Below are 41,030 nucleotides of genomic sequence, written 5' to 3'. Positions count from 1 at the left end.
CCGGCGGGTCCTGGGCCTGCAGACGGGTCTGCAGCAGGTCCTTCGCCGCCGACCCGGCGCCACCGGCCACCGCACCGTTCACGAACTCGATGTCGGGGTGCTGCTCGTTGAACACGCCCACCAGCGCATCCAGGCCAGCCTTCTCCGAACCCGCGGCCCACCAGGTGAACACCTCGACCTGGTCCGCGCCGCCCCCGGCGGTGGACCCACCATCGCCCGAATCGCCCCCGCATGCCGCCAGGGTCATGCCCAGCACGGCAACCGAGGCCACCACGCCGGCCGACTTCCGATTCACTCGCATTTCGACTCCTGAGTTCTTCCTGGTCGTTCACGATGCGTGCTGGACAGTCGACACGCTGTCTTGCCCGGTGCCGCCCAGCATCCGGCCGAGGTTCGCAAACCAGTGACCTGTTCTCTCATGCAAAGGCTAGGGGGTAGGGGTGTCAACTCGAGGAGGCCTTCGACGCCAATCCGTGACCCGGCAGCATGGCGCCACCCGCCTCCCCCGGTGGTGTGCCCCGCCCAGGAGGGGGCGCCGCGTGCGGTGCGCGCCAGGGCGGGCCGCCCGCCGACGTCGCGACATCGTCATGGATGTCGTAGGTAGTTCCCACATCGGTAGTTCATGACTGTTCAGTAACGTGACCGCGGCGCCTAGCATCGCCATGGCCCTCATCGGACGCGTGCGAAACCGAACGTGTCGGCGTGCGGGGGTACGACATCGCCGCCGTCCCTCGTCCGCCCACCCGTACATGCCCCGGCTCTGCCGGGCCTCAGGGAGGGAGCAGCAGATGCTCAGATCGAGTACGTCGAATCGCAGGTCGGCGAGATCGCTGGTGTCGTGCGGTCTTGCCGTGATGACCGCGCTGGCCGGTGTCGCGCTCGTGGGCGCGCCACCCGCGGGTGCCGAGTCCTCCGGCACACCTCCGGTGTCGTCCGAGACGGCGGGAATGCCGCCGGAGCAGGCCGCGGCATTCGAGCGGGATCTCGGTCTCGGCCCCGACGAGCTCCGGGCACGTCTCGCACTCGACGCGAGGGCCGCTGCCCTGGAAGAGCGCTTCGTCTCGTCGCTCGGTGACGAGTACGGAGGTACCTGGGTGCCCGACGGGGGCGGTGACGTTCGGGTGGCCGTCACGAGCTCCGCGGCGGCAGGCGTCGTCGGCGAGACGGGGGCGCGGGCCGTCGTCGTGCGGTACGGACTCGACGAGCTCACACGCTGGAAGGAGGCGCTCGACGGTGTCGAAGCTCCCCGGGCCGTGCATGCCTGGTACGCCGACCCGGAAGAGAACGCCCTGGTCATCGAGGCCGCCGACGCAGACGCGGCCCATGCGCTGGCGGAGAAGGCGGGGGTGCCGTCCGGCGTGGTGCGGGTGGAACGATCGGACACGGCGCCCGTGCCGGCCCGCGACATCGTGGGCGGCAACGAGTTCCACCGGCCCACCGGCGACGGCTACGTCACGCTGTGCTCGGTGGGCTTCGCCGTGGCCGGCGGGTTCGTCACGGCAGGTCACTGCGGCAGCACCGGCGACGCGGTGAACGCGCCCGACGGCGCCGCGCTCGGCAGCTACGCGGGTTCGCAGTTCCCCGGCCACGACTGGGCCTGGGTCCGGACCAACGGGGACTGGACGTCCCGCCCGGCCGTGAACGACTACGCGGGCGGCACCGTCGCCGTCGCGGGGTCGAACGAGATGCCGATCGGCGCATCGGTGTGCCGGTCCGGGCGGACGTCGGGCTGGCGCTGCGGCGTGATCCAGGAGAAGAACGTCACCATCAACTACGGAAGTGGCGACATCCCGGGGATGGCAACGGGCTCGGCGTGTGCCGAGGGAGGCGACTCCGGTGGGTCCGTGATCTCCGGGGACCAGGCGCAGGGCGTGACGTCCGGGCGTATCGGCGACTGCGCGAGCAACGGCAGGTTCATCTACCAGCCGATCAACCCCATCCTGGCCAACTACGGCCTCAGCCTCACCACCACCGGCGGGGGCGGCCGGGAGATCGTCGGGTACGAGGGCAAGTGCATCGACGTCCCCGGCTCGAACTTCTCCGACGGTGTGCCGCTTCAGATCTGGACCTGCAACGGCACCGCGGCGCAACGGTGGACCTTCGCCTCCGACGGCACGGTCCGCGCCGGAGGGCTGTGCATGGACCTCGCCTGGGGTGACTCCACGAACGGCACGACCGTGCAGATCGTGAACTGCAACGGCAACATCGCCCAGCAGTGGGTCCTGTCCGGAGCCGGGGACCTGGTGTCGATCGCGGCCGACAAGTGCGTCGACGTCCAGGGCTGGAACGGCGACGACGGCACGAAGCTCGTGATCTGGGAGTGTCACGGGGGCGCGAACCAGAAGTGGTGGCTCAGGTGACGGCCGTGTCCTGGACCGTCTGACACAGCACCGCCCCTTCGCGGTCGCACCATGCGGCGCGTCCTGGGACGCCTCCCGAGCCGGCCAGGGCCGCGGGGGCGCCCAGGGCGACGTCGTCGGCACGGTCCCGGCTCAGCATGACGAGCCGCGGACCGATGCCGTAGGCGTGGGCGGCCGCCAGGCTCCGCGTGGCGGCCGCCACGGGCACGCCCACCGGTGGTTCCCAGCCGGGCCACGCCGCGCGGATGGCTTCCAGCCCGTCGACCAGCAGGAGATCGGGAGCACCGACAGGCTCGGGGGCCGAGACCGGAGTGACGGTTCGCACGGTCAGTCCGGCAGCTCGTGCGGCCGCGGCCAGCGCGGCGAGTGCGGTCGTGCGTCCCGACCTCGCGCGGCCGACGACGGCCAGGTTCCCGTGCGCGGGGTCCCAGCGGATCACCCTCCGGCGCTGCCGCTCCGGCAGGTCGCCGAGAGCGAGTGGCAGGCCCGGGGCGTGCGGGTGGTCGTCCCACTGCGGCAGATCCATGGACTCCACGCGATCCGGCAGTGGCGGCAGCCAGAGCGGTGCGTGTGCCACCGAGCCGCCGTAGGCGTCCCGGAGCGCAGCGACGACCTCGGTCGGGCAGCCGGGCGGGGCCGCGGGCATCCCCGCGTCAGAGCCCGGCCCGGCATGGCCGGGGCCGGCCAGGTGCCTTCCCGGTGCTCCCGCCGCTCCCGGCACGGTACCCGTGAGTTCGGTGCCGAGACGCCCGCCCACCTGCGCACGTCCGGGCAGCCTGAAGGACGGGGCGCGCCGGACCGGCACGATCGGGCGGCCGGGCCCGGTGTGCGCGCACTGGAGGAGGACGGGGGCGTCCGCACCGATCCGGAGTACCGCCCGGCCTGGCCGGTCCACGGGCAGAGCGGCTGCGTCCGGACAGTCGACGACGTCTCGCGATTCGAGCGGGTCGGTGACGCGCAGCGCGAGCCGGGTGGTGACGTTCGCGCGCACGTCGGCATTGACGGCGCCGGCGGGACGCTGCGTCGCGAGGACGAGGTGAACGCCGAGCGACCGTCCCTGGGCGGCGATCCGCACCAGGCCGGGCAGCAGCTCGGGAAGTTCGTCGGCGAGCGCGCGGAACTCGTCGACGACCACGACCAGCCGCGGCATGGTGTCGCGCGCCAGCGCCGCGACGTCGGCCACGCCGTGCTCGGCGAGGATTCTCTTGCGGCGCCGCAGCTCGGACTGCAGTCCCGTCAGCGCTCGGGCGGCGAGCGTCGCGTCGAGGTCGGTGACCTGACCGACGACGTGGGGGAGGCCCGTGAGCTCGCCGAGACCAGCCCCTCCCTTGAAGTCGACCAGGCCGAGCATCAGGTGGCCCGGCGGGTGCTGCAGGGCGAGCCCGAGCACGAGTGCGCGCAGCAGTTCGGACTTCCCGGAGCCGGTGGTGCCCGCCACCAGGAGATGTGGCCCGTCGGAGACGATGTCCCAGGTGACGGTCCCTGTCGTGGTGCGGCCGAGGGGCACGGCCCAGCTTCCGCTACGCCGTCCGGCACTCACGCCGTCGAGATCGTGCAGGCCGGCGAGTGGGACGTCGTCCGGCAGGTTCGTGTCGTCCTGGGTGTGGCCGGGGGCGCTGCCGGTGAGCGTGGGCAGGGTGCGGCCGAGGTGACGTGCGCCCGCGAGGCGCCGGGCGAAGAGTTCCGCCCATGCGGTCGTGACCCCGACGACGGGGCGGGAGCGGCGGTTCAGCTCGGGCCCCGTGACGTGCAGGCGTCCGTTACGGACGGTGGCGATCGTGCGGCAGCCGCGGGTGGTGCCGAGCACGACGGCGACCGCTCCGCGGGCGACGGCGCTGCGGGCAGCGGCATGGTCCTCGGGTGTGCCGTGGTCGACCACGAGGACGGGCAGGCCGGCTTCGTCGGCGGCACGGCCTGCGGGAAGGGCCAGGTGGTGTCCGGGCGGGTTCGGGGTGGGCGTGGTCGCGGGGGAGGGGAGCCAGCGGCACCACGTCCAGTGCCGTACGGCGCCGAGCACCTGGACGGGGCGCCCGCGGGTGGCGAGATCGGCCACGACCGCGCGGGCCACGGCCCGGGCGGCTTCGTCCGGGCCGGCGACGGCCAGCGCCCCGTCGTTCAGGAGTTCGTCCCACGTGCCACCCGGCCATCCGTGCCGCGGCTCTGCTCGCGTCCAGGCGGCCAGGGCTGTGCGCCAGGTTCCCGGCGCGGCCTGGTGTGCGGCGGTGACGAACGCGAGCAGCGCGTCGGGCCCTGCCCGGTGCGGCCTGACTCGTGCCGGTGCCGTGCCGGGGGCTGTCCGGCGCCGGAACAGCTGGGGGAGCAGGGCCGCGATGCCGAACAGGGCGAACAGGGCGAGTGTGGGCTGGCGCAGCAGGAGGGCCAGGCAGACCGAGCCCACGACCGGCAGGAGGCCGAGTGCCCGGGCCGCGTCCCCTGACTGCCGGGGCGGGCCGAGGGTCCGGCTCACCCCGCCGCGCCGGACGCGCAGGCCCGGCCCTCCGGCCGCGGACCGGGTGGCATGCTCGCGGGCCAGCCCGTGCAGGCCTCGCACGAGGTCCCGCGGCCCCCGGACGGGAATGACGGCGCCTGCCGCGGTCCCTGTGGTCCGGGCGAGCATCCACCTCGCGCGGAGCGGCGCGGCCCCGTCCTGCGTGGTGACGGCCTCGTGCCGTGCCGCGCTGGCGCCGTGCCGGGCGATTGTCAGGGTGGCTCCGGGCAGCAGCGGCCGCTCTCCGGCCCGGCAGTCCTCGGGGACGGGCGCGCCGTCTGCCAGGAGGGCCGCATGGCGCAGCTCGGGCCGGCGGATCAGCGCGGCAAGCGGTTCTCGGAAGGCGGCCGGCGGGGCGCCGTCGGACAGCTCGACGTCTTCATCCGGGTGCACGGTCATACGGACGGTCATGAGCTTCACCGTGCCGCACGGCTGCCGGAGGCGTGCGGCGGGCCGGCACTCCTTGTGCATGACCGGGGTTCTCCACAGGTCGGTGTCTCCGTCGGGCCGCACATTCCCGCGATGGGGGTATGCCCCGGGTCGTCGTTCCCACGAACTCAGGGTCGTCCTACGACCCAGGTATGACATGGCCGCCGCCCAGGACCATCCCCTCGCAGGACGCGGGACCGGCCCGTCGATCCGTAGATTCCTGGTGTTCTTGACACAACCCTTCTTCATGAGGAGAACTTCCGTGGATACCACCGTGTACGTACCCGTGGACGGCACCCGTGCCGTCCGGGCGCGTGACCTCACCAAGACCTACGGATCGGGGGAGGCCGTCGTGCACGCTCTGGCGGGCGTCGACGTGGACTTCGCCGCGGGCGAGTTCACCGCGATCATGGGACCGTCGGGGTCGGGGAAGTCGACGCTGATGCATCTGCTCGCCGGGCTGGACACGGCGACATCGGGCCAGGCGTTCGTCGGGACGACGGATGTCACCGGCCTGAACGACGGAGCCCTGACCAAGCTGCGCCGCGACCGGGTCGGCTTCGTGTTCCAGCAGTTCAACCTGTTGCCGATGTTCACCGCCGAGCAGAACATCACGCTTCCCGTGGAACTCGCCGGCGGCACGGTCGACCGCCAGTGGTTCGGCACCCTCGTCGAGACCCTCGGCCTGACCGAGCGCCTGACCCACCGCCCGGCCGAGATGTCCGGCGGTCAGCAGCAGCGCGTCGCGATCGCCCGGGCCCTCATCGCCCAGCCCGACGTCGTCTTCGCCGACGAGCCCACCGGCAACCTGGACTCCCGGTCCGGCGCGGAGGTGCTCAGCTTCCTGCGCCGCAGCGTCCGCGAGCTCGGCCGCACGATCATCATGGTCACGCACGACCCCGCCGCGGCCGCCTACGCGGACCGTGTGGTCCTGCTCGCGGACGGCCGCATCGCCGGCGACATCACCGACCCCACGCCGGAGTCGGCCCTGGCCGGGCTGGACGCCCTGCGCACGCTGGAGCCCGACGTCTCGACCGGAACCACGCCGGCCGTGCCCGGGGCTGGTGCCTGATGGCCACCACGACGACCGCACCGTCCACCGATGCCCCCGGATCGTCGTCCGGGGGCGTGCCGGCGGCGGGCCCGAAGGGCAGCAGCCTTCCCACGGCTCGCTACACCTTGGCGCAGATGCGCCGCAGCGCCGGCCGCCTGACCGCGGCCGGGATCGCGATCCTCATCGGCACGGCGTTCGTGGCGGTGACGCTCCTGGCGGGCAACGTCATCACCCGCGCCACGTACGACACGATCGCCGCACGCTACGCCGACGCGGACGTCCTGGTCACGACGTCCGGAACCGACTGGCGCCAGGACGTGGAGGCGATCCGCGGCACCGACGGGGTCGCTGCCGCCGATGCCGTGCGGAGCGCCTACCTGAACCTCGGTGACGGCAGTGTCTTCGCCTACGCCGAGGGAATCGCCCGCCCGCAGGACAGCCGCCTCATGGCGCTCGACCTCACCGCCGGCAAGTGGCCGTCCGAACGTGGCGAGATCGCGGTGCCGGACGGCCTCGCCGAGCGTCTCCACGTCGGTATCGGCGACGAGACGCAGGTCTACCGCTGGGTGACGACCGATCCTGAGACCGGCGACGGCGAGGAGGTCACCGAGGACGTTCGCGTCGTCGGAATCACGCAGGACCCGTACAACGCGTATGCCTCGAGCGGTGGCGCCGTCGTGGCCACGCCGGCGGACATCGACGAGTGGGCCGACGACCCGGTACCCGGAGGGACCTTCGAGATCGCCGCGCTGCTCGAGCCGTCCGCGTTGTCCGGCGGCGAGCCCACCCCGGCGGTGCGCGACGCCCTCGACGCCGCCGTGGTGAGCGGCGGGAAACACTCCGTCAAGACCGTGGACGAGCACGCGCAGCAGGTCAGCGCCGAGCGGACCGGCGGCGAGGACCTGGTCTTCCTGGTCTTCGTGCTGACGTTCGCGGCCGTGGCACTGCTCGTTGCCGGACTGGTCATCGCGAACACGTTCCAGGTGCTCGTCGCCCAGCGCACCCGCACCCTGGCCCTGCTGCGCTGCGTGGGGGCAGGACGCGGTCAGCTCTACCGGTCCGTGCTGCTCGAGGCGGCCGTCCTCGGTGTGCTCGCCTCGCTCGGCGGAGTGCTGCTCGGTGTGCTGCTCGCCCAGACGGCGCTGTTCGTCGCGCCACGGTTCGACCTCGGCGTGCCACTGCCTGCCGCCGTCTCGATCACCCCGCAGGTGGTGCTCATCCCGCTCGCCGTGGGCACCGTCGTGACCGTCGTCGCGGCGTTGGCTCCCGCCCGGAACGCCACCCGCGTCGCACCGCTCGCCGCGCTGCGCCCCGCCGAGACCCTGAGCGTGCGCCGGGGAGCGGGCCGCGTGCGTGCCGTGCTCTCCGCGCTGGCCACGATCGGCGGCTTCGCCCTCGTGGGGCTCGGCGTGTACTTCGGGACCACCGGCGAGGTCCAGCTGGGCCTCGCTGCCACGGTGCTGGGGGGAGCGGTCTCCCTCGTCGGGGTGATCGTGGGCACGGTGTTCTGGCTGCCCAAGGTCGCCGCCTTCCTCGGGGCGCTCGTCAGCCGGACCGGACCCGCGTCCCGCCTGGCCGCGGCGAACACGCTCCGCAACCCTCGCCGCACGTCGGCGACCGCCACGGCCCTGCTCATCGGTGTCACGCTCATCATGACCATGACGACCGGCGCGGCCGCGGCCCGGGAGACCGCGGACGACACGCTGGACGAGACGTTCCCCGTGGACATCATGGTCATGCCGGGGGCCGGGGAGGTGCCGCCGTCGGCTGCCGGAACCGTCGACGGCGTCGACGGCGTCACGGACGTCGCCGAGGTGTACGCGGCCGACGCCGAACTGCCCGGTGGCGAGTACCTGTACCTCCAGGGCGCCGATCTCGAGGACCTGCGCGCCACCGTGCACGACGAGCACGCCCTCGACAACCTCGCACCGGGCACGATCCTGCTCACGCAGGACGACATGGAGAACCTGGGCGTCGCCGCCGGGGACACGCTGGAGGTCACCGGGACCGGCTCCGCCGTGCCGCTCACCGTTGCCGAGACCAGCAACATGGGCCTCAGCGACGTCGTCACGCTCACCGATCTGCGCAAGGTCGATCCCGAGGCGACGTTCGCCGCGGTCTGGGCCGCGCTGGACCCCGCCGCGGATCCGGCGACGCTCCTCGCCGACGTCCAGGACGCGATGTCCGACCAGGGAGTGTTCGTCACCGGCCCCGCTGCTCAGCGGGCCCAGTTCGAGCAGGTCATCAACGTGATGCTCGGCATCGTCGTCGGCCTTCTCGCCGTCGCCGTGGTCATCGCGGTGATCGGCGTCGCCAACACCCTGTCCCTGTCCGTCATCGAACGCCGGCGGGAGTCGGCGACCCTGCGTGCCATCGGCCTGAGCAAGTCCCAGCTGCGCGGCATGCTGGCCGTCGAGGGAATGCTCATCGCCGGGGTCGGGGCCGTGCTCGGCATCGCGCTGGGCCTGCTGTACGGCTGGACCGGCGCTCTGACCGCGCTGTCCGTGATGGGCGACGTGACCCTGGCGGTTCCGTGGCTCGACCTGGGTGTGGTCCTGGTCGTCGCGGTCGTGGCCGGTCTCATCGCGTCGGTCGCTCCCGCGCGCAGCGCCCTGCAGGCCTCACCGGTGGAGGCTCTGGCGGCCGAGTGAGGTCGCGACTCGCCGGGGACGACGTGGCGGTCGACGGAAGGGATTCCGTCGACCGCCACGTCGTCCCCCGGGAATGTCCCGGTGACGGCCTCGCGCCGGGCCGAGGCCCCGCGCAAGGTCAGCCGCGGCCCCAGCGGCGGCGCTTGACCTTCTCCACGGACGAGACGGTCGAACCCACCGGGAGCACGGCCTGCGGGTCATAGGCGCGTGGCACCCCTGCCAGGAAGACGGAGAACACGGGAGGCGTGCGCTGGCTGAGCTCGAGACGGCCGCCGTCGGCCGCGACCAGGTCGCGGGCGAGCGCGAGACCGAGACCCGTGCCGTTGCCCGAGGTGACGCCGCGCTCGAAGATCTGGCCGACCATGTCCTCGGGGACGCCCTCGCCCTCGTCCGTGACCTCGATCGCGACCATGCCACGCGTGCCCGACGGCCGCGACCGCAGCGTCGTGGCACCGTCGCCGTGCCGCAGCGAGTTCTCGAGCAGCGTCGACAGGGTCTGGGCGAGCGCACCGGGAGTGGCGAGCACGCGTACGTCGTCGGGCTCCTCCACGACGAGCGTGCGGCCCTCGGCCCCGAACGTGTCCCGCCATTCCTCACGCTGCTGCCGGAACACCACCGCGAGGTCGACGGACTCCGTGGTGCCGCCCTGGGCCTTGCGGGAACGGGCGAGCAGGTCGTCGACGACGCCGACCAGCCGCTCCACCTGCTCCAGCGAGATTCGTGCCTCTTCCTGCACCTCGGGTTCGGAGGAGGTCAGGGTGATCTCCTCCAGCCGCATCGTCAGCGCCGTCAGAGGCGTGCGCAGCTGGTGGGAGGCGTCGGACGTGAACTGCCGCTCGACGGCGAGCCGGGCGGCCAGGCGGTCCGAGCTGCGTGCCAGCTCGGCGGCGACCAGGTCGATCTCCTCGACGCCGGAGGGCTCGAGGCGTGGCCGGACCTGTCCGGCACCGAGCTGCTCGGCGGCCCCGGCCAGGTACACGAACGGCCGAGCCAGGCGTTCGGCCTGCCAGGCGGCAGTCACCGAGCCGGCGGTGAAGGCGGCCGCGCTGCCGATCAGCATCAGGAAGACGAGCTGGCCGGACTTGACGTAGGCAGGCCAGGCGGAGACCTCGATGGTGACCGCCACGATGGGAGAGGTCTTGGTGGTCCACGACGCGTCGATCACGGGACCCGTCGGGATGTCACCGCGGGAGAGGAGCGTTCCGTTCGGGAGGCTGACCGTCACGTGCGCCGGCGTCTCGGTCTCGGCCGGCTGCACGGCCTCCGCGAGGAGCTGCTCGGGGATCTGTCCCTCGTTGTAGTTCACGAGCGACACCTCGCGGGAGACGTTCTCGGCGAAGGCGACGGCCCGCTGCTCGATGCGCTTGACCTCGGTGTCGTAGACGAACCGGGCGCCGAAGATGGCGAAGGGCACGCCGAGCAGCAGGACGGCGACTGCGACCGCGACCATCGTCGCTTGGACGATGCGGTGGCGCATGTGGCTAGCTCGCCCCGATCTCGAAGCGGAAGCCCAGACCGCGCACGGTGGAGACGTAGCGCGGGGCGTTCGCGTCGTCGCCGAGCTTGCGGCGCAGCCACGACACGTGCATGTCGAGCGTCTTGGTGGAACCGACCGGGTCCGAGCCCCAGACGTCGCGCATCAGGGTGTCGCGGACCACGACGGAGCCGGCGTTCTGCACCAGCACACGCAGCAGGTCGAACTCCTTGGTGGTCAGGTGCAGCTCACGGTCTCCCTGGAAGGCGCGGTGCGCGGAGACGTCCACCCGCACGTCCTGCGCGTGCAGTTCCTCCTCCTCACCGGTCTCGCCGTGCGTCCTGCGCAGCAGGGCCCGCACGCGCGCGAGCAGTTCCGCGAGCCGGAAGGGCTTGGTGACGTAGTCGTCGGCGCCGGCGTCCAGGCCGACGACGAGGTCGACCTCGTCGGCGCGAGCGGTGAGCACGAGGACCGGGACCGTCAGGCCGCTACCGCGAATCTCCCGCGCGACGTCCAAGCCGTCCATGTCGGGCAGGCCCAGGTCCAGGACCACGATGTCCGCGCCGCTCGCGTGCTCGATCGCACCTTTGCCGGTTCCTTGCGCGACGACGTCATAACCTTCACGAGTGAGCGCCCGCGCCAACGGCTCGGCAATGGCCGGGTCGTCCTCGGCTAGGAGTACGTGAGTCATTCCGCCATGGTAGGGCATAACGCGCGTCCTGGCTGCCATCGGACGCAGCTGGGATAGTGGTTTGACGAATCGGTTCGGTGGCTCGCTCGACGAGCCCACGACGAACCGTGTGATTTCTCCCCCTGTCCAGGGAAAGTGCTACCACGGTATGACGCGTCGGTCAATGGTCGGCCATACGCTTGCCACCGTGGAGAGTCCCAGTCTGTACGAGCGCGTGTCCGGGTGGTTCGAGCGTCACCGCTTCGCGACCGACACGACCGTGGTGGTGATGATCGCGGCGTTCGTGCTGGTCGTCTCGTCTGCGGGTCCTGCCTTCTCCGCCGATCGGGCAGGCCTGCCGTCGTGGTTCCCCGTCGCGTGGTCCGCGCTCATGCTGGTGCCGCTGGCCTGGGTGCGAACCCGGCCGGTCGCCTCGACGAGCGCGATGCTGGTCCTGGCGCTGGCCCACATGGCCATCGGCATGCCGGTCATCATGCCGATCGACCTGCTGCTGCCCTACTCGCTGTACGGATTGACCGCCTACGGACCGCGCTGGGGGCCGCGAGCCGGCATCATCGCGGCAGCGGCCGGGTGCACCCTGTTGTTCCTCGAGCTCAAGTTCGCTTCCGGCGGCGACGGCTCGGGGGGTTCCGAGCTGTTCGCGATCGTCGCCTTCCTGATCTTCTGCACCGCCTGGGCCCTCGGCCTGTTCCGCCGGTCGCGCCGTGCCATGCTGGACGCTCTGCGGGACCGCGCGGAACGGCTCCAGCTCGAGAGCGACCAGCAGGCGGCCATCGCGGCCGGCGCGGAGCGTGCGCGTATCGCGCGCGAGATGCACGACGTCGTGGCGCACTCCCTGTCGATCGTGATCGCTCAGGCCGACGGCGGCAGGTACGCGTCCGGCGCCGACCCGGAGGCGGCGGGACGCGCGCTGGACACGATCGCGGAGACGGGCCGCGCGGCCCTGTCGGACATGCGCAAGATCCTCGGGGTGCTGCGAAGCTCGCCCCCGCGGGGCGAGCGGGGCCGGGCGGCGCCCACGTCCCCCGAGGCCGGCACGCGACCCGCGGGCGTGGCGGAGCCCGCGCCCATCGCGCCCCAGCCCGATGTCACGCAGATCGAGGCGCTGGTCGAGCAGTCCCGGGCCGACGGGCTCCGCGTGTCCTACGCCCGGATCGGGGCGGAACGCCAGCTCCCTCCGGGCGTCGGCCTCAACATCTACCGCGTCGCCCAGGAGGCGCTCACCAATGTCCGCAAGCACGCCGGCCCCGGCCCCCGCGTGACCGTTCTCGTCCGCTGGGGCGAGCGCGAGATCGAACTGGCCGTGTCCGACGACGGCCGCGGGCTCGCCTCCGCCAACCCGAGCCCGATGCCCGGCGCGGGGTACGGTCTGGTCGGGATGCGGGAACGCGCCGAGCTGTTCGGGGGGAGGCTCACCGCGGGCCCGCGGCCCGGCGGTGGGTTCCAGGTCCGGTTCGTCGTCCCGGTCCCGGCGCCGGTGTCCGACGTCGAACACCTGCGGCCGGAGCTCGGCGACGCCGGCCGGCCACCGGCCGTCCCCGCCGGCGGGACCCGGCCTGCCGAAGCCAGGTCGGCCGGGGCGGGCCCTCCGACCCACCGGGCGGCCGGCACGGCCGTTCGCACCCCGGGCGTCCCATCAGCCGCCCGGCCGACAGGCCCGTCGACCGACGAGGAGACATGACCGAGAACGCCCCGACCCGCGTCGCCCTCGTCGACGACCAGCAGCTCGTCCGGGCCGGGCTGCGCATGGTGATCGACTCGCAGCCCGACCTGACCGTCGTCGGCGAGGCAGGCGACGGGCTCCAGGCCCTGCGCCTGCTGGCCGCGACCCCGGCCGACGTGGTGCTCATGGATGTGCGCATGCCCAACCTCAACGGCTTGGAGGCCACGGAACGGCTGCTCGCGAACGGCGCAGGCGCGAACGGCGCAGGCGCGAACGGCGCAGGCGCGGACGGTCCCGCGGCCGGTGGCGTGCGCCCCGCCGAGGACGCTCGCGTGGCGGTCGGCGGTCCCGGCGGGGACGGCGTACCGCGCGTGGTAGTGCTGACGACGTTCGATCTCGACGAGTACGTGCTGGAGGCGATCCGGGTGGGAGCCAGCGGGTTCCTGCTCAAGGACGCACCGCCGGAGGAACTGCTCGCCGCCGTGCGCACGGTGCACCGGGGCGACGCCGTCATCGCGCCGTCCTCGACGCGCCGGCTGCTGGAGCACCTGGTGACCGCGCTGCCCGCGACCGATCCGCAGGGCGCCGAGGCGCGCGCGGCACTGGGCGCGCTCACCGAGCGCGAACGGGAGGTGCTGGTGCAGATGGCCCGCGGCCGGTCGAACCAGGAGATCGCGGCAGAGCTGTTCGTCGCCGAGGCGACGGTGAAGACCCACGTGGGACGGGTGCTGGCGAAGCTGGGGGCGCGGGATCGCGTCCAGGCGGTGGTGACCGCGTACGAGACGGGGCTGGTGCGGCCGGGGGCGTGAGCCGGGCCCTGGGTCCCGGCGTCGCGGCGGGCTGTGGAAGCGCGGAATCGGTCCCTGCCGCGCCCGGTACCCTTGATCCACGTGACATCCCCCGTGATCGCCGTCGTCGGCGGTGGACAACTCGCCCGGATGATGGCCCCCGCGGCCGCGGAACTCGGAGTGCGCCTGCGTGTGCTCGTGGAGAGTCCGGACACCTCGGCGGCACAGGTCGTGACCGACGCTCCCGTCGGCGCGGCGTCGGACGAGGCCGCGATCCGCGCCCTCATCGCCCCGCCCGCCGGTCAGGACGTGGCCGACGTGCTCACCTTCGAGCACGAGCACGTGCCCAACGCGCTGCTCACCGACCTCATCGCGCACGGCACGCCGGTGCGCCCGGGTCCGCACGCGCTCGTCGCCGCGCAGGACAAGATCGTGATGCGGACCCGCCTCCACGAGCTCGGGGTGCCGTGCCCGCAGTGGCGGGCGCTGCCGGCGTCGGTCGACGAGGGCCGGGTGGCCCTGGAGCAGTTCCTCGCCGTGTCCGGTGGTGAAGCGGTGGTCAAGCTCGCGCGCGGCGGCTACGACGGCAAGGGCGTGCGGGTGGTTTCCGGCGCCGGTGAGGCGGACGACTGGCTGGTGGCGGCCACGGAGGGTGGGCCGCCGGTGCTGGTGGAGGAGAAGGTGCCGTTCCGGAGGGAGCTGTCCGCGCTCGTCGCACGCCGCCCGTCCGGCGAGGTGCGCGCGTGGCCGGTGGTCGAGTCGATCCAGCGCGACGGGGTCTGCTCGGAGGTGGTCGCCCCGGCTCCCGGCCTGTCCGACGACATCGACGCCCGCGCCCGTGAGATCGCCTCCGACGTCGCCGAGGGGCTCGATGTCACCGGCGTGCTCGCCGTGGAGATGTTCGAGGTGCCCCTGGACCCGGCCGATCCCGACGGCCCGACGACGGTGCTGGTGAACGAGCTCGCGATGCGTCCCCACAACTCCGGACACTGGACCATCGACGGCTCGGTGACGAGTCAGTTCGAGCAGCATCTGCGCGCCGTTCTCGACCTGCCGCTGGGTTCCACGGAACCGGTCGCGCCGTGGACCGTGATGGTGAACGTGCTGGGTTCCGAGCGCAAGGTGCTCACCGGCGCGCTGCCCGACCTGTTCGAGCGGTACGACTCAGCACGCGTCAACCTGTATGGCAAGGGCATCCGCCCGGGCCGCAAGCTGGGGCACGTCAACGTCAGCGGTGGCGACCTCGACGAGGTGCGCGCTGCCGCGAAGGGCGCCGCGGCGCTGCTGATGGGGGAGGAAACGGCATGAGTGCGAGCGCACAGGTCGGAATCGTCATGGGGTCCGACTCGGACTGGCCCGTGATGCGCGGCGCGGCGGACGCGCTGTCCGAGTTCGACGTCCCCGTCGAGGTCGACGTCGTCTCGGCACACCGCATGCCGACCGAGATGATCGACTACGGGCGCGCGGCCGCCGGCCGGGGACTGCGGGTGGTCATCGCCGGCGCCGGCGGCGCGGCCCACCTGCCGGGCATGCTCGCGGCCGTGACACCGCTGCCCGTGATCGGCGTCCCGGTGCCGCTGAAGTACCTGGACGGGATGGACTCCCTGCTCTCGATCGTGCAGATGCCGGCGGGCGTGCCCGTCGCGACGGTCTCGATCGGCGGGGCGCGCAACGCGGGGCTGCTCGCCGCGCGCATCCTGGCCTCGGGCACCGACGACGACGCCGTGGCGCTCCGTGAGCGGATGGTGGCATTCCAGTCCGACCTGCGCGACGTGGCGCATGCCAAGGGTGCGAAGCTTCGGGCGTCGGTGGACGAGTAGCGGCGCGGGCGCCGACGTCGAGCGTGTCAGGGGCGTTGTGGCGACCCACGCCTTCCGTCGGCGAGTCTTCGATGTTGGTCCATGCTCTGGTCCCGTCGTAGCGGGAGTACGCGGTGAGCGATGGCAGAAGATCACAATTCGGTAACGGCACGCGTTCTGGCTGACTGGCCCGGTCGATGGATGAATCGGCCAGATCTTGAGCTTTGCACCCATTCTACCTCTAGATAAATAAGACCATCTGCGGTGGTTTTCAAGCTGTTTTTCACCCATTTCGATCCTTATGGCTTGAAAAGTGTTTGCGAAATGGGTGCAGCCTCGCCCTACTCTTTGCCTGCTAGTGGCGTGTCCCAGTTGTCCGGCGCGTCCGTTGTCACTGAGGGAGCAGACTTCATGCGGGATCGCCATGCTGTCCGGAATGCATGGGATCGGACCCATCGGCGTGGTGCTGCCCCGGGCGGTGTTGGTCGGCGGTCTGCGCGTGGCTGGGCGGTATTGGCGGGTTTGAGCTTGGTCGCAGCTGGGATCGTGCCGGTGTCCCCGGTGTATGCCGCAGCGGGTGCTTCGTCCGTTCTGAATTCGGCCGATGAGCCCGTGGACTGCTCGGCGGTGATGGCTCCCTCGGAGGGGGCGGCCCGCGAGATCGCGATGGCCTGCGGCACGAGCGTGTCGGTGGAGTCCCTGACGGATTGCGTGACAGGAGGTGTTGACGCTAGCTGCGCCGTCGGAATAGCAGGCTCGATGCTCGACGGATTTGGCGCAGCAGCCAAGGTTACGACCAAGGTCGGTGCATTGAACCGGGTTTTCGCCCTCACCGACGACTCTGTGCGAAATGCTGATATCACGGGCACGGGACTTGCTACTTTGACCGGAACCATGAGCGTAGGGTTCGGAGCTGCAGATAAGCGCTACGGGATCGCCGGATGGTGAATCAGTGGAACCCGCAGATGGAGCGGGAGAGGCTCTCGGGTCCGTCGGCCAGCACGCTTGGGGCGTGGGGATTCGGCACAGCGCTGGGCGTGATTATAATTGGCGCCGCACTTCTGGTAGCTATGAGTGTATCTGGCCTCGGTTATCTGGAGCACCCAGCCCTTACCCTCCTCATGATCCTCTGGGTCTTGGACGGAGTCGGTGCGATTTCCTTCCTGTGGATGACCTTCTACTGGGCGCTCCCTAGAGAGCGAAGGGCTGGATACTCGACTTCGCCGCGGGAGGGCGCGGATCTAGACTATGTTGATTCGAAGACTGGCGGGGTTATTCGCTGTGCTGGTGAAGAACGGATCGACTCTCATGAAGAGGTTCGACGCATACGCTTGATCAGGGAAGCTCATGCCATGGGCACAAAGGAATGATGTCAGGGTGGGAAGGCGGCTCCGCAACTCCTCGCATCAGAAGTCGGCTCACACGAAGGCCGGCCGGGCCCGGTACAAGCGGGCCAAGGCGCAGGCGTTCGCCGCGGCGAACGTGGCGCTGCCGAAGTCCTCACGGGTGATGTGGGGCGGCGGGGTGTCGCGCTCGGCGCCCACCCGGGGTAAGCCGGGCACGTGGAAGCCGGCGCTTATTCCCTCTACCTGGTACTGGTCCTACTCCAGCACGAGGACTACGACGGCCGGGGCGACGGCATACTTCGGAATCGGCCAAGCCGGCAACGCGCTCGACCGAAGGCGGGATGTGTCCTGGTGGTAAGAGACTGGCACCCGAACATCAACGTTGAACGGGTCCCCGGGCCTTCTGCCCGCCTGCTCGCGATAGGGATGGTAACCGGTGGAGCCTCTGGCGTGGTTCTACTCGTGATGTTTCTCGTGGGACTGTTGGCTCGTGAGGCCGGGTACGTTGTTTGGACATTTCTGACACCAATTCTGGTCCTCGTGGGTATATCTGGCGTGGTGGCCGTTGGTTCTGAACTGTGGATGCAGTTCGGCGTCGAGCCGCGCGAGATCCGTGCTGGGTACACGACCGTCGGAGGTCACGTCGAGATTGCTCAGGTTGATCCTCGCTCGAATCGTGTCATCCGTCTCGCAGGCGAAAACCTTGATGATGATCCGGACGTCCGCCGGGAGCGCCTGGTGCTCGTGCGTGCTGCTGCGGAAGAGGAAAGGCGGTCCAAAGGTGGTGCGTGAGCCCCCACGACACACCGTCCCACCAACGCTGGCAGTCTGATCACAGGTTCCGGTGGCAATCTGGTCACGTCCGTGTCGCGATCGGACGTGACCACCTCGCAAGCGTCGACCTACGTTCCACGCCATGTCGCGCCTCGCGCTCTCGATACCGAGCTGCAGCAACGCACCGGTGCCGACACGTCGAGTGCCTACACGTCCACGACCTACCAGTGGGACGACGCGGATCGGCTCACCGAGGCGGTCGATGATGCCGGGAACACGTGGGCGTACGAGTACGACCTGCTCGGCCGGAAGACCGGAACCTCCGCCGATTCCCTCGACCCGGTACCGGTCTTACTCCAGCAGTAGGAGCACGACGACTCGATCCACGACCTCCAGCAGCAGTGGCGGCAGCCCGTGCGCCCAGAAGGCCGCGGAACAACGCGCCCAACGCGAAACCGTTCAACCTGAGCCGCTCAATCTTGCAGGCAAGGTTGGAGGAGCCTTGAGCAGTGGCTGGGATGCCACGAAGGCATGGGTGAACGACACGACCGATGCAGTAGGTGACCACTTCAAGGAGAATGAAGAGATCTACCGGAAGGTCGGGGGTGCGTTGATTACTGTCGTGGGTGGGCTTGCCGTAACAGCTTGCGTGATCGCGACTGCTGGAATTTGCGCTGGTGCGGCAGGCGCAGTGATCGCCGCGAGTTTGGGCGCTGGCGTTGGCCTCGCGGCCTATCATGTGCAGACTATGCCCAGCAAGCGAACGACTATGGGAAATGTTGGTGCGGGCCTCCTGGGTGCTGGAGGTATGCTCGTCGGTCAGGCGCGTACGGTCGCGCTAGCAACGCCTGGAGCCCCAAGGTTCTTTTCGACCCCCCATTTACGCCCGCCGTGTCGGGTCGTCACATGCGACAGGCAGTGAATCACTGGGGGGACCGGCACGAAATGGGTGGATCAGTAGAATGAAGCGCTTGTCACGGATTGCTTTCTTTGGCGCGTCCCTCGCTGCGGTGGTTGTCTTGTACGTCCTCGTGCCGAGAATGCCGCAGCACCCTTGGCTTGATGCCCTGCTGTTCGTAGCCGTGCCTATGGCGATCGGTGGGGCGATACTCATCGTATTCACTCGGCCCAGGCGAGAACCCGGTGAATCGGTCGGCCGGCGCAAGGATCGCCGTAGCGCCGGCTCGACAACATTTTCTGATGTCCTTGTGTCCTTGTGGCGGGGGCGAACGGATTCTGCTGCGGACATCAGGTTCGTTGAGGATGGCGGGGTCCTATTTGTAGAAATATACCGTGACGTCGGGTCAAGAATTCGGCGTGAAAAGTTCGCGCTCGGTTTGAATGAAGGTCAGCGTGTGACTGTATCCGAACTTCTTGGTGCGCCACCGTATCGTGTCGAACGTGTCGTTGTTCCGGAGCGCAGGTTTGTTGACGCAGCGCAGTTCCGGCAGATCGATGGAGTTTCGGCGCGCGGGGCTTGGTCCATTTCAGTCCCGACCATTGATGTGCCGCTAGTCCGACACGTCCTTGCGGCGTTGTCCAAGAGCGTCGCTGCGGGCGAGTGAACGCCGCGGTTCTTGCGATCAACCGCCTGTACACGGGCGGTCACAGAGCCTGGCGTAGCCGGCCGGCCCGTCTTGGGTGAGGGCAATCAGGCGCTGCAACACCGGGCTGTTGGAGCGAGCGTATCTGCTCGGCGAAGACCTCAGCGGGAGTTTCCAGCCAAGGATCTTGCGGGGCCGGTTGTTGACCGTGAGAGCGACGGCTTCGAGGTCCTCGGGCGACCAGCGCGATAGGTCGGTTCCCTTGGGGAAGTGCTGGCGCCGCAGCCCATTGGTGTTCTCGTTTGTCGGCCCCTGCCAGGGCGAGTGCGGGTCGGCAAAGAACGCCTCCGCCCCGGTCTCGACCGCGAACTGAGCATGACCGGAGAGTTCCTTGCCCCGGTCCCATGTGAGCGTCCGACGCAGTTGCTCAGGCAGGTGGGCCATCGTCGACGTGAGCGCGGCGTTCATCGCGGCGGCTCCGTAGCCACCCAGCGACGGGCCGTTCCTCACCACCGGCTTCTCACCCCAGCCCTCCAGCCGCAGGAGGCGGACCAGGAGCCTCGAACGGCTGGAGCGCTGGACGAGCGTGCCGATCGCAGGCCGGCCGGTGCCGATGATCAGATCTCCCTCCCAGTGCCCAGGAACGGCTCGGTCGGCGGCCTCGGCAGGCCGCTCGCTGAAGAGCACGCTGGCGGTGACGTGACCCTGTGGTTTGTTCCGCGTCCGGGCTCGGAGTTCCCGTGGTGCGCGCCCAGTACGTAAGCACGCGACAAGCTCACGCTTGAGGGCTCCGCGACCCTGGAAGAACAACGCCTGATAGATCGCCTCATGGCTGATCCGCATGGACTCGTCCTCCGGGAAGTCGAGCTTGAGGCGGTGGCTGATCTGCTGCTGGCTCCAGGCCGACGCCCTGCGTCGGTCTGCGCGCTGGGCTTCACCTTGCCACCATTCCACCATTCCAGGTCCTCGCCGGACAGATCGATGTCCTCGCCTGCCGGGACCTCCACGTCCAGCGTGCCCGCGTCCGCGTCCGCGTCCGCGCCGGCCGCCGTGCAGCAGGGACCGTGACCTCGGCCGTAGCGTTCGGGCCGTCGTCCTCGCGCCGTTCTGTCGACGACGGCGACGTTCGCTACCCACGTCACATCGCCACGCCGGCGCTGGCAATCTGATCACAGGTTCGATGGCAATCTGATCACGTCCCTGCCGCGATCGGGCGCGCGTGACCCGCGACGACCACATCGAGAGAACCGTTCGTGGGGGGTCCCCGAAGCCGTTGGTAGAGCGCACGCACGGAGGGCGGATTTCCTCCGGAACTACGTGGCGGACCTGATCAATCGAGATGTCGTCCAGATCAGTGAGATCGAACGCGTGCCAGAGATGCGGGCACTCGTTCGTACCCTGGCAGGCCGCTCCGGTCAGACTTTGGCTCCTGCGACCGTTGGATCGTCCATCGGGTTGGGGCACGCCACGACGGCGCGCTATTTCAGCCTGAGAAAGGTCGGGGCTCCGCTGGGGAACTGCTCGAAGGGTTTGTCGCGATGGAGATCGCACGCCAGCTCACCTGGTGTGAGACCAGGGGCGACCAGTTCCACTACCGCACACGTGACGGGGACGAGGTCGACATCGTGCTCGAGAACCTTCTGGGTGAAGTGGTTGCGATCGAGGTGAAGGCCTCGGCGACACCGACGCCGGACGACTTCCGGGGTATCCGGCACCTGCACGACCGCATCGGTGACGATCTCGTCGCAGGCTATGTGCTCCACACCGGACAACGAACACTGCCCTTCGGGCCGAAGTATCGTGCCGTTCCGGTCAGTGCGTTGTGGGAGGTCCCGGCGGCGACGTCAGTCGGCGACGACGTCCCGCGCCGCCACCGTGCTCTCCGTCACCGCCGTCGCCGGAGGCGTCAGCGTCGCGACGAGTGAACCGTCCGCCAGGCGAAGCCCCCAGACAGTCGCGGCGTCGCCCGTCGCGGTCACCCCGATCGCGGTCACGTTCTCGCCCAGGGGTTTTAGGTCCTTGCCGGACAGGTCGACGTCCGTGCCTCCCGGGACCGTCACGTCCAGCGTTCCCGTCTCGGTGCCGTCGGCGGCATAGCCGGTGACCGCGACCACGGCGGTCCCTGTCGGGTCGTCGTCCGCGCCTCGTTCCGAGGGAACGGCGGCGAAGTTCCCGGCCCAGGACGCGCCGTCGGGCACGGCGAGCGGGCCCGAGGAGGCCGACTGCGCGAGCGTGTCACCGTCACCGTCACCGTCACCGTCGGCTTCGTCGGTTCGCGCGTCGCCGTTGGCCTCGTCCACTTGTGGGCCGTCACTGTCGCCGTCCGCACCCGACCCCGCTGCCACCCCCCCAGGCGTCCACCGCCTGCTCCGCGATCCACGCCGTGTCGTACGGGGCCTCGTCGATCACGGAGTCCTCCGCCACCTCGCCCTTCCGGTGCAGCAGCCCGCCCGCGACCACCGGTACGGTCGCGTGCACCACTCGGATCATCATGGCACCGGTGCGATGCAGGTCGACCAGGCCACCAACACGGTGACGCGGCGTGACATGGATTCGTTCGGTGCGACCCGCGGCAGCGTGGTGGGGGATGCGGACGCGACGCGCTCAGGAAGGCGGAATCTCAGGCACTAAGCGAGTGACCGAACTCAGGTCTGAGCCTGGCACCAGTCGGGTCTGGGCAACGCTTGGCACGGGCCGGTGGAGTTCGCGGGATGGTGTCACAGCGTTGGCCCCAGCCTTGTCCCTGCCGCTTGGCCATGGGGGGCCATGCAGTGGGTGCGCTGGGAATGACCGCGGCTCTTCGGGCCGGGGTGTGCGCGGGCCCCAGCCTGAACTGACAAACTGCCAACCGCTGCTCGCAAATGTTGTATATTTCCAAGGTGAAGAGTGTCAGTTTGGCTGTCGAGGACGTCGTCGACGTGCTGCGTGCCGAGGGGAGCGATGTCAGCGACATCGAGGCGAAGGCGGCACATCAGGGATACCCGCAGGACCTGGCGCCGACTCTCTCGGCGTTCGGCAACATGCCTGGCGGTGGCGTCATCGTGCTCGGTCTCGACGAGCGGGCTGGGTTCGAGGCCGTCGGTGTCTACGACGCCGCGGATGCCCAAGCGCGCCTCGCGGGTCAGGCGCGCAGAGCTGTTGCCCCGCCACTTCACGTGTCCTTCACGACGGGCCAGGTCGACGGCAGCACCATCGTCCTGGCGCGGGTCCGTGAACTGCCGTCCACGGACAAGCCGTGCGAGGTGACGGCGAGCGGAAGCGCCTACCTGCGCTCGTACGACGGCGACTACCCGCTCTCCGAACCGGAGCGACAGGGGTTCGTGGCGAACCGAGGCGTGGCGCGACACGATCAGGCCCCTGTCAAAGGCTCGACGCGTGACGACCTCGACGACACACTGGTCGCGACCTACATCGCGAACTGCAGGGCGCGCTCCCCGCGCCTGGCATCCATGCCTGACGACGCGGTGCTGCGCCACACGCGAGTCGTCACCCGTGAGGGCGTGCCGACACTTGCAGGCATCTACACGCTCGGAGGATACCCGCAGACGTACTTCCCGACACTCTCGATCACCGCGAGCGTCGCTGCCCGGCCAGGGGATCCTGTCGGGACCCGCAGCGCCGACATCGCTCACTTCGACGGGCCTCTGCCCGAACTGCTCGATCAGGCGGTCGCCTGGGTGCGGCGCAACACGGCGACGCGCGTGCGGTTCGGCAGGGACGGACATGGGCGGGATGAGCCCGAGTACCCGACGGAGGCGGTGCGTGAACTCGTCGCGAACGCGCTCGTCCACCGCGACCTCGGCCCGCATGCGCTGAGCACCCGCGTGACGATGACCTTGCGGGACGACCGGCTCGTCATCACGAACCCCGGTGGCCTGCACGGGCTGACGGTCGAGCAACTCGGCGCCGGTACGGGGGGTAGCGCTCGCAACCAGAGCCTGTACGACATCAGCAAGGATGTGCGAACCAGCGACGGGCGCCGTGTGATCGAAGGCATCGGGTCCGGGATCGCCACCGTCCGGCAGGCGTTGAAGGAAGCCGGGATGACTCCTCCCCACTTCGTCGATGCCGGCATCCGATTCACTGCGATCGTGCCCGAACATGCGCTGCTCGACCCGGAAGACCTCGACTGGCTGGCCACGCTCACGACGGCCCAGGGCCTGTCCGATACCCAGCGGCACGCCCTTGCGGCGATGCGTCACGGCGAGTCGTGGACGAACCGGTCACTGCGCGCCCGGTTTCCGATGGATTCCACGGAGGCGCGCACCCTCCTGACCGACCTCGTCGAGCGAGGACTCGCCGAGGCGTTCGGGGAGGGGCGAGGGCGCGTCTACCGATTGGGCCCCGCCGCGGGAGACCGGCCGCACCCGGTGGCTTCGGCGACCCGCTCGAAACATGGTGACGTCATCGTCATGGCTCTGATCGATGGCCCGCGGTCGATCCGAGAGCTCACCGACGTCACCGGACTCTCGGAGCGACAGGTCCGCTATGCCGTCGGACGGCTCCGTGACGCCGGCGAGGTCGACCTGCTCGGAGGAGCGGGACACCGGGGAACGCTCTACCGCCTGGCATAGGCGAGCCCGTCCGGTCAGTCGGCGACGACGTCCCGCACCGCCACCGTGCTCTCCGTCACCGCCGTCGCCGGAGGCGTCAGCGTCGCGACGAGTGAACCGTCCGCCAGGAGAAGCCCCCAGACAGTCGCGGCGTCGCCCGTCGCGGTCACCCCGATCGCGGTCACGTTCTCGCCCAGGGGTTCCAGGTCCTTGCGGGACAGGTCGACGTCCGTGCCTCCCGGGACCGTCACGTCCAGCGTTCCCGTCTCGGTGCCGTCGGCGGCATAGCCGGTGATGGTCACGTCGGCTGCGCCGGCCGGGTCGTCGTCCTCGCCGCGTGCGGCCGGTATGGCGGTGACGTCCACGGCCCACGACATGCCGTCGGGCAGGGCGAGCAGGCTGGGGGAGGGCGGTGGCGCCACGTCGTCGCCCGCCTCCTGGACCGTGCCGTCGTCGGAGAAGGCAGCACCGCCACCGCCCTCGCCGTCAGCGTCCACGGCGCCCACGGACTGCCCCGCGATCCACGCCGTGTCGTACGGGTCGCCCTCGACCACGGAGTCCTCCGGCGCCTTGCCCTGCCGGTGCACCAGCCCGCCGCCGACCACCGGCACCGTCGCGTCCACCACCACGGCGTACCGTCCCGCCGGCAGCCCGCCGAGCGGGACGTCGGTCACCGCGCCTGCCCGCAGTTCCACGCCGTCGACACCGCGCAGCCACACCCGCCCGTCCGCGCCGTAGATGCTGAGCCGCGCCGTTCCGTCCTGGTCGCCGGGGGCCAGGAGCCGCAGCGAAGGTGCGTGCGGGTCCTCCACGGACTCGCCGCGGCTGTCCACTCCCGCGACGGCAAGGGCACGCGACGGCAACGCCCCGTCCGCCACGAGGTCCGCGCCCTGCGGGACGAGCCCGTCGATCCGGTGGTGCTGCACGTACGCGGTCACGCGCGCCCCTCGGCTCGCCGCGTGCACGACGAGCCGTGTCTGCTCGGGCGCGACGGCCTCCAGGGTCGTGGACACCTGCTCTCCGGCCGGCACCACGACGAGCGCCTGCCCGCCCAGCGTGACCGGCCCGGACGGGCCCCACACCTCCAGCGACACCGAGGCGGCGGTACGTCCCGGGTTCTGGAGCACGAGCCGCGAGCTGGACCCGACATCGGTCGACCCGCCCACGAGCCAGTGGTCGATCGCGGGCGCCCGGCACGCGCCCGCGACGAGCCCGCGCAGGTCACCGGCCGTCGTCACCGAGGTCGCCGTGGCCGCCGCGGCAGTGTCCGCCGCCGCCCGGACCACGCGTGCCGCCGTGTCGCCGGTGAGTTCCTCGCCGTCCAGCCCGACGACGTCCGGCACCCCGGCGGCGACCGTCAGGCCGGACTCCGTCTCGACCGGGCTGGCGTCGAAGTGGTCGTCACCCACGTCGTCCTGGACGAGTTCAGCGGGTGAGGGGCAGACCAGTGTGGTGCTGCCGGCGGCGACCGGGACCTCCCGTGTCCGGACCGCACCCGTCTCTCCTCCCGGGATGCCCTGTGCGAGCAGCGCGACGGCCGCGACGCACGCGATGCCAAGGGTGTGCGTGCCGATCCTCCGTGCCGTTCTCCAGCCCGTCATCGTGGCCTCCGCCCTCGAACCGGGAGTGCGAGCAACGCGAACACCGCTCCCACGAGTCCCAGTGCCAGCAGCCACGCGGTGCGGTGCGGTGCGCGGTAGCCGATGTCGAGGTGGCCGCCCTCCGGTCCGAGCCCGAAGCCCTGGAGCGTCGCTCCGGCCGAGGCCACCTCGACCGGCTCCAGCCGGTGCCCGTCGAGCGTGGCCGACCAGTGCGCCCCGGCGGACTCGGCGAGGACGATCCGCCGCCCGGCGCCACCTGGTGCCACGTCGACGTGCACGCCCGGACCGTCGGACGCCACCGGGGTGACCGACGAGCCGTCCTCGATCCGTGCCCAGCCCGGTGCGGGGTCGCGCTCGGTCCGTACGCGCCAGAGCGTGATCGCCTGTCCCTGGGTGACCCGCTCCAGGCCCGGGATCATGTCCAGCGACGCGGTCAGCTCGGCGTTCCCGGCGGCCGGGCCGATGCCGTCCCCCGTGTCGTCCCGTGCGGGAGGCGTCGGGACCTGGACGGCGCCGATCCCGAGACCGGCCAGACGCTCGGCCACGTCCGGGTCGGTGCCGGTCGCGAGCCGGACGGCGACGTCGTCGACGGCGCCTCGGCCTGCGCCGGCCGCGTCGCCGCCGACGGCGGTGTCCGTCGCCCCGACTTCCTGTGGTGTCGCGGCAGACGCCGACGCCGAGACCGACGCGTCCACGAGCTGCGTGCCGTCGCCGCGCAGCAGCGCGTGTTCGACGACGCCGTCGGCGCCGGTGCCGAGTTGCAGTACGCGAGCCTGTCGTGGCGTGGCCTGCATCTGCTGCCCGACGGCGGGAACCGCGGGCCCAGCACTCGCGTGCACGCCGTCGTCGGACAGCGGGCCGGCGAGGTACCACGACGCGATGCCCGCCGCACCGACCAGGCCGATCATCAGCGGCACGGCGACTCCGGCCACCGCGGCGGTGCGGACGGCGCGCCGGGCACGGACCACGCGCGTCGTGCACAGTGCGGCCCCGCCGAGGCCGAGCAGGACCACGGACGTCAGGGCGGTCCCCGAGGTCCGGTCGGCCAGGAGACCGGAACCTAGGCCCAGTGAGTCGAGAGCGAGCGGGTCGAGGTCGAGGGGGAGCGGGCCCGACGCGCCGAGGCGGCCGTCAGTCAGCGCCGCGACGGCGAGGCCGCAGGCGGCCAGGACCCAGCCGACCCGTGCCCCCGCGGCGCGCGGACCGGCCAGCGCGGCGAGCGCCATGACGCACAGGAGGCCGCCGAGCAGGTAGGGGCCGTACTCCGTGGCCGGCCACGCCCCGTCGAACCAGGCGCTCGGTGTGCCGCTCTGGCCGAGCAGGACCTGCCACCCGGCGCCGGAGCCGCCTGCCGGGAGGGTGCCGGGCAGGACCAAAGGGTCGGACAGGAGCAGGCCGACGTCGCGGGTGCGGAACACCTGGACCAGCAGCGGCGTGCACAGAACGAGGGAGGGCAGGAGAGCGAGCGCCAGGTGGGCGCGGCGGGAGGGGGCGGCGAACGCGGCGGCGGCCAGGACCACCAGAGCGATCGGCAGCAGCACCGGCGCGCCCGACACCGCGACGGCCAGGGCCAGTCCTGCCGCTCCGGCGGCACCGAGCCGCCGGCCGCGTCCCTCCGCGATCAGGGCGCCGTGGAGGGTGGCGCGGCCGTGCAGGGCGTCGACGCCGGCACGGTCGGGAAGGTCGATCTGCTGTCCGCCCACGGACCGGATGAGTGCCAGTGCCACCCACGGCAGGGCCAGATGGGCGACGAGCCCGCCCAGCAGACCGCCGGACAGTGCACCGAGGAAGCCGGGTGCCGCAGCCCAGGCGAGCGCCGCGACGCTCCGGACCCAGACCGACCGGGTGACTGCCCCGGCTGCCGCCCAGCCGCCGAGCGCGGCGAGCGGGAGTGCCATGACGAGCAGGGCGTTGACGGCGGTCTGGAGCGAGCCCCCGGCGAGCAGGGCGAGCGCGGTCAGGGTGAGCAGCAGCGGGTCGCCGGGCCCGGCCTGCCCGAGTCCGGTGAGTGTCCAGCCGGACGTCGCGGCCGTCCAGGTCTGGCCGGTGTCGGACGACGCCGGCAGGAGCGCGCCGCCCACGAGCCGTCCGTCGTCGGCGAGCGTGCCCATGGCCGGACCGAAGGTGGCGGCGGCCAGGGCGGCGGCCGCGACCACGACGAGCGTCAGCACGGTGCGTCGGCGGGTGGCGATGCGGTGCAGGTCCACCCGGTCGAGCTCGTCGGGGCCGGTGTAGCGGGCGTCGGCGCGTGCCAGGCGACGTTCGCGGTACTCCCGGAACGTCTGGCGCCAGGTCCCGAGCAGTGGCCGGAGCACCCGGTAGGGCTGGGTGGCGGTTTGCGCGACGCGTCGGCGGGCCTGGAACACGCTGCGCAGCCCGAGCAGCATCCACAGCGGTGTCATGAGCTCGTCATGTGCTGCCGCCGGCTGTTTCACGGCGAGCCGGTAGGCCGCGAGGAACGGGGCGCCGGCCACGAGGGCGAGCATCACCCACCCGAGCAGCCAGGGTGAGGTGGCCACGAGCCGGAACCGCAGCCGCGCGCGATGCTGGCGGCTCCGGTTCGAGGTGTCGGCCAGCGACTGCTGCGCGTGCCGGAGCACGGCGGTGGGCACCACGGTCACCCGGTGGCCGGCCAGCCGTACGCGGCGGCAGAACTCGAGGGAGTCGCCGAACGGCCCGTACTCCGGGTCGGTGCCGCCCAGGTCGCGCCACACGGAGGTGCGCACCAGGGCTCCGGCCAGCCCGACGGCGAAGACGTCCTCGCGCGAGTCATGCTGTCCCTGGTCGATCTCCGTCTCGTCCAGCCCGGTCATGCGGCGGCCGAGCGGGGAGACCGTGTAGCCGACCTGGAGCAGGAGGCCGCGGTCAGGATCTGCCAGGTCGCGTGGCCGCCCGTCGTCGTCGAGCTCCCAGCGCCGCTGCTTGCAGCCGGCGACGGCGACGCTGCCGGCGTGCTCGACCGAGCGGAGCAGTGCGGCCAGCGCACCAGGTGCGGGCGCGGAGTCGTCGTGCAGGAGCCAGAGCCAGTCGGGCGCGTCGGTCTCGCCGGGATCGATGGCCTCGGCGACGGCCGCGTTCACCGCGTCGCCGAACGACCGGGACCGGCTCGCCGCGACATAGCGCGCTCCGTCAAGGCTGAGCCCCCGGTGCGCGGATGTGGAATGCGCGGTGTCGACGTCGACCACGACGATCGAGCTCGGTGCCAGGGACTGTGCGCGGACCGCGTTCAGCGTGGATTCCAGATAGGGACTCCGCCCGCGTGTGACGACCACGGCGGTGACCGTGACGAGGGTCGAAGCAGGTCCTGTGACCGACCTGACCGCTGCGAGCGCGGTGTCGGTGGTGTGCCGGGGCGGCAGCCCGGTGGGTGGCGACGTCATCTCGCCGACCATCATGCGCACCGCGGACCGGATCCGCAGGGCAAGAAGGGAACCCGGCGTGTCGCGTGAGACGGGTCAGACGGCGCGCCGCTTGAGCTTGCGCCGCTCCCGCTCGGACAGGCCACCCCAGATGCCGAAACGCTCGTCGTTGGCGAGGGCGTAGTCGAGGCACTCGGCCTTGACCTCGCAGCCCTGGCAGACCTTCTTCGCCTCGCGCGTGGAGCCGCCCTTCTCGGGGAAGAACGCCTCAGGATCCGTCTGCGCGCACAGCGCTCGTTCCTGCCAGCTGAGCAGGGTCTCGTCCTGCTCCTCGTCGAAGAGCGACAGCACGTCCGCCATGGTCTCGCTCGGGCGTTCGGTGTCGGACGGGATGTCACCGTCCGGTTCCAGCATGTCCCACATGATGTGCCCCTCCATGCCGTCTCTGTCGGTCATGTGTCGCGCGTGTCCGCGCGCTTGCCTCGCTACGAAAACTGCATACATGGAATTACACGCGTGTCGTGTGGAGGCGTCAAGCGGAAGTGTGCTATCGGCAGAGGGCTTCACAAGAAAATCGCCCTCACCTCGGGGGACGGTCACGTGCGGATTGACAGGCTGCGTTGCGTTGCGTGCCGCGTAGCCTTCGTTCATGCTCGTTTCCACCCTTCTCGAACGTCTCCAGTCCGATCCCGGCCGCCCCCGCCTGACGTGGTACGGGGACGACGGGGAACGGATCGAGCTCTCCGGTGCGGTCCTGGCGAACTGGGTCGCGAAGACCACGAACCTGCTTGTCGAGGAGTACGACGTACAACCCGGGTCGATGGTTGGGGTGAACCTGCCCGTGCACTGGCGCACCGTGACCTGGGCGCTCGCGTCCTGGCGGGTGGGTGCCACGGTGGTGCTGCTCGACGGCGCGCCCGAGGATCCGGCCGCCGGGAATCTCGACGTCGTCGTGACAGATTCTCCTGATTCGTGGACGGGGTCGTCCGCGGACCTCGTCGTGGTCAGCCTGCCCATGCTGGCGCGCCGGTACGACGGCGACCTTCCGCCTGGTGCCGTGGATGCGGCCGCGGCGGTGATGACGTACGCCGACCAGATCATCTACGCGCCCGAGCCTGATCCCGGCCGCCCTGCCCTGACCGGATCCGGCGTGGCCGGGGCAGCCGGGAACGCCGTCGTCGGCCATGACGAGCTCGTCCCCGAGGCCGGGCCCGAGGAGGGGGTGAGGACGCTCGTCGACGGCCGTGGCCGAGCCGCTGACGTGCTGCGTCAGTTGCTGCGCGTCTGGGCCGCAGCGGGGTCGGTGGTGCTCACGGGGCCCGCTACCGCGGCCGCCCTGGAGGCCGACACGGCGCGGCGCGACCGGCTCGTGGCCACCGAGAAGATCGAGAGGATCGCCTGACCTGTTCTCCACGAACCCTCTACCGTCCCTCTGTGTGGCCTCTGCGCCCGTGCAAGTCCGCTCCCCTATGCTCTGAAGTTGTGACCTTTCCCGACTTCAGTACGCCCGGGGCGGGCCTGGACCAGTCGGCCGGCCCTGCCCACGCACGGGTCCTGGCCGGGCACAGGTCCACGACGCGGGTCGTGGCACTGGTCCTCACCGGGATGCTCGCGTTCGTGGCCTCGGGCTCCGTGGCGGCCTTGTCGCGATGGACGGGAAACATCGAGACCGCGTCCACCGAGGTGCTGACGAACCGCCCGGAGAAGGCCACCCCCACCGACCCGAACGCGGGCGAGCCGCTGAACCTGCTGCTCATGGGGAGTGACACACGCGAGGGTGAGAACGGGAAGATCGGCGGCAACGCCTCCGACGGCGCGCGGTCGGACACCACGATCATCCTGCACGTCTCGGGCGACCGGAGCCGGGTCGACGCGATCTCCATCCCCCGTGACTCCACCGTCGACATCCCCTCCTGTGTCACTCCCGACGGGTCCACCACCGCGCCCCAGCACACGAAGTTCAACGCCGCGTTCGCCGTGGGCGCGCTCGTCGGTGGCGACACCGCGTCCGGCGCGTTGTGCGCGATGCAGACCGTCGAGACGCTCACCGGAGTCTTCCTCGACGGGTTCATGGTGATCGACTTCCAGGGCTTCCAGCGGATGATCGACGCCGTGGGCGGCGTCGAGCTCTGCATCGAGGAGGAGATCAACGCCCCGGAGGCGAACAACCTGCACCTGGACCCGGGGGTGCAGACGCTCCACGGGGCGATCGCGCTCGACTACGCCCGTGCGCGCAAGGGTGTCGGCGACGGCAGCGACCTGGGCCGTATCGGCCGCCAGCAGCAGTTCCTCGCCGCCCTGGTGCGCACGGTGATGAGCGCCGACACACTCGCCAACCCGGGCAAGACCCTGAGCTTCATCGATGCCGTCACCAGTTCGATGACCATGGACGACAAGACGGCCCGGCTCGACAACCTCACCGGGCTCGCCTACAGCCTGCGCAACCTGGGCCCCGGGAGCGTCACCTTCCTGACGGTGCCGTACGCGACCGACCCGTACAACCCCAACAACGTGGTGTGGACGTCCGACGCCGCGCTCCTGTGGGAGAACCTCAAGCAGGACCGGCCGCTCGACGACGACCCCGCCACGGCGTCCGCCTCCCCCTCGGCCACGAACGGGACCCTGGCCGCCTCCGGCGCGTCCGCCTCGCCGTCGGCGGCGGATGACGAGACGATCGACCCCACGGCGTCCCCCAGCACCGACGACGTCAAGGAAGCCGGAAGAGAAGCGTTCACCGGCGCCGACACGACCGCCGTCTGCGATTGACGGGGAGAAACATGTCAGATCCCACGACCGACGACGACCCCACCCGGGTGCACGAGGACGCCCGGGCCGCTTCGCCCATCCCGCCGAGCTTCACACCGCAGCAGGCGGGGGACCGGCCGGGCACCGACGGGGCGATCGCCGTCGGCGACGCCGCGCACGGGGCCGCACGCCCCGGCGCCGAAGCCCCCACGAGCAGGCCGCGGCCTCCCGCCGCGACACCCGGAGCCGGCGTGCCCGTGGGCGAACGTCACAGTGAGCCACGAATCAAACGACAGTCTTCCCGGGAGGTCCCCGTGTCCGGTGGCAAGAACCCACCGCCAGTCCCGCCCCGCTCCGTGCCGCCGCAGGGCTCTCAGCCGCCCCAGGCCATCCCGCCCCGCCGGGCAACGGGCCGGGCGTCCGGCCTGAACGCCGCGCCCGTGCCGCGGCAGCAGCCTCCGGCGTCCGTGCACGCCACACACCGCCCGCCCGCGCCGGTGCGGCAGCGGCCGCCGGGCGGCCAGCCACCCCCACCCGGCGGAGGGCAGGCGCCCCCGCGCGGATACGGCCAGGCGCGGCCCGCGGCGCGACCCGGGCCACGCCGCAGGGGACGGGGAAAGCTCATCGCGATCCTCGTCGTCCTGGCGCTCCTGGCCTGGCCGGTCGGCCTGATGATCTGGGCGAACGGGAAGATCCAGCACGTGGAGGCGCTGTCCGGCGCACCGGGGACGCCCGGCACCACGTACCTGATCGCGGGCTCCGACGCCCGCGGCTCCGGCGGGATCAACGACTCCACCTCCGGCGCCCGGACCGACACGATCCTGCTCCTGCACAAGCCGGCCTCCGGCCCCACGGCGCTCATCTCGCTGCCCCGCGACACCTACGCGGAGATCCCGGGCGTCGGCATGCAGAAGCTGAACGCCGCCTACGCGTTCGGTGGGCCGGAACTCCTGGTGCAGACCGTCGAACAGCTCTCCGGGCTCACGATCGACCACTACGCGGAGGTCGGGTTCGGCGGTGTGAGCGACATCGTCGACGCCGTCGGGGGCGTGGAACTGTGCTACGACCACGACGTGGACGATCAGCGGTCCAGGATGAAGTGGACCGCCGGCTGCCACGAGGTCACCGGCGAGGAGGCGCTCGCCTTCTCCCGCATGCGGTACTCGGATCCGCAGGGCGACATCGGTCGCGCCAAGCGCCAGCGGCAGGTGATCGGCAAGGTGGGCCAGGCCATCAAGGACCCCGCCCTCCTGCTCAACCCGGCCAAGCAGGTGTCGCTGGCCGACGCCGGCCTGGGCTCCCTGAGCGTCGACGAGGACACCGGCGTGATCGACATGGCCTTCCTCGCGCTGCGGTTCCAGAGCGCCAACGGAGAGAACGGCGTCACCGGCACGCCACCGATCGCGAGCCTGGGCTACAACCCGGGCAACGGCGTCGGCTCCACGGTGCTGCTCGGCCCCGAGGAGGAACTGGCCCAGTTCTGGACCGACCTGCGCGACGGCAACCTGGAACCGGGCGAGGTCAACTCCCTCACGGGGTGACGGTCGTGCGGGAGGCCGCCGAACGTCCGTGATCCGTCGACGACCGTCCGCCCGAGGACGAGACGGACCACGGACGCCCAACCCCTTCTCCGCAGGGGCTCAGCGCTCGCCGAAGTGCGGGTCGATCTCCTCCGGAGACCGGGCCAGCAGCCGTGCCACCTGCTCCACGACGACGTCGCGAACCAGGTCGGCCAGATCGTCCTCGTCGTGCGAACGGACCTCGATCGGCCGCCGGTACACCACGACCCGCGCAGGCTGCCCGCTCTCGGCGGGGAAGTACCGGCCCAGGGGAACGCCACCACTCTCCCAGGGCGCCGGGTCCGACGGCGGGACGTCCTCCACCGCGAACTGCGTGCCGTTCAGTGCCTTGCCCCAGCGCTGGTCGAGCGACTGCGCGATATCCAGGACGAGGTCGTCGAACACCTCGGCACGGGTCCGGTGCGCCGGGGAACCCGGCGGGAACAGCGGTCCGCGCAGGCCTCGGCCGCGCCGGTCACGCCGCCGGGGCGCCTTCCGGTGGGGCGCCTGCGAACCGTCCGATGCTGCCGGGAGAGAGAACTTCGAGACCACACCATGACGATACGACCTGACCCGCGACCTCCCCGACAGCCCCGCCGCCGGGACCGGAACCACGAACTGGGTGAGCTCCCGAGGCGGTTGCCATACGCTGAACCCGTGCAGGACGACACCGCCCGGGCGCGCTATCGGTTCGCCCTCGCCCTCATCACACTACTTGTCGCCACCTCGGCCGCCTGCTGGGCGGTGCTGACCCCCGCGTTCCGGGCACCCGACGAGGTGCAGCATCTCAACAGCGCGCTGCGCCTCGCCTACGGCGGCGGCTGGCCGGCGCCGGGAGAGGCGCTCGTCAGCCCCGGCATCAACGCGGCCCGGGCGGAGGCCGCCGTCGACACCGACGTGCCCGGCCGGTATCTCGACCGCATCGACAAGGGCCAGTACGTGGACGTGCCGCCGACGCCCGACGGCGAGCGCACCGTCATCGGACCCGGCAACGCCCTGGCGCACCCGGTGCCACCCGGCACCGACACCAGCACCTGGGACGTCGAGCAGATCGACCAGATGACCCAGCACCCGCCGCTCTACTACGCGGTCGCGGCCGGCTGGCTCCACCTGACAGGAACCGCCGACGCGCGCTGGGACCACCAGGTCCTGGCGCTGCGCCTGCTCGACGTGCTCCTGTTCGCGCCGGTCGGGCTGCTCATGGCCGGAGCCACCCGGCTGGTCACCGGGTCACGAACCGTGGCCCTCCTCGCGGCGTCGTTCCCGGTGTTCCTCCCGCAGCTCGGGCACATCATGGGAAGCATCACGAACGACGCCCTGGTGGTGCTCACCGGGGCCGGCGCCGCGTACCTCTGCGCGCGCGTGGTCACCGGCGACCTGCGCTGGCGCACGGCGGTGATCCTCGGTGGCGTCGTGGGGCTCGGGCTGCTGACGAAGGTGATGGCCGCGTTCACCGTGCCCATGGTGCTGGCGGCCTTCCTCCTCGCCGTGGCCCGCCCGCCCGAGCCGGCGCCGGGAGGCGCCGCACGCACCGGCCTCCCGAGGCGGCTGGCACTGGCGGGGACTGCCCTGGCCGTCGCGTTCGCCGTGGGCGGATGGTGGTGGCTGCGCAACCTGGTGGAGTTCGGCGCCGTGCAGCCCGTGGGGATCCCGGAGCGGTTCGAGCCGGTGGACGGCCGGGGGCTCTGGTACTTCATCAGCACCACTGTGCGTCACCTGACCTGGTCCTTCTTCGGGAGCTTCGGTCTCCTCGACGTCCGCGTGCCCGACGTCGTGTTCTGGACGGGCGCCGTTGTCGTGGCCGCCCTGTGCTTCGTCGCCCTGTCGCGGGGGCCCGGCCGGAGGGCGCTCGCGGTCCTCCTGCTGCAGCCCGCGCTCCTGTGGTGCGCCGTGGTCGTCAACGCCTGGTCCGGGTTCTCCGAGACGGGGTGGGTCGTCGCCGTTCAGGGTCGCTACATGTTCGGCGCGGTCGTCGGCCTGGCAGCCGGCTTCGGTTCCGGCCTCCTGGTGCTCACCACACTGCGCCGCGGCCGTCTTCCGCAGGCCGGCGCATGGGCCGTGCCGTGGGCCCTCATGGGCGGGACGGTCGCGTCCGTGGCGGGGATGGCGTTCGCCTTCGGCGGGTTCTACCGGGGCCCGGGGGAGGGGCTCGGCACGGCGCTCGGACGGTGGGCTGGGTGGAGTCCCCTCACAGGTGCTCAGCTCGCGGTGTGGTTCGTGCTCGCTTCCGCCGTCGCGCTGGGCGCGGTTGCGGCCGGCGTCCGGTATGCGCGGAGCGTGAGCGCTGTGGCGCCGACGGCGGACGCCACGGCCAGGAAGCCCACCGCGGCGGCGGGCACCACGGGCTCGGAGTAGAGGCCCGGACCGGCCGGGGTGGCGAGTTCCAGGACGAGCCACACCACGAGATCGGCCAGGGTGACTCCCGCCCACACCGGCACGAGGACCCGGGGGCGCACCGCCAGACCGGCCGCCACCGCCAGGAAGAGCGGCAGGGCCACGGGCAGGAAGTACCGCGGATAGACCCCGCCGCTGCTCGCCGCGTACAGGACCTGCATGGTCACGGCGACCGCGGCGGCCGTCCAGGGGAGCGCCGCGAGCAGGCGGAGGTCGACGGGGTGGCCGCCCCCCGCCCCCGAAGGCCCGCGCTGCTCGCGGATGCGGTGCACGACGGCGAGGACCAGCGGGACCCAGACCAGCAGCAGGGCCGTGACGACGAGCGTGACCGCCGGGTGGAGCGCGCGCGGCGGCACACGCCCGGCCCACCAGAACAGGTCCGGCAGCCGCGCCCAGGTGACCGGGTCGATCAGCACCGCCCACACCGGCCGTTCCGTCCGGTTCTGGTGCTCCAGCGCCCAGTCGAAGTGCGAGCCCTGGATGTTGCCGGTGAGTGCCACGTTGCGGGCGTAGAACCAGCCGGCGGCGGCCAGAGCCGTCGCCGGACCGCCGATCGCGAGCCACGCCACCGGCGCCCAGCGGCCCCTGCCCTGCGCGGCACGCACGCTCCCGGCGAGCACCCCGAACGCCGCCACCACGACGGCGATCACCGCCGTGGACAACCGCGTCAGCGCACAGCCCGCCGCGAGAAGGCAGAGGCCGACCACGAGCCGCCCGTCGAGCCCGCGCCGGATCGCCGTCGCGCTCACGCCGTACATCGTCGTGACCAGCACCGTCGCCAGGAGGTCGTTGTATCCGGAACCGCCGACGTGGGCGACGGCGGCGGTGAGCCCGGCCACGAGGGCGACGAGCTGCGGCAGCGGGCTTCCCGGACGGCACAGGCGGCGCGCGCTCCACCAGGCGACGAGCACGAACAGCCCGGCCAGGACGGTGTTCACGGCGCGCGCGGCATAGACGGCGGCGACAGGATGCCCGGCGTCGGCGAGCGGCCCGACCAGGGGTGCCACGAGGAGGTAGTAGAGGGGCGGGTGCTGTGCCGTCCACTGCACGGGTGCCAGCCAGGCACCCTCGGGCCGCAGCTTCAGACCTTCCTCGAACACCGGAAGCTCGCCGTGCCACACCTGGTAGGCGTAGTCCATGTGCGGGGGCTCGTCACCCGTGGCGTAGGGCGCGTCGGCCAGGAGCACGGTCAGCGACAGCAGGACGGCCGTGAGGACGGCGGCGGCGACGGCAACCTGCTCACGTCGCCGGACGTCGGACACGGCCCGGACCAGGGTGCGGATCACGCCGTCAGCATAGGAGATCGTGTCTCCTCGGCGGCGGGGCGACGCACGACCTGCCACGTGACACCGGCTGCGGCGGCCGTTCCGATCGCCGCGACGGCCACGAGCACCCAGGGCTCCCACGGATACCAGTACGCCATCGCCGCGACGGCACGTCCCAGGGCCCCCCAGCCGGAGTCGTGCTCCGGCATCCAGTACAGGACCCAGGTGTTGTACTGGAAGGCTGCGTGCAGCGCGAGCGCGAGCCCGAGCACACCTGCCGGCACCCAGCGGCGCCAGGCAGGTCGCAGCAGGATCGTCCCCGCCAGGGCGACGAGCACCACCCCGGCGAATCCCGTGTACAGGTAGCGGCCCTGCTGCGCCGCGGTGAAGTCGCGGAACGCGGCGAACTGCTCCCAGGAGCCGCGTGCCACGATGGCTGCGAGCATCGGTACGGCGGCGAGGAGAACGACTGCGGTCGCCCGCGGGATCGTCCGCCTCACCAGGGCGGCCACGACTCCTGCCGTGACCAGCACCAGGGCGACGCGGGCAGCCCACCAGGAGGCGTCGTGGGCCTCTGCCACCGCATGGTCCTGCATGTAGAACGTCGTCACGAAGCGTTCCAGCATGCGTGCCAGCCAGCGGCCCCCGCCGTCGGACCAGCCGTAGACCGGGGTGAGGTCGGGGACCTCCGTCGTGGATCCGTGCGGCTGGATCGCCCCGTACAGCACGAGGTTGCGCACCCACCAGGCGGCCCCGGGTACCGACGCCACCGCGGCCACGGCCAGCGAACCGGCCGCGGCCGGCCGCCTGCCGGGCGCGCGCCAGGCCGCCACGCCGTACGCGAGCAGGATCCATGCCGGGAACATCAGGGCGAATCCCTTGGTCAGCAGCGCCGCGCTCGTGACGATCCCGATCAGCAGTCCGGTGCGGCGCGACAGGTCGCCCGTCAGGACCCGGACCAGCAGATAGGTGAGTATCGTCCCGAGCAGGACCAGCAGGTTGTCGTTGTTGACCGCCGAGTACAGGTGCTCCATCTCCGGCACGGCGATCGGGGCGAGCGCCGCGGCGACCGGAAGCGGCTCCGGCAGGCTCAACCGCCGGGCGGACGCCCACAGCAGCAGGGGTATGGGTGCCGCGAGCAAGGTGTTCAGCCAGCGCAGCCAGAGCCAGACCCGATCCATGGGTGCCGTCGTCCAGTCCGGTACGGCCCGCAGTACGGCGGCACCGATCAGGTAGTACAGCGGCGGATGCTGCACGAGCTGGTTGGGGATCGGTTCGCCGGTGCCGTCCGTGCGGTCCGGCTCCCAGTAGGTGAGGCCGCCACCGTCGGCGAAGGACGGGCGCTCGCCGCGGGGAGGAGCGGGCTCCTTGCCGTCGCTGTTGATGCCCTCCACGCGGTCCGCGAGGAACTGGCGGCCGGAGTACAGGCGGTCCCCGAAGAGGAAGTGCCCTGCGTTCACGCCGTCGGCGACGAAGATCGTGCCCGGGTCGGGCCACGGCCAGGCCGGCCCGAGCTCGGTCTGGACGATCAGGTCGACGTGCTTCAGCTCGTCGGGGGAGCGCACGTTGGGGAAGACGGCGGTCTGCGCGAGCATCACCGTCACGTGCAGCACGGTGATCAGCCAGACGACAACGGGCACCGCCCTGAGAGGGGTCATCGTTCTCGTGCCGACACGTCGGACTTGCTCGCGGTTCACACCAGAAGATTATCGGCCGGAGTCATGACGACCGGGTGATCTTGGAAATAGGTTCGTCCGGGGTGCGACGTCGTCCCCGACGGCGGGCCAGCAGCAGTCCCGCGCCCGCCAGGACGCCGTCGATCGCGGTCAGCACGACCCGGCTCACCAGGACCGCGAGGGGCGCCGCGGCGCCCGGGAGGGAGCCTGCCAGGACGCCCGCGAGCACGACCTCGCGCACGCCCGCGCCGGCCGGAGCCAGGACGACGAGGAATCCGACCGTCCAGGCGAGCGCCCAGCCGCCGACGGCGAGCGCGAACGTCCTCGCCGACGGCGTCATGCCCAGCCCCGTGGCGAGAACCCAGGTCTGAGCCCCGGCGACGAGCCAGCCGGCCACGGACCAGGCGGTCACCGCAGCCAGGCCGCCCCAGGTCAGGGGGCGGGCCAGCGGTTCGCGCCCGCCGAGCCGCAGGGCGAGGCCGATCAGGCGGTTGAGCACCGGAGGCAGGAGGACGACGGCGATCGCGGGGGTGACCCACACCACCCAGCCCCAGGTGCCGAGGGCGTCCTGGGTGGCGTCGGCGGAGACGAAGGGGAGGGCGACGGCCCCGACGGCGGCGCCCGACACCACCGACACCAGCACTGCCACGCCCATCGACGCGACGGACCGGTGCCGGGGGATGCTGTGGTCCGCGCCGATCTCCGCGGCCGCGACCACGTTCCACACGCCGCCGGGCAGGTACTTGCCGAGTTGGCTGAGACCGAACACGCTCACGGCGTCGCGCAGGGACAGGGGCGAGCCGAGGTCGGACAGCACGGCCCGCCACGCGATCAGTGTGCACCACACGTAGACGAAGCCCAGGCCGGCGACGGCGGCGAGTGTGCCGCCGGACAGCATCCCCGCGGCGTCGGCCAGGTCGTCGCGGGCGTCGACGACGTACCAGAGGGCGAGCCCGACGGCGACGACGAGGAAGCCCCACCGTACGGCGGGCGATCTCAGGACGGCCGCGGCCCTGGCCAGGACACGCCTCATGCGGGCTCACCACCGGCAGGGCGGGCGCCGGTGTCGGTTACGGTGTCCGGGTCGGTCACGGTGTCCCGGCCACGCCTCGTCCGGACGGCCGGCGGCCGTGTCAGAGCGGTCAGGAGCGGCTCGACAACCGACTCCGGACGGACCGAGGCCCTGCCACGTGCCAGCCGCGTCCGGGCCTCGGCGAGGCGGGCCGGATCCGTGAGGGCCGTGAGCGTCGCGGACAGCGCGGCGGGGTCGCCCGGTGGTACCAGCTCGGCGACCTCGCCGACCGCGCGGCGTTGCGGGGGCGTGTCGGAGGTGACGACGACGCACCCGGCCGCCAGCCCCTGGTAGACCTTGTTCGGCACGACGCGCAGCCCCTTCGGGGTGTCGCTGAAGATGCCGAGACAGACGTCGTGGCGGGCGACCAGAGCGGGCAGCTCGGCGGGTTCGACCCAGCCGTGCCAGGTGATGCCGGACGTGCCCGCGAGGATCTCCCGGGCCGAGCCCAGGTCCTGCCCGGTCCCGATCATCGTCACGCGCAGGTCCGTCCCGGAGGCGACGGCGTCCCGGATCGCCTCGGCGATCACCGCGGCTCCTTGCAGCGGCGTGTACAGCCCGAAGAACACCAGCCGCAACGCTCCGCCGGGCGCATCCGCGTCGAGCTGGTCGCGGTCGCCGCCGTCGGCCGAGGGGCCGCCGTCAGCCATGGGTTGGCCGTCGGCCGAGGGGCCGCCGTCAGCCATGGGGCGGTCGGCGGCGTCGAACCAGGTGGCCGGGGCGCCCACCGGGACGGTCACGCCCTTGGCCGGTGCCGGGAGCATGGCACGGTGCTCGTCGGTGTCGGTGATCACCAGGTCCGCGCACGACGTGGCCACCCGGTCCAGGACGTTCAGGAGGCGCACGCGCAGTCCGGCCGCACCCCGGTCCGCGGCGGTGTCACCGGCGAAGATCAGGTGGTCGAGAACGACGACGGAACGCGGGAAGAGCACCCGTGCCAGCACGACGTCGAAATGTCCCATGTAGCCCACGAGCACCGCCTCTGGCCGGCCGTGCCGGCGTCGCAGCCGGAACGCGCCGGCCACCAGGCCGGTCCAGCACGCCAGCAGCCTCAGCGCCAGGAGTGGCAGCCGCCACGGCTGCTGCAGCATCCTCACCCGTTCGGCCGTGGAGAACCCGAGCGGCCGGTTGAGCTCCGCGACCTCCGCCCCGTGTGCGCGCAGGCCCGCGACGAGGACCGCGACACGGGGGTGGCGTTCGGCGTCGTACGTGCCGAACGTCCAGATCACGACAGGCCCGCCGGTTCCTCGGGACGGTCGTCGGCCTGGTCGCGCAGCACCTCGGACCGTCCCGACCGGAGGGTGGGCCGGGCCGCGGCGCCGGAGGGGTGGGGCCGAGCCGAACCGTCGCCTGCCGGGCGGGCGGAGCCCGCCGCCTCCGGGCGGGGTTCACGTCCGTACTGGACCTCTTTGAGGCGCTCCAGCGTCTCCTCCATCAGCGTGCGGTTCGTCTTCAGCAGGTCGGCGATCACCAGCAGCGCGAACGACAGCAGTGCGCCCACCAGCATGGAAGAGCCGAGGATGAGGGACTGGATGTGCTGGCCCGCCTGGCCGAGCATCAGCAGCACCAGATAGCGGCCGAACGGGATCACGCAGCCCAGGCCGAAGATGATGCCCAGGGTCACGAACACCGTGTGCGGCTTGTACATGAGGTACGACCGCGTGATCGCCTGGCCGGACTTGCGGATGTGCTGGCCCATGCTGGAGAACAGGCGCGACTCGCGGGTCTTCGGGTTGGTGCTGACC

31 protein-coding genes and 3 pseudogenes (1 of these 34 only partly in view) are annotated in these 41,030 nt (G+C 71.6%); 18 read left to right on the top strand and 16 right to left on the bottom strand.

The window, feature by feature from the left end; all coding sequences use genetic code 11:
- A pseudogene (locus HGK34_RS06380) lies at window positions 1-301 on the bottom strand (carbohydrate ABC transporter substrate-binding protein); the annotation flags it as partial.
- A gap of 553 nt (window positions 302-854) precedes the next feature.
- Between HGK34_RS06380 and HGK34_RS06375 the strand changes: the two are divergent.
- The gene (locus HGK34_RS06375; RefSeq protein WP_244666488.1) at window positions 855-2,360 is read left to right on the top strand and encodes a S1 family peptidase; all 1,506 of its coding nucleotides are present in this window, start codon (window positions 855-857) and stop codon (window positions 2,358-2,360) included.
- Here HGK34_RS06375 and HGK34_RS06370 read toward each other — a convergent pair.
- Window positions 2,353-5,259, bottom strand: coding sequence for an FtsK/SpoIIIE domain-containing protein (locus HGK34_RS06370; RefSeq protein WP_201845739.1), 2,907 nt, complete (start codon window positions 5,257-5,259; stop codon window positions 2,353-2,355). The genes HGK34_RS06375 and HGK34_RS06370 overlap by 8 nt on opposite strands.
- A 265-nt stretch (window positions 5,260-5,524) precedes the next feature.
- Between HGK34_RS06370 and HGK34_RS06365 the strand changes: the two genes are divergently transcribed.
- Entirely contained in the window at window positions 5,525-6,349 is an 825-nt protein-coding gene (locus HGK34_RS06365; protein WP_201845738.1) for an ABC transporter ATP-binding protein, read from the top strand.
- Window positions 6,349-8,982, top strand: a complete 2,634-nt coding sequence (locus tag HGK34_RS06360; protein ID WP_201845737.1) for an ABC transporter permease — start codon at window positions 6,349-6,351, stop codon at window positions 8,980-8,982. Before HGK34_RS06365 ends, HGK34_RS06360 begins: the two co-directional genes overlap by 1 nt.
- Before the next feature lie 118 nt (window positions 8,983-9,100).
- Here the strand turns inward: HGK34_RS06360 and HGK34_RS06355 are convergent, their stop codons facing one another.
- A complete protein-coding gene (locus HGK34_RS06355; protein ID WP_201845736.1) occupies window positions 9,101-10,459 on the bottom strand; it encodes a sensor histidine kinase in 1,359 nt (452 codons plus the stop codon).
- Between the two features lie 4 nt (window positions 10,460-10,463).
- The gene (locus HGK34_RS06350; RefSeq protein WP_192862964.1) at window positions 10,464-11,147 is read right to left on the bottom strand and encodes a response regulator transcription factor; all 684 of its coding nucleotides are present in this window, start codon (window positions 11,145-11,147) and stop codon (window positions 10,464-10,466) included.
- A 187-nt stretch (window positions 11,148-11,334) separates the two neighbouring features.
- On the opposite strand from HGK34_RS06350, the gene HGK34_RS22550 reads away from it, so the two are divergent.
- The 6 genes from HGK34_RS22550 to HGK34_RS06320 all read left to right on the top strand — a co-directional run bounded on the left by HGK34_RS22550 (window position 11,335) and on the right by HGK34_RS06320 (window position 16,767).
- A complete protein-coding gene (locus tag HGK34_RS22550; protein ID WP_201845735.1) occupies window positions 11,335-12,828 on the top strand; it encodes a sensor histidine kinase in 1,494 nt (497 codons plus the stop codon).
- Window positions 12,825-13,619, top strand: coding sequence for a response regulator (locus HGK34_RS06340; protein WP_201845734.1), 795 nt, complete (start codon window positions 12,825-12,827; stop codon window positions 13,617-13,619). Before HGK34_RS22550 ends, HGK34_RS06340 begins: the two co-directional genes overlap by 4 nt.
- 81 nt (window positions 13,620-13,700) lie before the next feature.
- Window positions 13,701-14,906 (top strand): 5-(carboxyamino)imidazole ribonucleotide synthase, encoded by a 1,206-nt coding sequence (locus tag HGK34_RS06335; protein WP_201845733.1) that lies wholly within the window; start codon window positions 13,701-13,703, stop codon window positions 14,904-14,906.
- The gene (gene purE, locus HGK34_RS06330) at window positions 14,903-15,418 is read left to right on the top strand and encodes a 5-(carboxyamino)imidazole ribonucleotide mutase (protein ID WP_201845732.1); all 516 of its coding nucleotides are present in this window, start codon (window positions 14,903-14,905) and stop codon (window positions 15,416-15,418) included. Before HGK34_RS06335 ends, purE begins: the two co-directional genes overlap by 4 nt.
- Window positions 15,419-15,661: 243 nt before the next feature.
- Window positions 15,662-16,345 (top strand): hypothetical protein, encoded by a 684-nt coding sequence (locus tag HGK34_RS06325; protein ID WP_201845731.1) that lies wholly within the window; start codon window positions 15,662-15,664, stop codon window positions 16,343-16,345.
- Window positions 16,339-16,767 (top strand): hypothetical protein, encoded by a 429-nt coding sequence (locus tag HGK34_RS06320; protein WP_201845730.1) that lies wholly within the window; start codon window positions 16,339-16,341, stop codon window positions 16,765-16,767. The genes HGK34_RS06325 and HGK34_RS06320 overlap by 7 nt, the downstream gene beginning before the upstream one ends.
- A gap of 48 nt (window positions 16,768-16,815) precedes the next feature.
- Here HGK34_RS06320 and HGK34_RS06315 read toward each other — a convergent pair whose 3' ends face one another.
- Window positions 16,816-16,959 (bottom strand): hypothetical protein, encoded by a 144-nt coding sequence (locus HGK34_RS06315; protein ID WP_201845729.1) that lies wholly within the window; start codon window positions 16,957-16,959, stop codon window positions 16,816-16,818.
- 246 nt (window positions 16,960-17,205) lie between these two features.
- On the opposite strand from HGK34_RS06315, the gene HGK34_RS06310 reads away from it, so the two are divergent.
- Together HGK34_RS06310 and HGK34_RS06305 are read left to right on the top strand one after the other, a co-directional pair.
- A complete protein-coding gene (locus HGK34_RS06310; protein ID WP_201845728.1) occupies window positions 17,206-17,535 on the top strand; it encodes a hypothetical protein in 330 nt (109 codons plus the stop codon).
- Window positions 17,536-17,622: 87 nt separating this feature from the next.
- Window positions 17,623-17,883 (top strand): RHS repeat domain-containing protein, encoded by a 261-nt coding sequence (locus HGK34_RS06305; RefSeq protein WP_201845727.1) that lies wholly within the window; start codon window positions 17,623-17,625, stop codon window positions 17,881-17,883.
- A gap of 1,239 nt (window positions 17,884-19,122) precedes the next feature.
- On the opposite strand, the pseudogene HGK34_RS06300 reads toward HGK34_RS06305, so the two are convergent.
- Window positions 19,123-19,991 (bottom strand): annotated as a pseudogene (locus HGK34_RS06300) (IS30 family transposase); the annotation flags it as partial.
- Window positions 19,992-20,378: 387 nt separating this feature from the next.
- Between HGK34_RS06300 and HGK34_RS23865 the strand changes: the two are divergent.
- Window positions 20,379-20,492 (top strand): annotated as a pseudogene (locus tag HGK34_RS23865) (hypothetical protein); the annotation flags it as partial.
- A 107-nt stretch (window positions 20,493-20,599) separates the two neighbouring features.
- On the top strand, window positions 20,600-20,986 hold the full coding sequence (locus HGK34_RS23730) for a DUF4143 domain-containing protein (RefSeq protein ID WP_201845726.1): 387 nt from the start codon (window positions 20,600-20,602) through the stop codon (window positions 20,984-20,986).
- Here the strand turns inward: HGK34_RS23730 and HGK34_RS06290 are convergent.
- Both HGK34_RS06290 and HGK34_RS06285 read right to left on the bottom strand, forming a co-directional pair.
- Window positions 20,906-21,361: a hypothetical protein gene (locus tag HGK34_RS06290; RefSeq protein ID WP_201845725.1), complete on the bottom strand. Its 456-nt coding sequence runs from the start codon at window positions 21,359-21,361 to the stop codon at window positions 20,906-20,908. The genes HGK34_RS23730 and HGK34_RS06290 overlap by 81 nt on opposite strands.
- A gap of 10 nt (window positions 21,362-21,371) precedes the next feature.
- Entirely contained in the window at window positions 21,372-21,542 is a 171-nt protein-coding gene (locus HGK34_RS06285) for a hypothetical protein (RefSeq protein ID WP_201845724.1), read from the bottom strand.
- Between the two features lie 398 nt (window positions 21,543-21,940).
- Here HGK34_RS06285 and HGK34_RS06280 point away from each other — a divergent pair, with 398 nt between their 5' ends.
- Window positions 21,941-23,635 (top strand): ATP-binding protein, encoded by a 1,695-nt coding sequence (locus tag HGK34_RS06280; protein WP_201845723.1) that lies wholly within the window; start codon window positions 21,941-21,943, stop codon window positions 23,633-23,635.
- A 14-nt stretch (window positions 23,636-23,649) separates the two neighbouring features.
- Here HGK34_RS06280 and HGK34_RS06275 read toward each other — a convergent pair whose 3' ends face one another.
- The 3 genes from HGK34_RS06275 to HGK34_RS06265 all read right to left on the bottom strand — a co-directional run bounded on the left by HGK34_RS06275 (window position 23,650) and on the right by HGK34_RS06265 (window position 28,934).
- The gene (locus tag HGK34_RS06275; RefSeq protein WP_201845722.1) at window positions 23,650-25,215 is read right to left on the bottom strand and encodes a DUF5719 family protein; all 1,566 of its coding nucleotides are present in this window, start codon (window positions 25,213-25,215) and stop codon (window positions 23,650-23,652) included.
- Window positions 25,212-28,595: a glycosyltransferase gene (locus HGK34_RS06270; RefSeq protein WP_201845721.1), complete on the bottom strand. Its 3,384-nt coding sequence runs from the start codon at window positions 28,593-28,595 to the stop codon at window positions 25,212-25,214. Before HGK34_RS06270 ends, HGK34_RS06275 begins: the two co-directional genes overlap by 4 nt.
- A gap of 75 nt (window positions 28,596-28,670) precedes the next feature.
- Window positions 28,671-28,934, bottom strand: coding sequence for a WhiB family transcriptional regulator (locus HGK34_RS06265; RefSeq protein WP_244666484.1), 264 nt, complete (start codon window positions 28,932-28,934; stop codon window positions 28,671-28,673).
- A 289-nt stretch (window positions 28,935-29,223) separates the two neighbouring features.
- Here HGK34_RS06265 and HGK34_RS06260 point away from each other — a divergent pair, with 289 nt between their 5' ends.
- The 3 genes from HGK34_RS06260 to HGK34_RS06250 all read left to right on the top strand — a co-directional run bounded on the left by HGK34_RS06260 (window position 29,224) and on the right by HGK34_RS06250 (window position 32,860).
- Window positions 29,224-29,976, top strand: a complete 753-nt coding sequence (locus HGK34_RS06260) for a TIGR03089 family protein (RefSeq protein ID WP_201845720.1) — start codon at window positions 29,224-29,226, stop codon at window positions 29,974-29,976.
- Between the two features lie 80 nt (window positions 29,977-30,056).
- Window positions 30,057-31,340: an LCP family protein gene (locus HGK34_RS06255; protein WP_307815821.1), complete on the top strand. Its 1,284-nt coding sequence runs from the start codon at window positions 30,057-30,059 to the stop codon at window positions 31,338-31,340.
- Window positions 31,341-31,351: 11 nt separating this feature from the next.
- Entirely contained in the window at window positions 31,352-32,860 is a 1,509-nt protein-coding gene (locus tag HGK34_RS06250) for an LCP family protein (RefSeq protein ID WP_201845719.1), read from the top strand.
- A gap of 99 nt (window positions 32,861-32,959) precedes the next feature.
- Here the strand turns inward: HGK34_RS06250 and HGK34_RS06245 are convergent, their stop codons facing one another.
- A complete protein-coding gene (locus tag HGK34_RS06245; protein WP_201845718.1) occupies window positions 32,960-33,430 on the bottom strand; it encodes a metallopeptidase family protein in 471 nt (156 codons plus the stop codon).
- Window positions 33,431-33,535: 105 nt separating this feature from the next.
- Here HGK34_RS06245 and HGK34_RS06240 point away from each other — a divergent pair, with 105 nt between their 5' ends.
- Complete coding sequence (locus HGK34_RS06240; RefSeq protein ID WP_201845717.1) at window positions 33,536-35,233, top strand: DUF2142 domain-containing protein; 1,698 nt, start codon at window positions 33,536-33,538, stop codon at window positions 35,231-35,233.
- Window positions 35,234-36,554: 1,321 nt separating this feature from the next.
- On the opposite strand, the gene HGK34_RS06235 is transcribed toward HGK34_RS06240, so the two are convergent.
- The 4 genes from HGK34_RS06235 to HGK34_RS06220 all read right to left on the bottom strand — a co-directional run.
- Window positions 36,555-38,195, bottom strand: a complete 1,641-nt coding sequence (locus HGK34_RS06235) for a hypothetical protein (protein ID WP_201845716.1) — start codon at window positions 38,193-38,195, stop codon at window positions 36,555-36,557.
- A 61-nt stretch (window positions 38,196-38,256) separates the two neighbouring features.
- Window positions 38,257-39,246, bottom strand: a complete 990-nt coding sequence (locus HGK34_RS06230) for a lysylphosphatidylglycerol synthase domain-containing protein (protein ID WP_201845715.1) — start codon at window positions 39,244-39,246, stop codon at window positions 38,257-38,259.
- Window positions 39,243-40,514 (bottom strand): glycosyltransferase, encoded by a 1,272-nt coding sequence (locus HGK34_RS23475; protein WP_201845714.1) that lies wholly within the window; start codon window positions 40,512-40,514, stop codon window positions 39,243-39,245. Before HGK34_RS23475 ends, HGK34_RS06230 begins: the two co-directional genes overlap by 4 nt.
- Window positions 40,511-41,030: the end of a glycosyltransferase family 2 protein gene (locus HGK34_RS06220; RefSeq protein WP_201845713.1), read on the bottom strand. Its footprint extends 584 nt past the window's final position; the window shows 520 of its 1,104 coding nt (coding positions 585-1,104); its start codon lies beyond the right edge, outside the window; its stop codon occupies window positions 40,511-40,513. The genes HGK34_RS23475 and HGK34_RS06220 overlap by 4 nt, the downstream gene beginning before the upstream one ends.

The sequence above is a fragment of the Myceligenerans indicum genome (assembly GCF_016742955.1).
Lineage (GTDB): Bacteria > Actinomycetota > Actinomycetes > Actinomycetales > Cellulomonadaceae > Myceligenerans > Myceligenerans indicum.
This window is presented reverse-complemented; position numbering and strand designations above follow the sequence as displayed.

Bases quoted from the DNA above. Each gene is read 5' to 3' on its own strand.
- HGK34_RS06375 (WP_244666488.1), top strand. From the start codon at position 855: ATGACCGCGCTGGCCGGTGTCGCGCTCGTGGGCGCGCCACCCGCGGGT.
- HGK34_RS06370 (WP_201845739.1), bottom strand. From the start codon at position 5,259: ATGACCGTCCGTATGACCGTGCACCCGGATGAAGACGTCGAGCTGTCC.
- HGK34_RS06365 (WP_201845738.1), top strand. From the start codon at position 5,525: ATGAGGAGAACTTCCGTGGATACCACCGTGTACGTACCCGTGGACGGC.
- HGK34_RS06360 (WP_201845737.1), top strand. From the start codon at position 6,349: ATGGCCACCACGACGACCGCACCGTCCACCGATGCCCCCGGATCGTCG.
- HGK34_RS06355 (WP_201845736.1), bottom strand. From the start codon at position 10,459: ATGCGCCACCGCATCGTCCAAGCGACGATGGTCGCGGTCGCAGTCGCC.
- HGK34_RS06350 (WP_192862964.1), bottom strand. From the start codon at position 11,147: ATGACTCACGTACTCCTAGCCGAGGACGACCCGGCCATTGCCGAGCCG.
- HGK34_RS06340 (WP_201845734.1), top strand. From the start codon at position 12,825: ATGACCGAGAACGCCCCGACCCGCGTCGCCCTCGTCGACGACCAGCAG.
- purE (WP_201845732.1), top strand. From the start codon at position 14,903: ATGAGTGCGAGCGCACAGGTCGGAATCGTCATGGGGTCCGACTCGGAC.
- HGK34_RS06320 (WP_201845730.1), top strand. From the start codon at position 16,339: ATGGTGAATCAGTGGAACCCGCAGATGGAGCGGGAGAGGCTCTCGGGT.
- HGK34_RS23730 (WP_201845726.1), top strand. From the start codon at position 20,600: ATGGAGATCGCACGCCAGCTCACCTGGTGTGAGACCAGGGGCGACCAG.
- HGK34_RS06275 (WP_201845722.1), bottom strand. From the start codon at position 25,215: ATGACGGGCTGGAGAACGGCACGGAGGATCGGCACGCACACCCTTGGC.
- HGK34_RS06270 (WP_201845721.1), bottom strand. From the start codon at position 28,595: ATGACGTCGCCACCCACCGGGCTGCCGCCCCGGCACACCACCGACACC.
- HGK34_RS06265 (WP_244666484.1), bottom strand. From the start codon at position 28,934: ATGGCGGACGTGCTGTCGCTCTTCGACGAGGAGCAGGACGAGACCCTG.
- HGK34_RS06260 (WP_201845720.1), top strand. From the start codon at position 29,224: ATGCTCGTTTCCACCCTTCTCGAACGTCTCCAGTCCGATCCCGGCCGC.
- HGK34_RS06250 (WP_201845719.1), top strand. From the start codon at position 31,352: ATGTCAGATCCCACGACCGACGACGACCCCACCCGGGTGCACGAGGAC.
- HGK34_RS06235 (WP_201845716.1), bottom strand. From the start codon at position 38,195: ATGACCCCTCTCAGGGCGGTGCCCGTTGTCGTCTGGCTGATCACCGTG.
- HGK34_RS06230 (WP_201845715.1), bottom strand. From the start codon at position 39,246: ATGAGGCGTGTCCTGGCCAGGGCCGCGGCCGTCCTGAGATCGCCCGCC.